This is a genomic window from Roseicyclus sediminis, assembly GCF_025515305.1.
Taxonomy (GTDB): domain Bacteria; phylum Pseudomonadota; class Alphaproteobacteria; order Rhodobacterales; family Rhodobacteraceae; genus Roseibacterium; species Roseibacterium sediminis.
In genome coordinates, this window is the sequence record NZ_JAOPHT010000013.1 from 55,729 (window position 1) to 107,019 (window position 51,291).

Below are 51,291 nucleotides of genomic sequence, written 5' to 3' on the forward strand. Positions count from 1 at the left end.
GGCGTAGTTGGCCAGCGTGAAGGTCCGGTCGATCGTCAGGAAGTTCTGCGTCCAGAAGGAGAAGAGGACGATCGTGGCCAGCGGCGCGGCGAGCAGCAGAAGCGCATAGACCAGCGGCGGCGAGACCATGATCAGGCCCTTGCCGCCTTCGCTTCTGAGCGCGCGCGTCAGTCCGTTCATGCGCTTCCCCCGGCCCTAGCGGGACACCGACCCCGGGCCGAACAGGCGCCCGCGAGGGCGAAGATTGCAACCATTGCCGCGCCGCCGCAAGAGGCTCCGTTGGGGGAGGCCTTCTTCGCCTGACATCGGTCGCGCGGCTTTTTTCCGAGCGGCGGGCCGCGCCGTCGAGCGTCGCAACACCCTCCTGGCCCCTTGGGGTCAGGCGGTCAGGCCTGGATCAGCAAGCGGGCGCCCGTTTCGCGGACGGCGCGGGTCAGCGGTTGCAGGATGCCCTTGGTCGCCCGCGAGACCTGCCAGGTCAGGTCCGAATAGTAGTGGTTGATCTCCGACATGAGCACCAGCCGCCCATCATCGACGAGCGGCCGGGCCATAAGATGCGGCAGCATCACCCACCCCAGACCAGCCTCGGCCGCATCGGCCAGCGCGCGCGCATCGGCCACGAGGTGCGACGGCGGAATGATGTCCGAGCCCGAGGTTTCGGTCGCGAAACGGACCTGCAGACGGTCGTGAAGGTTGTAGGCGAGGCTCGGAGCCCGCGAGAACACCTCGGGCGTCAATCCGTCCGAGAACCATTCCGCGTGAAAGGCGGGGCTGCAGACCGGCATGTACTGAAGCGCGCCGAGCGGGATGCCGTCGCAGCCCTGCACCACCTTCTGGCCCCAGGTGACCGCCGCGAGGACATCGCCACTGGCCAGAAGACGGCTGCCCTGCTCGGCATTGTCCACCTCGAGAACGAACAGGTAGTTCGGCAGACCGCGCAGCGCCTCCATGAACCATGTCGCCATCGTGTCGGGCGAAACCGCGATCGCCACCGTCAACCGATTGGGCCCGACATCGAGCGCAAGGCCTGTCAGCAGATCATGCTCCCGCCAGGCGACGTCCTGCGCGTATTGCCAGATCCGCCGCCCCTGGCGCGTCGGCCTGCAAGGCGCGGCGCGAACGACCAGAACGGCGCCGACACGCTCTTCCAGCAGGCGCACACGTTGCGACAGCGCCGACGCGGTAAGATTCAGGTGCTGCGCCGCGGCCTCGAAGCTGCCGGTTCGCAAAACGGCGGCCAGCGCCTCGACTTGCTTGAGATCCAGATGCAAGCGACCGTTCCTTAAGTAGGTTAAGCAACGCTAAGTCGCCACAGGCATTGGAATGACCCTAGGGTGCCGTCATCAGGGTGGCAACGATATATCGCGCCACCTGAAATCCGCGTTACGGCCCACAATTACAAGGAGATAATGATGGACCGTATCCTTTCGGCGAATTGGCTTATTCGGCAACAAAACCTGACCTTCGCCGAGTTCCGGCGCCACTTTACCCTGTCGACTGCCACCGACCACGAAATGGGCCGTCTCGACACGATGTGGCGCGAACGGCTCGAGGACATGGGGATCGCGCCTTGCACCGAGGCCAATTTCCGCACCAGTGGCGAGAGCGGTCCCATTCCTTGTGCAACCTCATGACGATAGGTGCCGCGATCCCGATCTGATCGGGCACACGAACCGGAGGTCTGCACCGCGACGCCGACCCTGCGCCTAATCCAGGACAACCGCGAGAATGTCCGGCCCCCTCTGTTTCGGGCCGTTCACCAAGCAAGCTGCCGGACAATACGAAGGTCCGCGAGGCTTGCGCCCCAATTCCTCGCGCCGACCGGCGCTTTTATCGGCCATGACGATCGAAATTCCCGTTCAAGCCTTACCTCTTCACGGGATAACTGGCGGTTCCTTCGGGAACCGCCTTTTTTCCTCGGTCACGCCGAATGAAATGTCAGATCGAATTCCTCGCTTCCGTCGGCTTCACCGGTGTCTTCGGTGAAAGCGCGCCTGCCGAAACCGGTGTCGGAAGCGGATCCTTCTTGGCCGGCGCCAGGGCAATGTCGGCCGGTTTCTCCGACGAGGTGGTCCACTCGATCGGCAGATTGCCGGCCGAAGCCGCGAAAGGCAGCGCTGCGGCAACGAAACAGGACAGGATCAAACGGGTCATGATCGGGTCTCCCTCTATCATCGCAACGATTTAGTCGGGAGGCCGGGACAGAGGCCCGCACCTCCGCGCGGCGCGATATGGGAAACGTCCGGCGCGCAATGAAGCGGCGCTCACGCGGATGTGAGCATGGTCGGCAAACCTTTGCGCACAAAGGAAAAGGGCCGCCCGAAGGCGGCCCTTTCCGGGATACTGATCGCGATCAGCGCTTCGAGAACTGGAAGCTACGACGCGCCTTGCGGCGGCCGAACTTCTTGCGTTCCACCACGCGGCTGTCGCGCGTCAGGAAGCCTGCCGCCTTGAGCGCGCCGCGGAGCGACGGCTCGTAGAGTTGCAGCGCCTTGGAGATGCCGTGCTTGACCGCACCGGCCTGGCCCGAGAGGCCGCCGCCCTTGACGGTCGCCATCACGTCGAACTGGTCCTCGACGCCGGCCACGGAGAACGGCTGACGCAGGATCATCTGCAGCACGGGACGGGCGAAATAGGCAGCCATTTCCTTGCCGTTCACGGTGACCTTGCCGGAGCCCGGTTTGATCCAGACGCGGGCGACCGCGTCCTTCCGCTTGCCGGTGGCGTAGGAGCGGCCCAGCGCGTCGCGCACCGGGGTGCGCGGGGTGTCGTCGAAAACGGCGGTCGCGGGCGCATCGGTCCCGTCCACGGCGCCCTTGAGCTCGTCGAGCGAAGTGAGAGTCTCGGCCATGGGTTACCCTTCCCGCGTGTTCTTGGGGTTCATCGAACGGACGTCGAGCACGGTCGGCTTCTGCGCCTCGTGCGGATGCTCGGCACCTGCGTAGACACGCAGGTTGGTCATCTGCTGACGCGACAGGCGGTTGCCCGGAAGCATCCGCTTGACGGCCTGCATCACGACGCGCTCGGGGTGCGCGCCTTCCAGGATCTGGCCGGTGGTGCGCGACTTGATCCCGCCCGGATACCCGGTGTGCCAGTAGTTCGGCTTGTTGCGCTTGTTGCCCGTCACCTGCACCTTGTCGGCGTTGATGACGATGACGTTGTCGCCCATGTCCATGGAGGGGGTGAACGTCGGCTTGTGCTTGCCGCGCAGCCGCATGGCGATGATCGAGGCGAGACGGCCCAGAACGACGCCTTCCGCGTCGATCAGGATCCATTCCTTCTCGATGTCCGCCGGAGTGGCAGAGAAGGTTTTCATCTGGTCTTCCTTTCGGGGGCCGGGGGAACCGGCCGGAATGACGAAGGGGCGCGCGGACGGGCCGGACGCGCCCCTTGGGTGGATGGCGGTGTTCTAAGCATTCCGCGCGCCGCGTCAAGCGGCACGATTTCCAGAAACCTGTTTCATTTCAAATGTTTGAAGATAGGGTATTATTTTACCCCATGGTTTTTCCACCATCCGGAGGTGAAACGGCGCCGCGCGGTGCTCGCACGGCGCCACGGATGGCCGCAATCACGGCGGATCAGCCCTCGATCTTGCGCCGGAACAGCAGCCGTTCGGCCGTGTAGACGAGGATCGCGCCACCAACGGCCCCCACCGCCGCAATGCCCAGAAGCACGATCACATCCACCGGCCCGCCGATATCGGCCAGGTGCGAATCCGTCATCGCCATGACGAACCAGACAGCCAGCACCGCGCCCACCGGCATGAAGAGTTGCGCGATCAGGAATTGCCGCATCCCCATCGTCCGGTCGCGGACGAGGACATAGAGGTAGGCGGCCGTGACGAGGAAAGCCGCCGCCACCATGGCCCAGAAGAGGCCGCGTCCGAAGATCTCCTCGAAGACCGCGATCATTGTCTGAAAGGTAAGGTCCTTCATCTCCGTCTCCTCCTCACGCGTCGCCGCGCAGCATGGCGTTGTAGGTGGCCTTGAGCGCGATCTCCTTCATCAGCCAGCTGATCCAGAGTTCCTCGAGCGGCGCGATGATGCCGGGGAAGGAGGGCGTCAGGTTGTTCTGGTAGTCGAACTCGATCAGCATCGCGCGTCCGATCCGGGTGATGAGCGGACAGGACGTGTAGCCGTTGTAGGTTTCGGTCCCCTCCCCGCCCTGGATGGTGGCGACGAGGTGATCCTCGACCACCGGCACCTGCCACTTGACGCTCGCCGCCGTCTTGCCCTTCGGCACGCCGGCCACGTCACCGACGGCCCAGATCTCGGGATAGCGCGCATGGCGCAGCGTCGCGGGATCGACCTCGGCCCAGCCCTGGTCGGTCCAGCGGTCGGCCCAGGCCAGCCCGCTGTCGAACATGAACTGCGGCGCGCGCTGTGGCGGAATGACGTGGAGATAGTCGTACTCCTCCTCCCGCGCGAAGCCGTCGGCATCGGTGAAGGTCGCGATCTTCCGTCCCGGATCAATGGCTTGCAGCGTGTGGTTCATCCGCGTCTCGATCCCCCGGTCGCCGAACAGCATCCGCACCTTCTCGGCCACGATCGGCACACCGAAAAGCGCGCCCTGCGGTGCGGCATAGACGATCTCGGCCGCGCCTCGGTTGCCGGCGCGACGCAGGCGGTCATCGATCAGGAAGGTGTGCTTGAGCGGCGCGCCCGCGCATTTCATCTCGGTCGCGGGCCGGGTGAACAGGCCCCTGCCCCCCTCCTCGACGAAGCGGCTCGCCGCCTCCCACGTCCGCGCGGCGTAGTCCGGCCCGGCATAGAGCGCGCCGATCCCGTCGCGGCCCACCATGTCGAGCGAGAAGCCCTCTATCGCGTCGTGGTCGAGAACGAGGCCCGGCGCCAGCACGAGGTAGTCGTAGGACAGGCTCTCGCCGCCTTCGGTGTCGACGGTCCTGATCTCGGGATCGACCGCCGCGACCCGGTCGGGGATCAGCGTCACGCCGCGCGGCAGCCAGTCGGTGGTCTGGCTGACGACGTAGCCCGGCGGTTTCAGCCCGGCGGCGACGAGCGACAGGCCGGGCTGGTAGAGATGCTCGGCCCGCGGGTCGATCAGGGTGATCTGGGCCCCCTCGAGTCGCCGCACCAGCCGGTTGGCAAGCGCGGTGCCTGCGGCACCCGCCCCGATGATGACGATGCGCGCCGAGGTGGACACGGCCTGGGCGCGCGCGGTCTGGCCGGGCAGCGCCACGGCCGCCCCACCCGCCGCGGCCAGCGCCAGGAACGCGCGGCGATCGGTACGGAAATCCTCTTTCATGTCGGCTGCATCCCTTTCACTCGATTGCGGTCACGCGCGATATAGTGAACATCGTCAATATATGCCCTTGACCTGGATCAATCGGCCCCGCGTCACGGTCGCAGCGAAAAATAAATTTGCGAAATCCCGGATTTTTCCTTGATCCGACTCGGGTGCACCCTTAGGTCGCCGCCCACGAAACCGGGACCGATCCCAACCTCGGAGCTTCCGGGGGGGCGCTAAGGACCCACCACATCAATCTGCTGGTAAGAAGGGGGAGCGCCATGACCCGCGCCGACCTCTTCCAACTGGGGACTGGTCTGGAGACAGGCGCCCATGCGGAAGACACCCGCAGCCCTTCGGCTGCACGTGACCTATTCGACGAGACCCGGGACGATCATTTCATCCGACGCGATGGAACCGTCTTCGCGGGCACGCACCTGATCATCGAGGTGGAGAACGGCACCGGCCTCGACGACGAGGACCGCATCGCACAGGCCTTCCGGGATTGCGTGACCGAATGCGGTGCCACGCTTCTGCACATCCACACGCACAAGTTCAGCCCGCAGGGCGTCTCGGGCGTGGCGGTGCTGGCCGAAAGCCACATCTCGGTCCACACCTGGCCCGAGATCGGCTATGGCGCGTTCGACGTCTTCATGTGCGGGGATGCCGACCCCTGGCGCGCGGTCGATGTCCTGAAACGGGCCTTCGTCACCGAGACGGTCCACGTGAAGGAACTGCGCCGAGGCGAGGGGCTGGTCGCCGAAAGCGTCGCGGCCTGAGCCGCAAGGCTGGTCACGCGCCTCAGCGGAACGTGACCAGCCAGACGCCGCAGATCACCATCGCCGCCCCGGCCAGCTTGCCGAGGCTGAGGTCCGTCGCCGGCACGCCCAACAGGCCGAAATGGCCGAAGATCATCCCGGCAAGCACCTGCCCCGACACGAGCAGCACGAAGAAGGCGCCGACGCCGATGCGCGGGATCAGGAACGACGAACCGATGATGAGCCCCGCGCTCATGACGCCGGCGGTGAGCAGCAGCGGCGGCAGCCCCGCGATCCGCTGGAACTCCGCGGTCCGGGCGCCCGTGGCAAGCGCGATGGCGAGCGAGGAGACGAGCGCGACGGCGAAGAACGGAACGTTGGCCATGGGTCCCGAACCCAGGATGCGCGCAGTCTGGGTGACCATCGGCAGGTAGATGGAGATGATCGCGCCCATGGCGAGCGCAAGAAGTACGAGGGGGATCGTCATGGGGTCCCTTTCAGCCGGAGCGGGCGAGAATGCCCCGCGCAAGACCCAAGCACAATCGGCCAGGCCCTCATAGACGCGGCCTGAACCAGACCACGGAAAAGGAGCGGACGCGATGGATGGATGGAGTGTCGAACGCCTGCACGCGGATCACGCGCAGGCCCTTCGCATGGCGGTGGAGCACTACGACAGCGCGACGGATCACCAGCGCATCCGCGTGTTCGAGAACCCGACCTTCGGCAGGGTCATGACGCTCGACGGCGTGGTGCAGGTGACCGAGGCCGACAACTTCATCTACCACGAGATGCTGACCCATGTGCCAATCCTGGCGCACGGCGCCGTGCGTCGCGTCCTGATCGTTGGCGGCGGCGATGGTGGCATGGCCCGCGAGGCCCTGAAACACGAAGCCGTCGAACAGGTCACGATGGTCGAGATCGACGGCGCCGTGGTCGACTTCTGCCGCCAATACCTGCCGGGCATATCGGCGGGCGCCTTCGACGACCCGCGCCTCGACCTCGTCATCGCGGACGGGGCCGATTTCATGCGCCAGAACCGGGACGAGTACGACGTCATCATCGTGGATTCGACCGACCCGGTGGGTCCGGGCGAGGTCCTGTTCACCGACAGCTTCTACGGACACGCGAAGGCGCGGCTGGCCGAAGGCGGCATCCTCGTCACGCAGAACGGCGTGCCCTTCCTGCAGGGCGAGGAACTGGCCGGCACGATGCGGGCCTTCCGCGCGCTCTTCGCCGATCCGACCTGCTATCTCGCGACGGTGCCGACCTATTCGGGCGGGCCGATGGCCTTCGGCTGGGGCACCGATGGCGATGCGCGGAAGGTGGATATCGGGACGCTGCGCGACCGTTTCGAGGCGTCCGGGATCGTGACGGACTACTACACCCCCGAGGTGCATCTCGGCGCCTTCGCGCTGCCGCCCTACATCGCGCGGCATCTGGGCTAGAGGCCGGCTTCCCAGCGGAAAACGGGCCGGAGACGCAGGCGGTTCCGGCGCCTCAATCGGGCCGGCAGATCTCGCCCCGCACCGCGCCGAGGAGGGTCCGGAACGCGAGGCCCACCACCACGACGACAAGCGCGAGCAGCACGGCAAGCCCGATGCCCTCGTGCAGCGCGCTGCCGATCGCGCGTCCGTAGGTGAAGGACGCGATCGACAGCGCCGCCAGAGGAAAGCTCAGCGCCCACCACGACAGCGCGAAGGGCAGCGTCCTGAGTTTCGGCACCTGAACCAGCACCAGCGCCGCGAAGACATAGGCCATGTTGACCAGCATCTTCGCCGCCGGGTCGACCCCGCCCGTCAGCCGGACATAGGCCACGAAGGCGACCGCGGGTGGCGCGATCAGGATGACCATGGTCGGGAACAGCCGGCCGGGGATCGGGTCGTGGAAGATCAGCCGGTTGAACACCAGCGTGAGCAGCACGACCCAGAAGATCATGCCGGCCGAGAAGAACAGCCACGAGGTCTCGACCCACCCCAGGCCCACGCCCGCCACGGGCACGATGACGTTGCCCACCGCCGGGATGAACCACGCGGGCGTCAGGTGCCCCACCTGGAAAGAGCGGTGGCTGATCCAGCCGGTGATGACGGCGATGGTCAGCACCCCCTGCCCCGCCATTCCCGCGATCCAGATCGGCTCGGCGATGGCGGGATAGGGCCCGGCAAGCGCCGTGGCCATCAGCAACAGCGAGATCGAGATCGTCGGGAAGAAGGCGAGCTTCACCGGGTGGTGCCATTCGGCCGCCACGGCGCCGGGGTGGCGTATCGCCTTGAGGATGTAGAGCGCCGCGATCAGCACGAAGGCCGCGAGCCCGATCCAGAGCATGCCCAGCGAGAGCGGCCCGGCAGAGGGATAGCTGCCCGCCGCGGAATGCAGCGCGAGCGTGAGCCCGAAAAGCCCCATCAGGATCGCGAAGAAGGTGACGGGCAGATGCTCGAGCCGGTTGCCCGTATCCGTCCCGGCTGACGTGGTCTCGGCCATCGGTTCCATCCCGCCCAAGTTGCGCTCGTCAATCATCTACGCCGCCCGGCGCCCGATTGCAGCGCTGCGTCCTGTCGCAGGCCCTAGCGCTCGGGCGGGATCGAATAAGTGAGCGAGGCACGCGCCACGGGCGCATCCGTTCCTTCCGAGAACAGCAGACACTCGCCCACGGCGAGCACCCGCCCGAGCTTCAGCAGGCGGCACTCGCACAGCAGGTCGCGGCCCGCCTCGGGCTTGCGCATGAAGTCGATGGAGCAGTTCGTGGTGACCGCCAGCGCCTTCGGGCCGATCATGGCGAGGATGGCGAGGTAGACCGAGACATCGGCGAGCGCGAACATAGATGGCCCCGAGACGGTGCCGCCGGGCCTCAGGTGTCGCTCGGCCACCGGCATGCGGACCGAAATCGACAACTCGCCCACGCGCTCGATCACGAAATCGTCCGCCGTCTGCGGAAAGTCGGTTTGCAGGAACCGCGTCAACGCGGCCTCGTCCATCAAGATGCCCATTGCCTTGCCCTGTTCCCCCTTGCCTGTTTTGCCGCTAACGTGCCGCCCGGAGGCAAGACTGACAAGGGAGAGACAGGGGTGGCCGACGATATTCTCTTGCGCGAGGACCGCGGCGCGGTCAGCTGGCTGACGATGAACTCGCCGGGCAACCTGAACGCCTTGTCCGACGCGATGCTGGCCGAACTGACACGCGCCTTCCGCGAGCTGCAGGGGGCCGACAGCCAGCGGGTGATCGTGCTCAGGGGCGAAGGTAAGGCGTTCTGCGCCGGCCACGACCTCAAGGAAATGACCGCCAAGCGGCAGGCGAACGACGGCGGCGCATCGGCCTTGCGCGATCTCTTCGACCGCTGCGCGGCGATGATGCAGCTGATCCAGCGCCTGCCCCAGCCGGTCATCGCCGAGGTGCATGGCGTGGCGGCCGCCGCCGGGTGCCAGCTCGTCGCCTCCTGCGATCTCGCGGTGGCGGCCGAGGACACGCGCTTTGGCGTGAACGGGGTGAACATCGGCCTGTTCTGCTCGACGCCCATGGTCGCGCTGTCGCGGAACGCACCGCGCAAGCAGGTCTTCGAGATGCTGACGACAGGTGAATTCGTCGATGCCCCCCGCGCCCGCGAGCTCGGCCTCGTCAACCGCGTCGTCCCGCGCGAGGCGCTGGCCGACGAGACCGCAGCGCTGGCCGAAAAGATCGCGGGCAAGCTTGGCTCGGCGGTGCGGATCGGCAAGCGTGCGTTCTACGAACAGCTCCAGCTGCCGCTCGACAGGGCCTACGAGATGACCGGGGCCGTGATGGTCGAGAACATGCTCAACCGCGACACCGCGGAGGGGATCGCGGCCTTCCTCGACAAACGCAAGCCGGAGTGGTCGCAGGAGGGGTGAGGCTGTCGTCGGCAGACTGAGACGCAGAGTCCGGTTTGCGGGACGGAGCGGACGTTCGCTCAAGAATTCAGGCTTTCGAGAACCTCCCGGCAGAACAGATCCCGCGATTCAACATCCTCCGAATTCGCGATCCAGGTACGGTCCAACTCCAGTGTCCCGACCGGGACGATCTCTTCCGCGATCTCGCTCGGAGTGGTCTCGTCGATGCGACCTTGCGCCCAATCATGAAAGGCCGATGAGTATCGGACGACCGCGCCGCCGGTCGACAGGTCGATCGTTCCCCCTTCCGCAAAGAATGTCAGACCGTCCCCCATCTCTTCCCCGATGAGTTCAAGCCGCTCTCCAAGACGGTGCTTCAGGATGGCGACGAAGACGATCGCGGCAGAGAAGGTGAATTTATCGACAAGCACGCCAACCCGGCGATCTTCCGCACCTTCCAGGATCGCGTCAATCAATGGCAGGGTCCGGAGAAAGTTGCCGCCCGTATTGCCTCGAACATCAATAACAAGGGGCGTGCAGGGGCGCGATCTTGCGCGGCCTGCCGCCTCGGCAACCGCATTCGAGAGTTCCGTCTCACCGGGATCGAAGAAGCTCGGGAGGACAAGTAGCAGGCCGCACTGGCCGAAATCCCTTATCTCCAGAAAGGTCTTGGGAGACCAGGATGCGTCGGCTCTTCCATGCTCGTTTCGCGGGTAGAGCGCAGATCCGGGAACCCTGTTTGCCATATCCGGAACAAGCTCGCTGATCCGTCCTGTGTCGTCGCGCATCAGGTATTCGATCGTGCCGCTGCCGGAAAACGCGCCCAAGCGGGCCAATGCGCCCGGCCAACTGAAGAGGATAGGCCCGACGACGCGTTTTCGTTGTCTTGTTCCCGCCAGGAATTTTTCCGCGGCGACTTCGATCTCGCTCACGGGAACGCCATTAATGGATATCAATTCGCTACCGATCGCCCCGGCGAAACCGGCCGGGGCACCGAGCAGTCGTACAGCGGTACCGATTGTCACGAACCTGAGAGGCAGGACCAGGATGGCATTGTTCGGGATCAGGCGCGTATGTCCGTTCCCCGGTAGTGCCAGAAGTCGCATCAGCGAAAGAAGGAACTCGTCCTTGTCGTTCGCGAGTGCGTTCTGCCGGGCTTCGTTGATGTGACGATCCGTTTCCTCGCGTTCGATTGCGCGGAAGCTGGGGTCGATGGGCAGGACCGTTCTCTCTATTTTCTCAAGGTCCTGGATCATCGACATGGGTCAATGTGTACGCAGGCGTGATTCAATGTCTAGGGATGGCCCAAAACGCACTTCCCCTGCACCGACGCATGCGCGCCTTGACGTCACTTGCATCGCGAAGCGTTTGCGCCCTGCGCGCGCCTCAAACCCCGTAGATCGCCCCGAACTTCGCGTCGAGATAGTCGAGAAGCGGCGCCTCGGTGACCTTCCGCCCCGCGGCGTGCTCGATCGTCGCGCGCGGTGTCCGGAGCCCGCCGTGCCGCTGAAGACGTTCGCGGAGCCAAGCGGTCGCGGGTGAGGGATCGCCCTTGGCGAGCGCCGCGTCGAGGTCCGGCAGGTCGCCCCTGAGTGCCTCGTGCAGGACGCCCGCGTAGACGTTGCCGAGGCTGTAGGTCGGGAAATAGCCGAACAGACCGCAGGACCAGTGGACGTCCTGCAGCATCCCGTTGCGCGGCCGGTCGACGGCCACGCCGAAATCCGACAGGAAGCGCTCGTTCCAGGCGCCTTCGAGGTCGGCCACGGCCAGGTCGCCCCCGATCAGCGCGCGTTCCAGATCGAAGCGCAGCATGATGTGGAGGTTGTAATGCACCTCGTCGGCCTCGGTGCGGATGTAGCCCGAGGCGACGCGGTTGACGGCGGCGTGAAAGGCCTCCGGGCTCGCGACACCGATATCGCCGAAGAGGTCGCGCATCCGCCCGTAGAGCCATGAGGTGAAGGCCGCCGAGCGCGCGAGCTGGTTCTCGTAGATGCGGCTCTGGCTTTCGTGGACGCCCATCGACACGCCCTGCCCCAGCACGCTGAGGCGGTAGTCCTCCGCGATGTTCTGCTCGTAGGCGGCGTGGCCCACTTCGTGGATCGTGGAATAGAGGCAGCCGAGGGGTTCCTCCTCGTCCACCCGCGTCGTGATCCGCACGTCCGCGCCCGAGCCCGAGGAGAACGGGTGCACGGCAAGGTCGATGCGCCCGTGCTCCATGTCGTAACCGAAGGCCATGGCGATCTCGCGGGAGAGCGCGAGCTGCACCTGCTTCGGGAAATGCCCCGCGACATGCTCGGGTGTCGGCCCCGCCTCCATGATCCGCGCGCGCAAGGCAACCAGCCGCGGCCGCATCCGCCCGAAGAGCGCCGCAAGCTCGGCGGCCTTCATCCCCGGTTCATAATCGTCGATCAGCGCGTCGTAGAGGTCGCCGCCATCGGCCAGCGCCTCGGCCTCGATCCGCTTGAGCCGCACCACGGTTTCCAGCGTCGGCAGGAAGGCGGCCAGGTCGTCGGCCGCCCGCGCCCGCGCCCAGATCCCCTGCGCGACCGAGGTCACGCGGGCCAGCTCGGCGGCGAGGTCGGCGGGCACCTTCGTGGCCCGCGCATGGGCATGGGCGATGAGGCGGAGCTGCGATTTCTCGGCCTCCGTCCCGGCTTCGGCCAGCGCCAGAAGCTCGCCGACCCGGGGGTCCGACCGCCGCGCGTGAAGAACGGACTCCAGCGCCGCCATCTCCTCGCCCCGCTGTTCGGCGGCACCCGGCGGCATCATCGTCTCCTGGTCCCAGCCGAGACGGCCCATGACCTGGGAAAGCGCCTCGGTCTGGCGCTGGAAGGCGAGAAGGTCGGACAGCGCGCTCATGGTCAGGCCCTTACGGATTGGCGCACGGGGTACATCGACAGGAACCGCGCGCGAAGGATGAGGACGATCAGGACGACCGCCCCGAACTGGTGCGCGATGGCGAAGTACCAGGGCGCGGAATAAAGGACGGTGACGATGCCGAGGGCGACTTGCAGGACCATCATCATCATCATGGCGTGGAACGCCCCCCGCGTCGCCGTGCGCGCGGACTTCCGTCCGGCAAGCCAGGCGGCGAAGGCGACCGCGAACAGGATGTATCCCACGATCCGGTGGATGAACTGCACCGTCCCGTCATTCTCGAAGAGGTTCCGCCACCAAGGGTCCAGCGCCCACATCGCGGGCGGGGTGAAGCCGCCCGCCATCAGCGGCCAGTCGGGATAGTTGCGGCCCGCGTCGATCCCCGCCACCAGCGCGCCGATCAGGATCTGCAGGAAGGCGAGGTGCAGCACGCCCGAGGCCATGCCCTTGAGCCTGCGGTCGCCCTCGCGGCGGGCCGACATCAGCTCCGCCTCCTCGCGGCCGAGGCGCAGGACGTACCACGCGATGAGCGAGAGGATCAGGAAGGCGATGCCGAGATGGGTGGCAAGGCGGTAGGAGGCGACGTCGAGCATCCCCTCGTCGAGGCCGGAGGAGACCATCCACCAGCCGATCGCCCCTTGCGTGCCACCGAGCGCGCCGAGAAGCAGCGTGCGCTGCGTCCAGCCGGGCGGCATGGCGCGGAACGCCAGAAGGCCGAGGAACCCGGCCGCCCAGACCAGCCCGATGAACCGCCCGAGCTGCCGATGGCCCCATTCCCACCAGTAGATGACCTTGAATTCCTCGAGGCTCATGCCCCGGTTCTGCAACTGGTATTCGGGGATTTCACGGTAGGCCGCGAATTCAGCCTCCCAATCCTCGACCGAAAGCGGCGGGATCGCACCGGAAAGCGGCGCCCATTCGGTGATCGACAGGCCCGAGTCGGTCAGCCTCGTGAGGCCTCCGACCGCGATCATGACGACCACGAGCACGAAGAGCGACTTGAGCCAGAACCGAAGAAAGCCCCGCCCGCGCCCGCGTCCCGCGCTGACGCCGCCAGGCGTGGCGGCGGGTTTCTGACGGTCCGACACCTCTTCGAAGATGCTGCGCTGTCCGGCCATCGTCCTTCCCCTTCGCTGCCGCCCCTGACCTATCGCGGGCATTGTCCCCCTTCAAGCGTCCCGCGACACCGCGTCCGCCACCCTTGTCTCGCGCCGGCCATGCATGGCAGGGCGCGCCCGCAGGAACGTGTTGTCCGCATCCGCGCCGAAATCGCCCATGGCGACCGACACCATTCCCACGGCCGATCCGAAGTCGGCACGGTTAGGCGAGCCCTGAAACGGAGCGGATTCGATGGTGTTGGTGCCTCCGGAAGGACTGAGGGCCTGAACCACCACGGAATCTCCCAGGGTCGTCTTGATCGTCACGCCGCCGAGATCGACACCAGTAATATCCGTTCCCGGCGCGATGGAGCTGAAGTCGATGACCGTGGCGTCCGCCTTGCCGGCAGCGCCCGGCGACAGCGCGACAACCAATACCGCAAGAGTTGTGCCCAGTTTACGCACACTTCCCGCGTCAAAAATCTTGTGAGTGTTGTGTGCCCTGACACGGGCACAATTTTACCGCAAACCAACCACAAAACTTAACGGAAGTGATTTGTTGATCGTTCGGCCGCAATAAAAAGTCTTTCGACGAAGGTCACATGCCTCCGTTGAGCAGGAAAGCGCGGAAACGGATCTGCTGATGCGCGACCCGGAGCTCGATCCGGGCACTCTCGACCTCGACCACGGTATCGGCCGGGCCCTCTCGCCCGACCAGGAGATACCCCTCCGTCCCGTACCGCGGCGGCTGGTCCCGCCAGCCTTCGCCCAGCACCTCGGCATCGCCCAGTCGCACGACCTCGCCAAAGCGCGCAACCAGGGCGGTCCGCGCCCGGCCTTCCGGGATGATCGCGACACGGCGGGTATCGTCCCAGGTGATCATGCAGGCGAGCCGCGCGATACCGGCCTCGGGCCAGCGTTCGGCGTCGTCGGCGGCCGCCTGCGTCGCCCCGAACAGCGCGAAGGCCTCGGGGTCGGACAGGCTCCGCGCTGCCAGAAGATCGCGCGTCGCGAGGCCATAGCGCGAACAGGCCACGATCCCCCCCGGCGTCGGGGACCCCGGCAAGTCCGCGCCGAAGGTGCCGGTCACGGACCACAGGAACGGATCGGCCGCGCGCAGGCTTTCGGGCAGGCGCGGCATCTCGGACACGATGCCGCCGAGCGCCTTGCCGAGCGCCTCGACGAACTCCGCCCGGTCCCGCCACGGCGTCTCGGCCAGAGCGATCACGCGCGCCGGGTCAAGGACGACGGGCGACTGCGCCGCCACGGGAGCGCCGGCAAGGACCGCCAGGACAAGGAGAACCGGGAAACGTGCCGCCATGGCAGGAAGGCTAGCCCGCGACGCCGCGGAAACGAAGCCTCGCGACGAAATCGGTTCACGCAGGTCTCGGCGAAACCACATTCCGGGCGCGGACACGCAACGCGCCTGAAGGATCAGGAAAATCGGGAGAAGTGGCGCGGTTGACGGGGCTCGAACCCGCGACCCCCGGCGTGACAGGCCGGTACTCTAACCAACTGAGCTACAACCGCGCGGTGCCTTGGGTGAATGGGGCTGGGGGTGGTGGCGCGGTTGACGGGGCTCGAACCCGCGACCCCCGGCGTGACAGGCCGGTACTCTAACCAACTGAGCTACAACCGCTCACCCATAGCCCCGGGTCTCCCCGGCGTGCCGCGTGGTGTATTGCGCCCGCCCGGTATCGTCAAGCGCACTTGCACCCCACGCACGCCCTTTTTCGCCCGGGTTCCGTCAGCTCCGCCGCACCGGGCGTGCCGAGGCGAGCGCGCGGTCGCGCACCCGCTCCCGTGCGAAGACATAAAGGCCCGCCCCCGCGATCAGGACCGTTCCGCCCCAGACCGAGGGCCCCGGCACCTCGCCGAAGATCAGCCATCCCCAGAAGATCGCGAGCGGAAGGGCCGCGTATTCATAGGAGGCGACGACCGCGGCGGTGCCCAGCCGGTAGGCCTGGCTGAGGCAATAGCCGATCCCCGCCGACAGCAGGCCAAGAATGCCGAAGACCCAGGCGTCCCCCGGCGCCGGCCAGACCCAGGCCCGCAACAGGAACTCCAGCGGGCCCGGCCCGGCGCCGGCGGCGAAGCGCCCGTCGCCCGCCACGACGAAAAAGCCGAGGCTGACCAAGATGAAGGCGCCCTGGATGTAGATGGCCATCGCCGAGGCCGCCGATCCGACGCCGAGCTTGCGCGTCAGCACCTGCATCCCGGCATAGCAAGCCGCCGCCAGAACCGGCAGCGCCAGCGCCCAGCGCGGCGCCCCGCCCAGTTCGAGCCCCGGCGCTGCCATGACCACGACCCCGAGGAGCCCCACGCCCACGGCGGCAATCCGGTGGCGGCCCACCGGTTCACCGAGAACCGGGATCGCCAGCAGCGTGATGAAGAGCGGCGCCACGAAGAACAGCGCCGTCGCGGCCGCGAGCGGTATCACCGAGAGCGACAGGAAGAACAGCATGTTCGCGACGACGATGCAGCTTGCGCGCAGAACGTGGAGCCCCGGCCTGTCGGTCTTCAGCAGCCGCCAGCCCCCCTCCATCCGCAGCAGGACGAGCCCCGCGCAGATGGCGATGACAGAGCGGAAGAACACGATCTGATGCAGCGGATAGCCCCCGGACAGGAGCTTGATCAGCATGTCGTTGGCCGAAATGAAGACCATGGCGCCAAGGATGAACGCGATCGCCCGCGCGGCATTGGCATCGCGGCTCATGACGGCGCCCTTTCGCGCAGGCGGCCGAGCAAGGCCTCGGACCCGGTCCAGCGCACGATCAGCGAAAGGACGGGCGCGCCCAGGACGCTGGTATCGAAGTGCGGCCCCTCCCGCCCGCCCCAGGCGCGGTAGACCGCGCGCGTGGCATCGTTGGCCACAAGCACCTCCAGCCAGATCGGCCGGCCACGGGCGCGCTCGGCGACCCCGCGCAGGAGCGCCCCGCCGATCCCTTGGCCCTTCAGGTCCGGACGCACGTGCAGATTGTCGACGAAGACCCCGTCCGGGTGCTCGGGGAAGAACGCCGCGAAACCGGCAAGCGTGGCGCCGTCGCGGAGGACCAGCACCTCGCGGCCGGCCACGGGCCCCGACCACTTCTTTGCCATCGCGGCTTCGACCGGCGCGCCGAAGAGCGCCTCGGGCAACATGCCGCGATAGGTCTGCCGCCAGCTCTCGGTATGGAGATCGGCGATCGCGGACGTCTCGTCCGGGCCGGCGGTGTCGAGGCGATACGGCATGGCCGGACGGTGACCGAACCCGTGCCCCCCGGCAAGAGGCGTCGGAGGGCGGGCGCGTCGCCTGACCCGCCCGTTCGGGCGGAAGGGCCGTTACCGTTCAGGGAGGGGAATGAACTCCTCGCTGTCGGTTGGCGGAAGCTGGAACCGCCCATGCTCCCAGTCGCCGGCGCGCCAGGCCTCCTTGGCCTCCTCGATCCGCTCCTTCGAGGAGGCGACGAAGTTCCACCAGATGTAGCGCGGCCCCTCCAGCGTCGCGCCGCCGAGCAGCATGACACGCGCGCCGCCGGGGCCGGCTGTCATCGACACGCGGTCGCCCGGCCGGAACACCATCATCCGGCCCGCGCCGAACTCCTGGCCCGCCACGGTCACGGCCCCCTGCACGACATAGGCGCCGCGGTCCTCGTGATCGTCCGGCAACGGCAGTTTCGCCCCCGGCTCCAGCACCGCGTCGAGATAGAACATCTCCGACGCCGTCGGCACGGGCGCCCTGGCGCCGTAGGCCGACCCGAGGATCAGGCGGAGCCGCTTGCCCTCGCCGTCCAGCATCGGCAGCTCGTCCCGCCCGGCATGGACGAAGGCGGGCGGTCCGTCCTCGGCCCCTTTGGGCAGAGCGATCCAGGTCTGGATGCCCGACAGGCGATAGGGCTGCGAGAGCATCTCGCCGTCGATCCGTTCGGAATGGGTGATCCCGCGTCCGGCGGTCATAAGGTTCACGGCGCCCGGTTCGATCCACTGGTCGGTGCCGAGGCTGTCGCGGTGATGGAACTTGCCCTCGTAGAGGTAGGTGACGGTGGCAAGCCCGATATGGGGGTGCGGCCGGATATCGATACCCTGCCCCGTGATGAACTCGGCGGGTCCCATCTGGTCGAAGAAGATGAACGGTCCCACCATCTGGCGGCGCGGTGCCGGCAAGGCGCGGCGCACCTCGAAATCGCCGAGATCCCGGGCGCGGGGCACGATCACCGTCTCGATCGCGTCCACCGCGTCCCCCGTCGGGCAGTCGGGGTCGAGGGAAGGGTTCCAGCTCATGTGCGAGTCTCCGGTTTCGTATCTTGATCACCGCAACGTAGGCAGCGCCGCTTCCGCCCGCACCCCTCCCCCGCGCAGGGAGATTGCGCGCGGATGCAGAGCCCATCGGAGGGCCGGCCGGTCCCGGCACAGGGTCCGACCCATGCGCGGCGAAGCCGATCTGTCTCCGAACCCGGCGCACTTGACAGGCCGCGCGGCCCCGACTAGGAGCGCCCCAGGCCACAGACGCCCGCCGCCCGCCGACACTTCGTCACGGTGAAGTTCTGTATCAGACACGATCTTCGTCATCCTCGGCACCTGTCGCGCGGATGGTAATGCGGGCCCCGTCCAGTCCTTGCGCGACCTGAGCCGGAAGGAACACGGGGTCATGTCGTCGTCCCACAGCAATTCGTTTCTCGATGGCCCCCTGGGGCCGATCTACGCGCGCACCGCGCTTCCGATCATCTTCGTGATGGGCATGAACGGCCTTCTCGCCGTGGCCGATGCGCTCTTTCTCGGCCACTTCGCCGGCGCGGACGCCTTGGCCGCCGTCACGCTGATGTTCCCGCTCTACATGCTGGTCGTGGCGCTGGCGACGCTGGTGTCCTCGGGCATGTCCAGCATCCTCGCCCGCCAGTTGGGTGCGCGGCGCATGGAGGAGGCGCGCGCCACCTATGCCGGCGCGCATGGGCTGGCCGTCTTCATGGGGCTGCTGTTGATCGCGGTGTTTCTCGGCCTTGGGGAGCGCGTCGCGCTGCTGGCCGCCGGCGGGTCGGAGACGCTGGCCGGGATGGGATTGACCTACCTGCGCATCACCGTCTTCGCCGCGCCCCTGATCTTCGTGCTCTCGGTCAATTCCGATGCCCTGCGCAACGAGGGTCTCGTGATGTTCATGGCCGCGATGAGCCTTCTGGTGTCGCTTGCCAACATCGGCTTCAACTACGTCCTGATCGGCGTTCTCGACATGGGCGTCGCGGGCTCGGCCTACGGCACCGCGATGGCGCAGGCGCTGGCGCTGACCATCATCCTGGGCTTCCGCATCTTCGGCGGCACGGGGTTGAGGTTGTCCGCGCTCTGGCGGCATTCGCCCTTCGAGGGCTGGCGGCCGATACTCGTGCTCGGCGCTCCGCAGAGCCTCAATTTCCTCGGTCTCGCGCTGGGATCGGGGGCGATCATCGCAGCACTTCAATGGGTCGAGGCGCCGGACTACGACGCCACGGTCTCGGCCTATGGCATCATCACGCGACTGATCACCTTCGCCTTCCTGCCGCTTCTGGGGCTTGCACATGCGATGCAGACGATCACGGGCAACAACTACGGTGCCGGAGCCTTCCGGCGCAGCGACGCGAGCTTGCGCACGGCCGTTCTTGCGGCGTTCGGCTACTGCCTCGTCCTGCAGGCCGGCATGACGGTCTTCGCGGCGCCGATCGGAGCGTTCTTCGTGTCCGATCCCATCGTCATCGGAGAGGTCGCGCGCATCCTTCCCGTGATCTCGGCCGGGTTCTTCGCGGCCGGTCCACTGATGATGATCGCCATGCACTTCCAGGCCATCGGCGACGCGGGCCGCGCGGCGGTCCTGGGGTTGTCCAAACCCTATCTCTTCTCGATGCCGCTGACCTTCGCCTTGGCGAGTTCGGTGGGCGAACCGGGCATCTGGCTCGCCGCACCTCTGGCGGAGGTCCTGCTTGTCGGGCTGACGGCGCTCGTCCTGACACGGGTGGCACGGGCGCAATCCCTGCGATGGGGTCTATTCACCACAACGGCGGAGGTACGGGCATGACACGCAACAGACCGACAATCATGGACGCGAAAGAGGAGGCGAAGCTGCTGCGGGCGGACCTTGCCGCCCGGGGCGAGGCCATCAGCCACGCGCAGGCGCTGGAGAGGATCGCGCAGCGGCACGGCTTCCGCGACTGGAACGCGCTTCACGCCGCGCGGCGCGATGCGCATCCGCAGGGTTGGGCTTCCGGCGGGCGGGTGAGCGGGCGCTACCTCGGGCAGCCGTTCACGGCGACGGTGCTGACAGCCGATCAGCTGCGGCCCGGATGGGTCCGGATGGTGCTCGACCTCGACGAGGCGGTCGACGTGGTCCGCTTCGACAGTTTCTCGAACCTGCGCAAGCGGATCCGGGTCGAGGTGGGGCCGGACGGCCATTCCAGGGAGCGGACCTCGGATGGCGTGCCGCATGTCGAACTGGACCCCTAGCGCGGGGCCTCGTCTGCACGATCGGGGGGCGGCATCGGAAAGGCCCCGCCCCCCGGCCAGGTGAGCCATGGCCCGGCACCCCGCGTCGATCAGCCGAAGAGCTGGACCGCTAGCGGATGGAGAAGACCGCAGCCTGCGATCGACACCCCCATGGGAAAGGTGCCCTTTCCCCGCAGGGCGACCCACGAGGAATGGCCGAGCAACGGCACCTGCCGAAGCGCGAACACCGTCGCCATTCCCGCCAGCATCGCCACCGAGAAGCCGAGCGCGAAGATCGTGTAGTTCGAGGACGGCACGAACAGCATCAGCGCGGCCATCATCTTGACGTCGCCACCGCCGAACAATCGCAGCGCGAAGAGTGCCGCTCCGGCGGCGAAGACCAGTCCGGACGCCGTGAGGCGCGCGGCGATTTCGGGCCAGTCGAGCACCGGCATGCTGAGGGCGAAAAGGGCCACCGCCGCCAGCACCAGCCAGTTCGGAATGCGCATGTAGCGCAGGTCGAAATAGGCCGTCGCAACAAGGATCGGCGCCAGAAGAAGAAGGGGCAGGAAGTCCAAGGCGTGCTCCTCAGGCGACCCTGCGAGCCTGCGGCGACGGGGTCGGCGCGGGTGACAGGAGGCGGAACAGAAGCTCGGAATGATTGCTGCAGTCGCACTTGGCGTAGATGCTGCGCAGATGGGTCCGAAGGGTGGACTCGGATATCCCGAGCTCGGCGCAGACCCGCTTGTTCGACAGGCCGCGGCTCAGAAGCAGGCATACCCGGAATTCCGCCCGGCTGAGGCGCGCGGGGTTCTCCAGGCTCATGAGATCAGTCTCGCCCGAGGGGCTCGTGGAACGCCGGGCGAGAAGGAGTTCCGTCATCAGGCCGGGGCGCCTGCGGGACCACGTATCGGCGAGGGTCGCAGCCACCATGTTGATCAGCGCGTGCTGCCCGGACCCACGATGACTAGAGAAGTGGATCTCCAGAAAAATCGACGATTTCTCGGCGACCGACAGCGGGATGACGGCCAGCTCGTTCAACCTCCGGCGCTGGTGGAAGGTTTCGAGCCGGGGATCGCTCTCGATATCGGTCAGCGATTTGAACCAGACCGAACCGGGCCTCGGCTGACGGAAATATGGGCCGAGGACGACATCCGCGAAGGATCGCTCGAGCGCGGGCGCCTTGTTGCCCGCATCATGGACCACGACGGACCTGTTGCCGGCGCCTTCACGCGAGATACGACCAAGCGCGATCACTTCGGCATCGAGAGCGGTTGCCAGCTGCGCAAGGGCATCCTTGACCGGAGCCCTACCCTGCACACATTCACACCATTGCGCGATTGCGGAAACCAACCCGATTTCGCCGCTTCGAACGGAAGACGCGGCCTGCGGCACAGAAACACAATAGTTCATGCCAAAATTCCTGGACCAATGGATCGCACGAGGTGCGAACAATTCAAATCAGGGCGAACTGGTTAATCCGGGAAATCGTTAACTTTGATAATGTTTTGACGTTAACCATTTTGAAATGTGTTATCAAGTGGGCAGGAATATGTCGCAATACTGGAGATAATTCAGATGACCCAAACCAATTGTCCACCATTCTGGCTGTAACTGCCGGCACCCGGCTGTCACCGCCACGTTCTCGCCGCATTTCGGACACTTTCTCGCCCCGCTTTCCCAAAGCCGCTTCGCACGATTCGCATCGGTTCAGCCCGAGAAGTAGCGGATATAGCGAATCACCACCGGCCCCACGGTAAGCATCACGAGAGCGGGGAGCATCAGGCTGGCGAGGACGGCCGACATCTTGACCGGCAACTTGTTCGCCATTTCCTGCGCACGGGTCTCGCGCATCTCGCGCATTTCCTTGGAATAGGTCTCGAGCGCGTCCGCCATGCTGGTTCCGAACTGCATGGATTGCTGGACGACATTGGCGAAGGACCGGACGGTCTCGATGCCGGTTCGGTCGGCCATGTCGTGAAGCGCCGCGTCCCGCGCCCTGCCCGCCTGCACCTGGCGCTGCACGCTGAGGAATTCGAACGCGATATCGGGGGACACGCCGGCCAGTTCGTTGCCGACACGCGTCATCGCGGCGTCGAACCCGAGGCCCGCCTCGACCGAGATCTGCAGAAGGTCGAGGGCGTTGGGAAAGCCCATCTCGATGCGTTCCGTACGCTCGTTCACCCGATCCTTCAGCCAGAGCATCGGGAAGTAGTAACCCTGCGCCGTGAGTGCCGCGAGGATGATCATGATCTGGCCCGCGCCAAGCTGGGCCAGCCGGGCGTCGATGGCAAACGGCAGATCGATGTCCGATTGCTCGGCCAGGGCGACGAGGCCGAGGAATACCGCCGGCAGCAGCAGACCGAGCGCGATCCTGAGCAGCGTGAAGTTGCGCAGCGCGCTCGACTTCGAGAAGCCGGCCTGGGCGAGCTTGCGGCGCAGGTGGGAGCGCTTGGTCCGGTCCGCGGGCACGAAGCCCTTCAGAAGTCCCCTGGGATCGGCGTCCGCGGCCTGCAGGAACCCGCGGTCGCGTCGCGCGTCGGCCCGGCTCCCCCCGATGCGGGCCATACGGGCCGCCGCGGGATTGCGGTCCCTGAACATCGCGGACACGGCGATGAACAGGATGAAGATGCCGATCCCGATGCCGAGGGGAATGAACTCGTCGGGCGAGTTGTAGAAGTTGAACACCGAGTTTGTCAGGCGGTCCATGATTGGCACCTCCGGGGGTTAGACGCGGAAGCTCACAAGCTTCCAGAGAACCAGCGCGTTGAGCACGGTGAGGCCGATGATCGAGGCCATGAGCGGAGCGAAGAGCGGGTCGCCGGAGACGTCGGCGTAATAGCTTGGCGAGGTCGTCGAGGTCATGAAGTAGATGACCGCCGGCAGCAGCGACAGGAACCACGCCGTCAGCCGCCCCTCGGCGGAGATCGCCTTGATCTTGCGTCGAAGCGCGATCCGGTCGCGGATCACGCGCGACAGCACGCTGATGACACGGGCGAGATCGCCGCCTGTGCCGTGCTGGATGCCGATGCTCGATGACAGGTAGTGGACGTCCTCCAGATCGATCCGTTCGGCGAATTCCTGGAATGCGTCCGGCAGGTCGTCGCCGTAGCTGATCTGGTCGAAGATCAGCCCGAATTCCGAGGCGACGGGATCTGCCATCTCGCGGGCCACGGCGCCGATCGAAGTGTTGAGCGGATGCCCGACGCGCAGGCCCCGCGCCATGAGGTCGAGGGCGTCCGGCAACTGGCGCACCATCTTGTCCATCCGCTGCTTGCGCGCCGCGAGAACGACACCGAGCGGCAAGACGATGCCGCCCAGAAGGCCGATCATGGGCGCCTGGTACGCGGGCAGAAAGACGGTGGCCCCGACACCCGAGCCAAACCCCGCAACAAGGCAGAGCGCGAGGTACCGCTTCATGTCGAGGCCAAGGCCCGACTGGTCCAGCCATTTCGAAAGGGTGGCGAGCGCCGGCAGGCGCCCCGAAGCGCCCCGCGCGCCCGGCTTGAGGATCGCGCGGATCTCGGAGGCGGTTGCGCCTTTCTCCAGAAGCCGCATGCGCCGGTTGCGGGCGTCGGCCCCGCTTTCCCGCCGCGTCAGCAGCTGCACGATGCCCGTGAAGGCGAGGAAGATGCCCAGCGCCATCAGGGTGAAGAGCAGGTAGCTCGGATCGATGTCGAGGAAGGCGGTCTGCATGGCGCTATCCCTTCACGGCAAAATGGCTGTCGGCGAAGTTGATCCCGGCGGCGGCGAGCGCCTCGGCGCTGCGGGGCCGGATGCCGGTCGCGGTGAACTCGCCCAGGATCTCGCCATCGGCAGAGACGCCCTTGCGGCGGAAGACGAAAATGTCCTGCATCGCGATGACATCACCTTCCATGGCGGTGATCTCGGAGATCGCGGTGACGCGCCGCCGCCCGTCCGCCATCCGCGAGAGCTGGACGACGAAATGGAGCGCCGAGGCGATCTGGCTGCGGATCGCCGAGAGCGGCAGGTCGAGCCCGTTCATCGAGACCATCTGCTCGATCCGGCCCAGCGCGTCGCGGGCCGAGTTGGCGTGGACCGTGGTCATCGAGCCGTCATGGCCCGTGTTCATCGCCTGCAGCATGTCGAAGGATTCAGCACCCCGCACCTCGCCCACGATGATCCGGTCGGGCCGCATCCTCAGCGCGTTGCGCACCAGGTCGCGCTGGGCGACGGCGCCCGAGCCGTTGGGGCTCGGCGGGCGTGTCTCAAGGCGGACGACATGGCTTTGCTGCAGCTGAAGCTCGGCCGCATCCTCGATCGTGACGATGCGTTCACGGTCCGAGATGCTGGCCGACATGGCATTGAGCATGGTCGTCTTGCCCGAGCCCGTGCCGCCCGAAATCAGGATGTTGAAACGCGCCCGCACGAGCCCTCTCAGAAGGCCCGCCGCCTCCTCCGAAAGCGCGCCCTGCGCGACCAGCCCCTCCATCGTGAAGGGCATCTTCGAGAACTTCCGGATCGAGATCGACGGTCCGTCGATCGCGCAGGGGCGGATGATCGCGTTGACCCGGCTGCCGTCCTCGAGGCGCGCGTCCACCCACGGAACCGACTCGTCCACCCGGCGGCCGATGCGCGAGACGATCTTGTCGATGATCCGCAACAGGTGTTTTTCGTCGCGGAACCGCACGGGTGTCCGCTCGAGGATACCGGCGCGCTCGACGTAGACGCTCGAATGCCCGTTGACGAGGATGTCGTTCACCGTCGGATCGGCCAGCAGCGGCTCGAGCGGCCCGAGCCCGAGCACCTCGTGCAAGAGCTCATCGACGAGGCGCTGGAAATCGGGGCCGCGCATCGGCCTGTTCTCTGCCGCGAGGACCTCCTCGGCGAGGCCTGCAACCTCGCGGCGCAACTCATCGGGCATAATCTTGTCGATCACCGCGAAATTCAGGCGATCCAGAAGCGCCTCGTGCAGCCGTCCCTTGAGCTCCAGAAACGCGATCAGCTCACGCTCTTCGGACGTCGACTGGCGCGGATCGTCGGAGCGGCGGTCGGCCATCGCCTGGCCACCCGCGTTCGCATGGAGCGGAACCACGGAGGCCTCGGCCTGATCCGGACGGCGGGGAAATTGCTTGAACATCTGCTGCTCCTCAGTGTGCGACGGTTTCGGCGGCCGCCTCACGCTGCGCGAGCGCTTCGGCAAGTGTCCGCGCCATGCGGGCGATGGTTTTCGAAAGGCGCGACCGCGATGCGATCCCCGACAGGGGCACGCCACGGTCGAGCGCGGCGCGCGCCGCACCCGGATCATCGGGCAGCCAATGGCGGAACTCGCGTTCGAGGACCTTCTCCGCGGCCGCATGGTGGCGGCGCAGGAGCATGGGCTTGGCCTCGTGGTTGATCACGACCTCGATCTTCAGGCCAAGGTGCGCATCCGAGAAGAAATCGATGAGGCGGCGCGCCTGGCGGATCGACGGCACGGCGCAATCGGTGACCATCAAGAGGCGGTCGGCGCGCTCGAGAACCGCATCGATCCACTCGACCAGGCCGCCGGGCAGGTCGACGACCACGTAGTCATGCGTCTTGCGGAGGTTGTCGATGAGCCGCGCGATCTGAGCCGACTTTAGCGCGTCCAGCGGGGCGAAACGCGCCGGCGCGGTCAGCACCGACAGGCCCGAGGGAAGCTGCGTCACGGATTGCGCGACGAAGGTGGCATCGGGTTCGATCCCGTTCACCGCCAGCTCGTAAAGCGCTTCGTTGGGCTCGAGATCGAGGAAAGACGCGACATCGCCAAGCTGGATGTCGAGATCCACAAGCGCCACACGGTTGCCCGCGCGCTTCCTGAACCCGCCGCCCCGGGCGAGAAGCGCGTCGGCGAGATTTACCGCAACCGTGGTCGAGCCGACGCCGCCGCGCGCTTGCGCTACCGCGATGACACGGCCCATGCGACCGGTCTCCGGCTCGTTCCGGGTGGGCTCGACGGTCCATTTCCGCAGAAGTTCGCGGAACTCCTCGGCGTTGATCGAGTCCGGCAGGACCTCGCTCACACCCGCCTGCATCAGGCGCCGCACCTCGGAGAGGGACGCGTCGGCACCGGTGATGGCGATCAGCGGCTCCTTCATTCCGATCTCCCGGCGCAGCGCGGCGACGGCGGCAAGGTCGCGATCGTCGCCCGTGTCGGTGCGGAAGATCAGGATGCCGTCCTTACGGATGGGCTCGAGGGCACTGCCGCCGATCTCGTGGAGGGCGACGTCGCGTTCGCAAAGAACCGCGTCCTTGTCCCCCTCGAGCGCGCGGCCCACGATCGCCGAGATCTTGGGGTCCTTCGCAAGCAGGACGATGTTTCTGGCGTGTTCGGTCATGGTCGGATCCTCTCGCCGCGGTGTCATGCCCCGCCCCCATGCGCGAGGTCCTCTCCGGGGAGGGAGACGCTCATGCTGGGAAAGGGAATGGATGTGAGTGCCCCCGGCGAAGTGCCCGCGCCGCTCATCGACAGCAGGCCGGCCAGGGGGTGAATGAAGGCGAAACGCAGCTGTTCGTCGCCCGGTGCGGTCCCCGCGAGTTCCACGGTCACGTCCGGCGTGTAGGGGCCGCCGAGAAAGCCGAGGTCGGGGTTGAACGTGTAGCTGAAGCGCAGGTGATCGATCCGCGCGTCCGACGGAAGCGCGCCGCCGATCACCGACCAGATCTCGGCCGCGGTGGCGTTGGCGGCGTTCCCTTCGCAGGTCACGACCGCGTCGGCGGGCTCGAAGCAGATGCCGCGCGCTTCGCCGCAGGAGGTGCCGAACCGGTAAGGCGGCGTACCGATGAGCGACCCGCGCCCGTTGATCTCGGGCACGCCGGCGCAGGCCGGGGGGCGAACCGCCGCGATGCGCGCGGCGACCTGCATCGCCTTGTCGGCGACGACGAAGTTGTAGGCCATCCGGCCGAAGTCGATCAGCCCGAAAAGGAAGACGAGGAACAGGACGAAGACGATCGCGAATTCCACGAGCGTCGAGCCGCGCTCGTCCCGTGTGAAGCGCGCGAGGCGCGGAAGGTGGGGCAAACGCGGGGTCATGAGCCGAACACCCTTTGCGCGTCGCTGATCTCGGCGGTCAGCGACGGGCGCGCAGCCCCCGACATGGAGATGAGCCGGCCGAACGGGAGATCGATGCGGACGGTCGCCGTCACCCGCACGACGCCGACGGGCGAGTTGCGGAAGGTGCCAGTGATGCAATCGAGGGCCGAGGTCACTTCCTCGACGGTGACGCCGCCGGGATAGAGGCCGGTCCCGGAGTTCGCCTCCGCGACGATGGTTTCGAGGTCGGTGTCGAGGCCCGCCACGTGGTCCGCCAGCGAGCTGCCGGGCGCGCAAATGTCATAGGGGGCCGAACGCGCGAGGAACCGGGCGGCATCGCGGACGCCCGCATTCGCTGCCTGGTAGGACCACATCATCCGCCCGCCCTCGACCGTGACGGCGAAGAACAGCAGCAGGATCGGCAGCAGGAGCGCGAATTCCACCAGCGCCGCACCACGCTCGTCGCGGGAAAAGAGGTGGGCCGTTCTGGAAATGGGGGTGAGAAGCGGCATGGCGATCACCTGTAAAGCCGGACGACATCGCGGACCGTGCCGCTGCCGCCGCTGCCGGCACCCGCGCTGCCGAGGATCTCGACGAAGATGTCCTTGGTCACGTTGTCCGCCGGCTGGAGCAGGAAGACGCGCACCCAGCTTTCGACCGGAACGCCCGTCGAGGCACCGCTGACGGCATTTGCTTCGCAGTCGATGCCCGCGACGATCATGACCCGGCGCTCGGGGTCGGCCGATGCGTTCTCGGCGTTGCACACCGGGGCGCCCGTCTCCTGCCGGCCCGTCAGCACGTCGCCGTCGATCGCGTTGGCGATTTCGGCGAGGTAGATGCCGTAGCGGGTGGTCGGATAGTCGGGGAACCATTCGGGCGCGGTGCCGTAGTTGGTCGCGACGTAGTTGGCGTAGCCCGACGCGAAGTCGCCGTCGCCGAAACGGCCGCCGGTGCAGCTTTCGCTGATCAAGCAATCGTCGGCCGGAAGCGGGACGGTGTAGAGCGGATCATCCGCCTCGACCTGGTCGATGTTGCACTGGCCGTTGCCGCGGCGCGTGATGCTCACCCCGCTGATGACGTTCGGCGCGGGTCCGAAGCGGGGATCGCCGCGATGGGAATTGAGAACGCCCTCGTAGATGTCGAACCGGGTGTTGACCGCGGCGGCAAGGCGGCCGACGGACTGGCCCGGACGCGTGTCGACGCCGTCCATCTCGAAACAGGTGGTCACAGGGCGCTGCGCGGCCAGGACGCACCATTCCTCGTTGCCCGAGCTCAGGCCGGCACAGGCCCCGGCGGGGTCCGTGGCGGTGGCGCCGCCCGTGGGCTGAAGGAAACCGTAGTTGCCCGCGCCCCATTGCCCGCCGCTGCCGCCGCCCGCGCGCAGGCGCACCGCGGTGCCGACCTCCCGCGAGGCATCGAAGCCGTCGGGCAGGCACATCATCATGCTGGAGATATCGCAGGCGATCTGCGTGAAGCCCGCGACGGCATCGGCCCGGACGGTCGAGCGTGCCGCGGCCTCCTCGCCACGCAGGCCACGAAAGGCCGCGCCGAAGGTCCAGCCGACGCTGCGGGCCGCCACGTCGACGCGCACGTAACGCGCCTGCTCGGGATCTGTGGTGACCGCCGACGTGGGCATGGTGTCGAGGGGCGGAAGCACGGACAGGAAGGTGAGCGTGTAGTCGAGCGGCCCGGAGAGAACGCGGTTGCCGTCCGCGAAGGTCTGCTCGTCGCTGATCATCGCCGCGGCGGCCGCGGTGGCCCGGTCGATCGCGGTGGCGCCGCCGTCGAGTTCGCCCGCGGCGGCCAGCGCGACGCTGTCGGCGTAGGATTGCAGTTCCGTCTGCGTGATCCCGATACGGCCAAGATCGAACGAGAGCGCGAGGAAGCCCAGCAGGACCGCGAGCGAGACGCCCCAGATGGTGAGGAAGCTGCCTTCCTCGTTGCGCTTGAGGGAGATGAGGAAACGAAGGGGTTTCATCGGTCCATACTCGTCCTGGTCATCTTCCACTCAGGTGCCGCCTTCCATGGCGACGGTCTCGACCTCGACGCCGCGGCGCACGGTGACGGTACGGGGGGGCGCGGGCGGAGGGGCGGGCTCTTCCACCACGACGATCTCCTCCTCCTCGCCCAGAAGCATGTCGGAGAGGCGGATGGCACGCGGCAGGCTCTCATCGGCGCTGCCGTAGTTGCGGAGCATCAGGCTCAGCCGCCCGGCGCGCTGCGCGAGCGCGAGCGACTGGCCCTGGTCGGCGGTAACCTCGACGGTGACCGTACGGGAGACCTGCGGCGCGTCGGACTGCTGGTCGGCGTCCTGATCGACGGCGATGACGCGGATGTTCTGAAGGATCGTCGCGGCGCTCATGTCTTCGCCCGTGCCCTGGGTCAGGACGACGTCCACATAGTCGCCGGGACGCACGAAACCGCCGGCGGCGGTCTCGGCGTTGACGTTGATCGCCATGGCCCGGCCGTTCTCGCTGAGGGTCTGGACGATGGTGACGCGCTCGCCAAAGGCCGAGACATGATCGGCCAGGATCGGCTGGCCGCGCGCGATCGAGGTCCGGGAGCGGCGCGGCTCGCCGCCATCGGCGGGAAGAATGTCGGAGAGGCGGGTGAAGGCGCCGCTGGGCAGCGCGCCGACGGGCCAGGCCTGCGCAACCACCATGCCGTCCTCGATGGCGTCGCCGAAGCCGATGTCACGGGCGGCGATCATCACCTCCACGAGGTCTGGCTCCGTCTCGACGACGGGCGGGGCCACGGTGCTCGCCTGCATGTAGCCGTGCGCGAGGTAGGCGGAGCCGCCGGCGACCGACAGCCCCAGTGCGGCCAGGAGGATCGAGGTCAGCTGCATCTTGCTTGCTCCAGTTCGGGCGGCGCGCATTTCATGGGAGGGGGCCGGTCAGCGGCGCAGGGAGAGACGCGCCGCTGACCTGGATGGTTCGGGATCAGCCTTCGACGACGGGGTCGTTGGCAGTCATCAGGCCTTCGGCCTGGCCCATCTCGCCGTCGACGGCGTTGCCGAGCGTGGTCAGAGCGGCGGTGCCGACGATCACGGCCAGCGTGAGGGCGATACCGTACTCGACGAGCGTGACACCGCGCTCGTCATCGCGAAGACGAAGGAAAAAATTGCGAAGCATGTTAAGGACTCCAAGGTTTTTTGCATGGCGCACCGCGAGCGGCGCAGATCGGAGCCAGGTCTCACCGGAGACCCGACATCCTTGAAAGTATGGGACCGAAAAGAGGCCCACACCGTCCGTTCATGCGGGAAATTCAACCTGGAATTGTATTTTTGCGCGGAAACGGACCTTTCCATGGAAAGATCGCGTCGGGCATATGCCGTCGGCGCCGCGAGTCGCGCCGAGACAACGGGCCCGGATCGGCCTGTCCCCGGGCGGCCGGACGCCGCCGATCATGGAGTGCTGGAAGGTGCCCGGACCTGTGCGGCCCGATCAGCAGCCGGAGGTCTCAGCCTCGCGCCGCCCAGGACATCCCGCGGCGCAGGATCTTCGTGACTTCGGGATGCTTCAGGTCATCGAGTTCGTGACCGATCGAGCAATAGAAGACGCGGCCCTTGTCCCAACGACGTTTCCAGACGACCGGGATCACCGTGCCCTCGATCCACCAAAGATGATCGCCCGAGAAGGTCGTGGTCGCGAGCACCTCGTTCGAGGGATCGACCAGCATGTAGTATTGTTCGGAGGTCAGGCGGAAGCTGCGCACGCCCTCCATGATCGGGTCGGCGGGCCGCGTGACCGTCACTTCGTAGTCGATGTAGTCCTCGCGCGGCTGAAGGTTGTCGGGCCAACCCGGAGGATGCGCCACGAACTGACCGCCGATGAGGAAATGATAGGTCGGACGGTCGCGGAAGGCGTCGCCCATGTGGCCGTGCCAGCCCGCGATGCCCCTGCCCTCGCCGATCAGCTTCAGCAGGCCATCCTCCTGCGGCTTGGTCATGTTGCCGAATTCCTCGCGATGCCCCGAACGCGCAGAGGACCAGATCGGTACGATCAGGTTCACGTCCGAAAGGCTCTCGGGATCGGCCAGAGGTTCAAGCGTGTCGTAGACATCGACCTCGAAGCCGTCGCCTGTCAGCAGGTCGCGGCACCAATCGGCGAAATTGCTGGGGTCGTGGCCTTCCCAGCCCCCTGCGAAAAGCGCGGCTTTCATCGCGTCTTGTCCTCCATGAATGGCACGATCGCGGCCATGTCGCGATCGGCGTAGCCGGCCGCGATGGCCTCCTGAAGCTGGGCGAGCGTCACGCCCGACTGCGGCAGGGCGACCCCGAGGCGTTCGGCAAGCGCTGCCGTCACGCTCATGTCCTTGCGTGCCAGCGCCACCGTGAAGGTCACGTCCTGCGCGGCCTCGTCGAGATAGAGCGGCTTGCGATAGGACAGCATCGGCGCGGCCGCGGCACTGGCCTCGATCACGTCGAAGGCCGCCGCACGGGGGATCCCGGCCGCTTTCGTCAGCGCGAGCGCCTCGGCCAGGGTCTGGTTCAACCCGTGGATCAGCATGTTGACGCCCAGCTTCATGACCGCCCCCGCCCCGGCCCGCCCGAGAAACACCGTCCGGCGGCCCATCGCATCGAAGAGCGGGCGAAGGGGCCCGCCGGTCGCCTCGTCACACCCGGCCATGATGAGCAGTTGCCCGTGCCGCGCCGCCTGCGTCGCGCCCGAGACAGGCGCGTCGATCACGGTGGCACCTTCCGGCGCGCGGGCGGCGAGGTCGAAGATGTGATCGGGGCTCATCGTGCCCATCTCGACGAAATGGCGGGCGGTCGAGCCGGCGAAAAGGCCGTTTTCCCCGAAATGGACAGTCTCGGAGGCGGCATCGTCGGCCAGCATCGTCACGACGATCTCGCAGCGCTCAGACAATTCGCGCGGGGTTTCGACCGCCTCTGCGCCGATCTCACGGGCCAGCGTCGCGGCCTTTTCGGGGCTGCGGTTCCACAAGACAAGCTCGACCCCGGCCCGCGCGAGATTTGCCGCCATCTCGCGGCCCATCCGGCCAAGCCCGGCGAAGCCGACCTTCATCAGGCGGCATCCCCCGCGATCCCCGAGATCGCGTGGATCAGACTGTCCTCGGTCACTTCGGCGGCGGTGAACTCCCGCATGATCCGGCCGTGATACATCGCGATGATGCGGTCGGAGACATGCAGAACCTCGGGCATTTCCGAGGAGATCACGATCACGGCGTATCCCTGTTTGGCCAGTTCCCTCAGGAGGTTGTGGATCTCGGATTTCGAGCCGACGTCGATCCCCCGCGTCGGTTCATCCACGATCAGCACCTCGGGGCGCATCGACAGCCACTTGCCTATGACGATCTTCTGCTGGTTCCCGCCCGACAGATTGCCGACCGTGGTCCGCCAGCTCGGGCTCTTGATCTGGAGCCGGTCGCGATACTGGTCGTAGATCGAGATCTCGGCGCCGTCCGACACGAAGGGACCGGCGGTCAGGTCGCCCACCTGCGGAAGGGTCATGTTGTCCCGGCAGTTCATGCCGAGGACGAGGCCTTGTTCTTTGCGGCTTTCGGGGACAAGGGAAATCCCCTTGCGGATGGCCTCGATCGGTGAGGAGATCGTGACCTCCTCGCCCTTCAGGATGATCCGGCCGGCGGTGGGCTTCCGCAGGCCGAAGAGCGTCTCGGCGATCTCCGTTCGCCCGGCCCCCACGAGACCGTAAAAGCCCAGGACCTCGCCCTCGCGCACCTCGAAGGTGGCGTCCTGAAACAGGTGGCCGCACGAAAGGCCTTCGACCCGCAGGGCGACCGGGCCCAACTCCACATGCTCGTGATTGCGGCTGAGATCGAGCGAGCGGCCGATCATCATCTGCGTGATCTCGTCCTCGTTCGTGGCGGCCGTTTCAAGCGTGCCGCGATATTCCCCGTCGCGCAGCACCGAGATGCGGTCGGTGATGCGGAAGATCTCCTCCATTCTGTGGGAGATGTAGATGATCCCCACGCCTTGCCGCTTCAGGTCTTCGATGACGTCGAACAGGACGACCTTCTCGGCATCCGTCAGCGAGGCCGTCGGCTCGTCGAAGATCACGGCCTTGGCGTCGACGGTCAGCGCGCGGGCGATCTCGACCATCTGCTGATTGGCGATCGACAGCTCGCCCACGACCGTGCGCGCGTTGAACCCCACCTTCAGCTTCGCGAGGATCGCGTCGGTGCGGGAATAGAGCGTGTCCCAGTCGACGCGACCGAACGACTTTCTCGGCAATTCTCCGAGGTAGATGTTCTCTGCCACCGACAATTCCTGCGCGAGGCTCAGTTCCTGGTGGATGAACATCACGCCGTTGGCCTTGGCCTCGAGAGGCCCCTTCATCTCGGTCTCGCGCTCGTCGATGAAGATCTTGCCCGCGTCGGGCTGGTAGATGCCGCCGAGCACCTTCATCAGCGTCGATTTTCCCGCCCCGTTCTCGCCCATGAGCGCATGGACCTCTCCGGGCAGTACCGAGAAGCTGACCCCGTCGAGCGCGCGAACGCCCGGGAATGTCTTGACGATGCCTTCGAGACGGAGGGCCGGTGTATCCGCGGTCATACCTTCAACTCCTCTGCGCCCTTGCGGTTCAGTTGCCGGTCGAGGAACAGCACCGCGATCAGGATGGTCCCGATGACGAGGTTCACCGTCTCGGTGTCCGCGCCGATATGGCCGAGGCCCTTCCTCAACAGCTGGATCGCGATGACGCCCCCGAGCGTGCCGATGATCGAGCCGCGCCCGCCGGTCAGCTTGGTGCCGCCCAGCACGACGGCGGTGATCGCCCAGAGCTCGAACAGCATCCCGTCATTGGGGTTCACCGAGCCGCTGCCCGAGTAGAAGGCGACGGCCGACAGCGCGGCGAGAAAGCCGATCAGCACGAAATTCAGGACGAAATGCGGACCGACGCGGATGCCGGCGTTGACCGCAGCCTCGCGGTTGTCGCCGATGGCATAGGCGTTTCGACCGTGAACCGTCCGCGTCATCACCAGCCACACGATCAGCACGACGGCGAGGAACACGATGGCGGGCGTCTGCAGGCCGAGGATATCGGCCTCGGCGATATCGACCATCGTCCAGTTGAGGTGATAGGTCGGGTTCTCGCCGTTGTACATGAAGACCAGGCCGCGATAGCCCAGCATCGCGCCCAGCGTCACGATGAAGGCGTCGACGCCGGTCTTCCAGACCACGACCCCGTTGATCAATCCCAGCACGCATCCCGTCACAAGCGCGAAAAGCCAGGCAAGCGGGATCGCGGCATCGCCCATCGCCTCCATGAAGGGCCAGTTCATCGAGTCGAGCATCACGATCCCCGCCAGCGCGTAGGTCGCGCCGACCGAAAGGTCGATGTTGCCGTTGATCATGACCACCGTCATGCCGATCGCGATGATCCCGATGGGCGCCGACTGCTTCAGCAGCAGAAGCATGTTGTCGGCGTCCATGAAGGCGCTGTCGCTGAGCGACCACCATTGCCCGGCCACCTCGAAGAACACCAACTGGAAGACGATGAAGGCCCAGATCGCCCCGTTCTTGACCAGTTTCTTGACCGTGTCGTTCTGCATGGGTCCTCCTCCTCAGGCGATCGGCGACCAGAGCTTTCCGCGCTTGGTGGCGATATCGAGCCAGACGGCGAGGATGATGATGATCCAGGTCACGACGAACTGGACGTAGAATTCGAGGCCGGCGAGCAGCAGGCCGTTCTGGATGAAGCCGAGGATCAGGACCCCGATCACCGTCTTGAAGATCGTGCCCGATCCGCCCAGCAGCGAGGCGCCCCCGAGGATGACGGCGGCCAGAACCTCAAGCTCCATCCCCTGCCCCACGGTGTTCTGGGCCCCCATCGTGCGACTGGCCTGGATCAGGCCGGCGGTGGCCACGCAGAAGGCCGAGATCATGTAGGTCATGAACACCACCCGCGCGCGCGGGATGCCCGAGAAGGTCGCGGCCGTGTCGTTGCCGCCCACGGCATAGACCCTCCGGCCGAACGGCGTCTTGGCGAGCAGGATGCCCAGGATGGCCGCGAGCAGCGCGAAGATCAGGACCGGGATCGGGATGCCCAGCGCCGAGCCGCGCCCGAAGACGTCGAACCAGGTGTCGTTCTGGTTGGCGATGTCCATGTTCTGCCCGCCCGAATAGGTGAGCGTCAGGCCGTGGATGGCCGAGAGCATCCCCAGCGTCACGATCAGCGAATTGAGCCTGAGATACCCGATCAGGAACCCGTTGATCGCCCCCAGGCACAGCGTCATCGCGAACATCGCGGGGATCGCCAGCGCGGGACCGAAGGCGGGGTTCTCGTGCAGGTCGAGCACCACGATGGCCGAGAAGGACAGCATGGAGCCCACCGAAAGGTCGAGGTTTCCGCCGATGACCACGAAGGTCACGCCCAGCGCCATGACACCCAGGATGGCCGAGGAGCGGACCACGCCGAACACGTTGTCGATGTCGATGAAGCGCGGGTTCCAGAGCGTGAAGCCCACCATGAACAGGATGAACGCGACAAGGATGCCCTGCCGCGCCAATACGCCACCCAGCGATTTCATAGCCGTGTCGGCCATTCGGAACTCCTCCCCTTGCGGACGCGGCCAGCGGCGCGCGTTCCCATCCTCTTGGCGGCGCCTCTTCCGGGCGCCCGCCCGTCAGACCAGTGTCATGCCGCCATCGATCATCACGATCTGTCCCGTCATGTAGTCGCTGGCACGCGAGGCCAGGAACGTGGTGGTCCCGGTGATGTCCTGCGGGCGCGCGACGCGGCCCTTCAGGATTTCGGCGGAGAACTCTTCCATCGCCTGCCCCGGGCGTTCGGCCGCGCCGATCTCCATGAGGTCGCGGTCGACCTGTTCCCACATCTCGGTGGCCACCACTCCGGGCGCGAAGCCCGTGACCGTGATGTCGTGCTTCGCGAGATCGCGCGCGCCCGACTGGGTGAGACTCACCACGGCCCATTTCGAGGCGCAATAGGGCGCCACGTTGTCGAACCCCTGCCGCGAGGCGATGGAGGCGGTGTTCACGATCTTGCCGCCCCCGCCCTGCGCGATCATCTGGCGCGCTGCCTCCTGCATCCCGATCAGGCAGCCCAGGCCGTTCACATCCATGATGAAGGACCAGTTCTCTTCGGTCACATCCATGAAGTTCATCGGCTTGTTCACGCCGGCATTGTTGAACATGACGTCCAGCCGACCGAACGCCGCCACCGTCTTTTCGATCATGTCGCGCATCCCGGCGCGGTCGCGGACGTCGACACCCGCCGACATCACCGCGTCTGCCCCGATGCCGAGCCTTTGGCGGTTGGCCTCGGCCACCTCGGCCACCTGGGCGGCGTTGAGATCGGCGAAACAGACCTTCGCGCCCTCGTCCAGCAACGCCTCGCCGATGGCGCGCCCGATCCCGCGCGCGGCACCCGTGACGATGCAGACGCGCCCCTCTACTCCACGAGGTTCGGCCACGGCATGTCCCCCCTGTCCGTCATCTTGTCTGGTTGGAAAAGAGAGGGGGCCGGCACAGCGACACCGGCCCCCACCCGGGGAGGGAGATCAGAACACGGGGCGATCGAACTCGCTCATGTTGTCCTGGGTGATCTTCGGCGTGTCGAAGTAGTTGAAGAACGGCACGTCCTCACCCGCCAGCACGTCGAGCGCGGTCTGCAGCGCGGCCTCGGCGTCATCGACCGGCGACTGGTAGATCGAGCCCCAGTACTCGCCACGTTCCATCGCGTCGTAACCGACGGCGAAGTTGGTGGCGCCGACGAAGACGATCTCGTCCGCGCGGCCGGCGGCGAGTGCCGCGTTCAGGGCGCCGACACCCATGTTGTCGTCGCCCGAGTAGACGCCGTCGATGTCGTCATACTGGACCAGGAAGGCCTCCATGACGCGCTGGCTGTCCTCGCGGTTCCAGTTGCCCGGCTGGCTCTCGACGAGCGTCACGTTCGGGCAGACTTCGGGGAGGCGCTGCTCGAAGCCCTCGGCGCGTTCGATCGCGGTGGTGTAGCCCGGCTGACCGGTGATCTGCACGATGCGCGCCTCGTCCTGGATTCCCATTTCGGTAAACCGTTCGCACATGATCTCGGCCGAGCGCGCGCCCTGCGTGATGTTGTCGGGACCCGAGAAGGAACGCACGAACTCGAAGCCGTCCTCGGCGATGTTCGAGTTGGTGATGATGACCGGGATACCGGCCTGGTAGGCCTCGCGCACGGCGGGGATGACGGCCTGGCCGTTGGTCGGCCAGATGATCATCGCGTCCACTTCCTGCTGGATGAGGTCCTGGATCTGGGCGATCTGGCGCGCCACGTCGCCGCCTGCGTCGAGCACCACGACCTCGACGTCGGGATTTTGTTCGGCTGCGGCGATGAACGCCTGCTCGTAGGTCGTCTGGTAGCTGTCGACGCCCACGTTGTTCTGCGTGATGCCGATGGTCACGGATTGCGCCGCCGCCGCACCGCCCAGCGCGATCAGCGCGGTCGTGCAGGCAAGCGAAAGCTTGGTCGAATAGGTCATTCTTGATCCTCCCTGTGTATGTCGAGCGATTGCCGCTGTCCTCCCAGCCCGGGAATCACCCGGTGCAATCTGCAGTCATCCAGCGCCTTTTTCGCTGGCGGTTGACGGCCCGATTTTATCCGCTTTGGACATTATTATATCCATTATGGATGTTTTGGGGCATGTGGGACAGGCTCCAATTTGAACATTTTCAGGGGATCGCCCATGGCACGACGCCCGAGTCGCAACGCTGGGTTCAGCGCGAACGAAATCATGAACACGCAGGCTGCTAAAAATCGCCATTTTGAACATGAGGCCACGCCCCTGCGGCAGCGTCAGCCCACAGCCGTGTCCGAGGCCGAACTCGGACGTGCCGTGGAATTTCTCGGCGAACTCTGCGTCGAGATCGACAGCTCTCTGGAACCGACCACCCCGAACCCGCACCTCAACATGATGCTGCACCTCTTGCGCGGGCACATCGAGGGGCGGATGGTCTCGGCTTCCTCGATGGCGGCGGCCTCGGGCGCGCCCTACGCGACCGCCATGCGCAAGCTCGCCGAGATCCAGAAGGCCGGGCTGGTCGAACAGAGGCCGCGCACGAAGTCGGGACGCAGTTTCTCGCTGCATCCCAGCGCCGACCTGCTCGACCGCTTCAGCCATCTCGCCAGCCGCATCGGACGGATCGCGAGAACCACCTTCGACGGGGAGCAGCTGCACGACGACTACTTCTACGGCGGCTCCTACGTGTCGAGCCAGGCGTCGATCGCGCCGCCGCGCGCTCTGCTGGAGCCGCTGAAGCTCTCCGGGGGGCTGCGCATCCTCGTTCATGGCGACCCCACCTTCATGGTGATGGAAACGCTCAAGCGCCAGTTCGAGCAGATCGTCGGGACCGACATCCATCAACGCGCCTTTTCGATCGACCGTCTGCACCAGGAGGCCCTGCGCAACGCCGAACGCAAGCGGAGCGCCTATGATCTCATCGCCGTCGACCTGCCATGGGTCGGGGAATTCGTCACGAAGGGCGTGATCCGGCCGCTGAGCGAGGTCATGGACACCGAGCGGCTCGACCCCGGCGATTTCCACACCGCCGGCTGGCGCGCGACGCACTGGAACGGCGTGCCCTATGGCGTGCCGAGCCAGACGACACCGGAACTCATGTTCTACCGCAAGGACTGGTTTGCGCGCGAGGGCCTGGCGCCCCCGGCCACGAACCGGGACGTCATCGAGGCCGCGCGGCACTTCCACGACCCACGGAACGGCCGCTACGGGGTGGCCTGGAACGCCGCGCGGGGAACCGCGCTCGGGCATACCTACATGATTACCAGCGCGGCCTTCGGCCAGCCGATCATCGACCTGCCCCGCGTGGCCGGAGGATACGACGCCGACAAACTCGGCAGCGGCACCTACACGCCCCGCCTCGACACGCCGCGCGCACTGGCGGCGGCGAACTATCTCATGGAATTGCTGGAGTATTCGCCCCCCGACATCCTGTCGATGTCCTGGTACGAGCGGGTTCGCCCCTTTGCCGCGGGCAAGGTCGCGATGGCCTACGGCTACACGCTTCTGGCACCCTATTTCGAGCTGGACGAGACCTGTCCGGCGCATGGCAACACCGGCTACCTGCCGCATCCGCACGGCCCCGAAGGCGCCCCGATCGCACCGGTGGGCGGCTACGCGCTGTGCATTCCGGCAAACCTCGACGAGGATCGCGTGGCGGACGCGGCGGAGGCGCTGATCGCCTTCACCTCTCCCGCGGCGCAGAAACTCTACGTGCAGAACGGCAGCCGCACCGCGCCGCGCTATTCCGTCGGCGCGGACCCCGAGGTGCGCCGCCTGTCGCCGATCTTCGAGACCGTCGACCAGATGTCCTGGCGCGACGAACTGCAATTCTGGCCGCGTCCGCCGATCCCGCAGATCTCGGACATCATCCACCTGTGCGGCCACGAGTTGCACGACATGCTCCGCGGTCTCGTGACACCGGAGGCGGCGCTGGCCCGCGTGCAGGAACGCGCCGAAGAAATCCTACGAAAACCAGTCCATTAGGGAGGAAGACATGGACCCCAATCGCCTGAAGGGAAAGAACATCCTGATCACCGGGGCCGGGCGCGGCATGGGTGCCGCCAATGCCGAGGCCTTCGCCGCGCAGGGGGCCAATGTCTGCCTCGGCGACCTCGACGAGGCCGCCGCGAGGGAAGTCGCCGACCGCATCAGCGCCGCCGGCAACGGCAAGGCGATCGCGGTCCGGATGGACGTGACGAAACGCGAGGACAACGCCAATGCCGTCGCCGCGACGGTGGATGCCTTCGGGAACATCAACGTGGGCCTCTTCAATGCCGGCCTGAACAAGCCCCGGTTCTTCATGGATATCGATGAAGACAACTGGGACATGATCATGACGGTCAACACCAAGGCCATGTGGCTCGGCATGCAGGAGACCGCCCGCCAGATGATCGCGCAAGGGCCGCAGGACGCGCCCTACAAGCTGATCAACGTGGGCTCCATCGCCTCGCGCAAGCCGCTGGTGGACGTGACCGTCTACTGCACGTCGAAATACGGCTGCCTCGCGCTCACGCATTGCGGCGCCGTCGCGCTGGCCGAGCACAACATCACCGTCAACGGCTACGCGCCGGGTGTCGTGGTGACCCCGCTGTGGGAGCAGCTGGACAAGGACCTCGTCGACATCGGCTTCAAGGAGCGCGAGGGGCAGGCCTACGACGACATCGTGCGCGATGCGCTGCAGATCAAGCGCGTGTCCTATCCCGACGACATCACCGGCACCGCATCGTTCCTCGCTTCGGGCGACAGCGACTACATGACCGGCCAGATGATCCACATCGATGGCGGCTGGTGCATCCAGTGAGCCGGCGGGGTGGGCAATATGCCCACCCGTTCCCAATGCAATCCAGATGAACGGCGGGCAGAGCGCCCGCCCTACGGAGTTATCCCATGTCACGCGCCCTGATGCCGAACCTTCTGACCCCCCAGGACCTCGAACCGAACTGGGAATGGCGCGAGCGCCTGCCCGCCTGGGGGCATACCTCGGTCGATTTCGAACGCCGGATCGACCATGACCGGCTGCGCCGCTACCGCCTCGCCCGCACGCGGCAGGCGCTGCAGGCCTCGAACGCGGGTACGCTCCTGCTCTTCGACGTGAACAACATCCGGTACGTCAGTGCGACCAAGATCGGCGAATGGGAGCGGGACAAGATGTGCCGCTTCTGCCTGCTGACCGGCGACGACAGCCCCTATGTGTGGGACTTCGGATCGGCCGCGATGCATCACAAGCGTCACTCCGACTGGCTCGAGCCCGACCATTGCCTGGCCGGCGTCGTCGGCATGCGCGGCACCATCCCGCCGGAATTCGGCCTGATGCAGAAATACGCCAAGCAGATCGCGCAACTCATCCGGGATGCCGGCATGGCCGACATGCCGGTGGGCGTGGACTATGCCGAGACCGCCATGTTCCACGCGCTGCAGGAAGAGGGCCTGCATGTCGTCGACGGCCAGCAGATCATGCTGGCGGCGCGCGAGATCAAGAACTGGGACGAGATCCAGCTTCTGACGCAGGCGGCCTCCATGGTCGATGGCGTCTACCACATGATCTACGAGGAGCTGAAACCGGGCATCCGCGAGAACGACATCGTCGCGCTGTCGAACAAGCTTCTCTACGAGATGGGATCGGACGACGTCGAGGCGATCAACGCGATCAGCGGAGAACGCTGCAATCCGCATCCGCACAACTTCACCGACCGGCTGTTCCGGCCCGGCGACCAGGCGTTTTTCGATATTCTCCAGTCCTACCAGGGGTATCGCACCTGCTACTACAGGACCTTCAACATCGGGCGCGCGACGCCCGCCCAGAATGACGCCTACGTGAAGGCCCGCGAATGGATCGACGCCTCGATCGCGCTGATCAAGCCGGGCGTGACCACCGATACCGTCGCCAAGGTCTGGCCGACCGCCGAAAGCCTCGGCTTCCCGAACGAGGACGCGGCCTTCGGGCTTCAGTTCGGCCACGGCCTCGGGCTGGCGCTGCACGAGCGGCCCATCATCAGCCGTGCCGTGTCGCTCGAACATCCGATGGAGATCCAGACCGGCATGGTCTTCGCGCTCGAGACCTACTGCCCGGCCGCCGACGGCTATTCCGCCGCGCGGATCGAGGAGGAGGTCGTGGTGACCGAGACAGGGTGCGAGGTGATCAGCCTCTTCCCGGCCGAGGAACTGCCAATCGCCAACCGCTACTGAGCGATGCGGGGGCAACCCCGCATCCACGCAAGGCGGGACTGTCCCGCCGCTCCTCACGAGGACCGACATGGCAAAGCCCAAGACCAACACCGAGGACTACCTGCGGATGTACCGCCAGATGGTCCGCATCCGCACCTTCGAGGACAACGCCAACCAGCTCTATCTCTCGGCCAAGATGCCGGGGCTGACGCACATGTATTCCGGCGAGGAAGCCGTGGCCGTGGGCATCTGCGAGGCGCTGACCGACGACGACCGCATCACCTCGACCCATCGCGGCCACGGCCATTGCGTGGCCAAGGGAGCCGAGTTCAAGGCGATGTTCTGCGAACTACTGGGCAAGGCCGAGGGCTATTGCCGGGGCAAGGGCGGGTCCATGCACATCGCCGACCAGAGCCACGGGAACCTCGGCGCGAACGCCATCGTCGGCGGCTCGATGGGGATCGCCACGGGCTCGGCGCTGCGCGCGAAGCTCCAGGGCAAGGATGACGTGACCGTCTGCTTCTTCGGCGACGGCGCGACGGCCCAGGGCCTCTGGTACGAGGTCATGAACATGGCGGCGCTGTGGAACCTGCCGGTCATCTATGCCTGCGAAAACAACGGCTATTCGGAATACACCAAGACCGAGGAGATCGCCGCGGGTTCCATCATGGCCCGTGCCGAGGCCTTCGGGATCGAAAGCCACCAGGTCGATGGCCAGGATGTTCTGGCCGTCAACGAACTGACGCAGAAGCTGGTGGCGCGCGCCCGCAAGGGCGAAGGGCCGTTCTTCATGGAGCTCATGACCTATCGCTACCACGGCCACCACGTCGGCGACATCAACCGCGAATACTACCGCTCGAAGGACGAGGAGAAGGACTGGAAGGAGAACCGCGACCCGATCATCCGTTTCCGCGCCTTTCTCGTCTCCGAGGGCATCGCGTCCGAGGAAGAGATCGAGGCGATGAACGCGGAGATCGAGAAGGACGCGGCCGAGGCCGTCGCCTACGCCGAGAAGGCCCCCTACCCGCCGGCCGAAGAGGTCGACATGCACGTCTACGCGGACTGAGGAGAGACACGATGCGAGAGATCACACTGTCCCAGGCCGTGAACGAGGCACTGGCCGAGGAGATGCGCCGCGACCCGACGGTCTTCATCCTCGGCGAGGACGTGGCCGAGGCGGGCACGCCGTTCAAGGTCCTGTCCGGTCTTGTAGAAGAATTCGGCACCACCCGCGTCATCGACACGCCGATCTCCGAGCCCGGTTTCGTCGGCATGGCCGTCGGTGCCGCGATGACCGGTGCGCGGCCGGTCGTCGACCTGATGTTCGGCGATTTCATCTACCTGGTGATGGATCAGCTCTGCAACCAGGCGGCCAAGCAGCACTACATGTCCGGCGGCAAGCTGACGGTCCCCATGGTGCTGCGCACGAACCTCGGCGCCACCCGCCGTTCCGCCGCGCAGCATTCGCAGTCGCTGCAGGCGCTCGTCGCGCATATCCCGGGGCTGAAGGTCGCCCTGCCCTCCTCGGCCTACGAGGCCAAGGGCCTGATGAAGACCGCGATCCGCGACAACAATCCGGTCGTCATCTTCGAAGACAAGCTGATGTACCAGGACAAGGCGCCGGTGCCCGAAGAGGAATACCTGATCCCCTTCGGCGTCGCGAACGTGAAGCGCGAGGGGCGCGACATCACGCTGATCGCCACCTCGTCGATGGTGCAGGTGGCGGAAAAGGCCGCCGTCATTCTTGCACAGGAAGGGATCGAAGCCGAGGTGATCGACCCGCGCACCATCGTGCCGCTGGACGAGAAGACCCTCCTCGACAGCGTCAGGAAGACCAGCCGCGCCATCGTCATCGACGAGGGGCACCAGAGCTACGGCGTGACGGCCGAGATCGCGAGCCGCCTGAACGAAAAGGCGTTCTACCATCTCGACGCGCCGGTCTTGCGGATGGGCGCGATGGACGTGCCGGTGCCGTTCAGCCCCGCGCTCGAGGACCTGACGGTGCCCACGCCCGAGGCGGTGGCCGAGAATGCCCGCAAGCTCTGCTCAGGGGAGCTGATCCATGCCGCATGACGTGACCATGCCCCAGCTCGGCATGGCGCAGGACGCGGGCAAGATCGTGTCCTGGCTCAAGTCTCCGGGCGACGAGGTGGCGAAGGGCGACGCGCTTTTCGAGGTCGAGACGGACAAGGCCGTGATGGAGGTCGAAAGCCCCGCGAACGGCTTCCTGACGGGCGTGGCCTATGCCGCCGGCGACGATGTGCCCGTGGGCCAGGTCATCGCCCGCATCTCCGATAGCGCGGACGACGACGCGGAGCCCGAGGCGCAGGCGCCGGAGGCCGCGGCCGGACAGGCCGACGACCTGCCCGAGGGCCACGCGGTGACCATGCCGCAGCTCGGCATGGCGCAGGATAGCGGTCTTCTCGTCAATTGGCTGAAGTCGCCCGGCGAAGAAGTGGCCGCCGATGACATCCTCTTCGAGGTAGAGACCGACAAGAGCACGATGGAGGTCGAGGCAGGCCGCAAGGGTTGGCTCGCCGCGACATTGGCCGAGGCGGGCGAAGAGGTGCCGGTGGGCGATCCCGTGGCCATCATCGCGGAGGCGAAGCCAGAGGCGCCCGTCGCGCGCTCGGTGAAGGACGGGGGGGCGCGCCCTGCCCCTGCAGCCCCCGTGCCGGCGGAGAAGAACACGGCAGCCGCGCCCGCGAAACCGGCAGCGGCCGCTCCCGCGCCGAAGCCCCCGAGTGCCGGCGGCGGGCGCATCCTCGCCTCGCCCAAGGCGCGGCGGCTGGCGCTGGAACAGGGGCTCGACCTGAACCGCCTTGCCAAGGCGGGCCATCCGCAGCCCTTCCACGTCGCGGACCTCGAGGCCCTGCGCAAGATGCCTGCGGCTGCTGCGGCGACGGCCCCCTCGGAGGCGCCGCGCCGCCTCACGGCGACCTGCGCCGAAGACGGCCTGTCTGAGTTCGTGCCCTGGGCCGCCGAGACGCGGGGCCTCACGCCTGACACGATCCTCGCGGGCCTGGCCGGTGCCAGCCTCGCGGCGGACGGCACTGTGACCGTCTCCGTCGAATCCCTCGGAACCGAGCGCCGTTTCGCCGTTCCCCCGGGCCGCAGTCTTTCGGCGGTTGCCGAAACCGAGGACGCCCCCGCGCTGATCGTCCGTGACCTGCGCGGAACCCCGATCTCCACCGTCGCGTTGGGAGCGGAGGAGGCGCCGGTCCTGACCATCGCGAGGGACGGCGCGGGTCTTTCGATCACGCTGGAATGCGCGGCCCGTGCCCTGGATCCGGGCGAGGCGATCCGGCTTCTCACCGATTTCGCGGGGCGGATGGAACACCCCCTCCGCCACCTGCTCTGACAACGGGAGTTCCCCTGATGGACTACACCGATCTCTACATCGACGGCGAATGGCGCAAGGGAACCGAGCGCTTCGACGTCATCAACCCCGCAACCGAGGAGGTTCTGGCCTCCGTCGCCTCGGCCGACATCGCCGACGCGGACGCGGCCCTCGATGCCGCCGAACGGGCGATGGCCGAGTGGGCCGCGCGCAAGCCCCGCGAGCGCTCGGAGGTGCTGCGCCGCGCCTGGGAGCTGATGACGGACAGGCTCGACCACTTCGCGCATCTCATCACGCTCGAGAACGGCAAGGCGCGGGCCGACGCGATCGGCGAGGCGACCTATGCCGCCGAATTCTTCCGCTGGTTCGCGGAAGAGGCGGTGCGCGCCGATGGCCTGATCACCCACGCCCCCGCAAGCGGCGCGCGCATCGTCGTGCAGCACAAGCCCGCGGGCCTCGCCGTGCTGATCACGCCATGGAACTACCCCGCCGCCATGGGCACGCGGAAGATCGCACCGGCACTGGCGGCTGGCTGCGGCGTGGTGATCAAGCCCGCCTCGGAGACGCCGCTGACGATGCTGGCGCTGATGCCGCTTCTGGAAGAGGCGGGCGTGCCGAAGGGTCTCGTCAACGTGCTGCCGTCCAAGAAGACGGGCGCGCTCGTGGATCACATGCTCCACGATCCGCGTGTGCGGGTCGTCAGCTTCACCGGCTCGACCGGCGTTGGCCGCAAACTCCTCAAGTCCGCCGCCGACCAGGTGCTGAAGCCGGCGATGGAACTGGGCGGCAACGCGCCCGTGCTGGTGCTGAAGGACGCCGACATGGATACGGCGATCGAGGGCACGATGCTGGCCAAGATGCGCAACCTGGGCGAGGCCTGCACCGCCGCCAACCGCATCTATGTCCACGAGAGTCTCGCCGATGACTTCACCCGAAGGCTATCGGCCCGCATGTCCGCGCTCAAGGTCGGGGACGGGACGGATCCGTCCGTGGACGTCGGGCCCCTCGTGAACGCCGAAACCCGCGACAAGGTGGCGGAATTCGTCTCGGATGCGCTGGCCAAGGGGGCGAAACTCGAATGCGGCGGCACGGTGCCGAACGGACCGGGCTTCTTCTACCCGCCCACCGTCATTTCCAACGTGCCCGAGACCGCCGATTGCGTCCATGACGAGATCTTCGGCCCCGTCGCCGCGATCCAGACCTTCGCCGACGAGGACGATGCGATCCGGAGGGCCAACGCGACCGAGTACGGGCTGGTCGCCTATGTCTTCAGCGCCGACTTCAAGCGCGCCATGCAGGTGTGCGAGCGGCTGGATTACGGCATGGTCGGTCTCAACCGGGGCCTTGTCTCCGACCCCGCCGCCCCCTTCGGCGGCACCAAGCAGTCCGGCCTCGGCCGCGAAGGCGGGCACGAGGGAATGCTGGAGTTCATGGAAACCCAGTACATCTCGGCGGAATGGTGAGGTCCCCCCGATGAGCCATATCTCCGCAAGCCCCTCGACCCGCAAACTGGCCCTTCAGAAGGGGGTCGATCTCGAGGCACAGGCAAAACGGCTTGGACGCACAACGATCGGGCCCGAGGACCTCGAAGGCGCACCCACTCAGGCGGCGTCGGGCGACACCTCGTACTGGGCGGTGGACCACGCGCAATTCGGGCCCGTCACCGAGGAACCGATGAGCCGCTTCGCACAGGTCGCGGCCCGCAACCTCGCCGCCGCACAGGCCCTGATCCCGGCCGTCACGCACCACGACCGCGCCGATGTGACGGCCATCGAGGGCCTTCGCGCCGCCTGGAAGGCGGACGCGCAGGCGCGCGGCGTCAAGCTGACCGCGCTCGCGTTCCATGTCGCGGCGCTGGCGCGGGCGCTGCGCGCCTTTCCCCGGTTCAACGCCTCGCTGTCTCAGGACGGCGAAACGCTGATCCTCAAGGGATATGTCCATGTCGGCATCGCCGTCGATACGCCCCATGGCCTGATGGTGCCCGTCATCCGCGATGCCGACCAAAAGGGCCTGTGGTCCATCGCACGCGAGATCGGCGACCTCGCCGCACGCGCGCAGGCGCGCAAGATCGGACCCGACGAGATGGGCGGCGCGTCCATGACGATCACCAACCTGGGGGGTATCGGCGGCACGGCCTTCACGCCGATCGTGAACCCGCCCGAGGTCGCCATCCTCGGCATCACCAGAACCGAGACCGTTACGGTCTGGGACGGCGATACCCCGCGCCCGGTGCCGATGGTGCCGCTCGACCTGTCCTATGACCACCGCGTGATCAACGGCGCGGACGCCGCACGGTTCCTCGCCTTCTACGCGGGGCTGATCGCCGATCCACGCAACATGCTGCTTTGACGGCGACGGGCACCCATCCACATCCGCCAAACGGCCCGGCGCGGCGTCAAGCCGGTCGCGTCATGCAAGCGCTGACTGCCAGGCGACGGCGTGGTCGGGAAGCGTCGCGACCCTCCGCCCATCGCCGCCTCTTGGAAATGGCAACCGAGGGGACACAGATCATCTGTCCCCGGGCCGCGGTGCCGTCGTCCCAAGGCTGTCGTGACCTCCTGACGCGATCACCATGGCTGCTTGATCTGCATTGCCGCCAAGGCCGGTCGGATCTTCCGATTTTTCTGTGGGGTTTTCTTCGAAACACTCGTGCAACCAGTCAGCGAATACCCCCGCGATGCTTCCCGCCCCGCGCGCCCGGTCCTGTACCTTGATCCAGTAGCAGCAGTCGGATTGCACCTGACTACCCGGCACGATGGCGAGAAGGCCGCGTTCCAGATGGTCGGCCGCGTTGTAGAGGCTGATCAGGCCCAGGCCGTCTTTTCGCTGCAACAGATCCACCGCAAGATGCTCTGCCGCCATATGAGTGCCCAGTGCCGGAAGCGCGGCAGGCAGGCCCATGATCTCGCGCCATCGCGCCCAGGTGAATGCGCCGCGGACACTGCCATGCTGGGTCCCCACGTGGACAAGCGTCCCCGACAAGACGTCATTCAGATCGGTAGGCGGCGACTTGATCAAAGGGTGATCCGGACGCGCCATCACGGCACAGACATCCCGAAACAGCAATTTCCAGGTGTCGCCGGGCTTGCGGTCGGAATGGACGATCTTGATGTCGGCATCGCCTTCCATCGCGGGATCATGCGACGGAAGGATGCGCAGATCTGCCTCGGGGTGCCGCCCCTCGAAGTCAGAAAGGTGTCCGGCCAGCCAAAGCGTGGCAAACGAATAGGGCGCGACGATATGAACGATCGTCTCGTTCGTGCGGGACTGACGGGCATCGGCGAGCCGAATGCGTTCGAACGCATCCCCCAGGATCCCCGCAACCTCCTGACCAAGCGCGGTGGGCCCAAAACGCCCTTTGCGGCGGATGACGAGGGGCTGGCCGCAGGTTTCTTCGAGATCGCGCAGCCGATGGCTTATCGCTGCGGGCGTCACGCATAACTCGCGCGCGGCGGCCGACAGCGTGCCGTGACGCAACACGGCCTCGAAGGCGCGCAGACTGGTCAGGGACGGGGCATTGCGCATCGGGTCACCTTTTACCCGAGGTAAAAAAAACAGCGCGAAAAAATGAATAACGATGTCGGCACCTTGGCACCTATCATGAGGAAAGTTGCCGTTTGTGCAGAATGTGACAGCAGCGAGAGACGGCAGCAGATGCCAAAAGATGCAATCGAGCGTCCGGACCTGCACGAGCTGTACTTGGCGCGCCTTGCCCATGTTCGGGCCGCGATGCGGAAGGCCGATATTCCGGCGGTTCTGGAACTGGATTCCAACCACATCATCTATGCGACCGGTGCGAGCAACATGCAGTTGTTCACCCTGCGCACGCCGGCACGCTACCTGCTGATCCTCGCCGACGGACCCACCATCCTCTACGAATATGTGGGCTGCGAACATCTGGCAAAGGACTTGCCGACCATCGACGAAATCCGCCCCTCGGAAGGGTTGGATACGATCAGTTCGGGCGGAGACGTCGCAGGGGCCTCCAGACGGTTCGCGGCCGAGATCGCAGGCGCGATCCGGGATCACGATTCCGAAATCGACACGCTGGCAATCGGTCGCTTCCCATGGCGCGCAGTCGACGCGCTGCGCGCCGAGGGGCTGACGGTCACGGACGCCGATGCGGCCCTGCTGCCCGCCCGCGCGATCAAGCTCGACATCGAATTGCCCTTCATCCGCGAAGCCATGCGCAGGGTCGAGGCGGGCGTGCGCCGGCTTGAGGAAACGGCGGCCCCCGACCGCACCGAAGCGGAAACCTGGGCCGAGTTTCACTATTCCCTCATGGCCAGGGAGGGGCGGTATATCTCGACGCGGCTCTTCCAGAGCGGCCCCAACACGTTCCCCTATTTTCAAGAGGCAGGATCGCGGGTCCTGCAGCCGGGGGACCTGCTGTGCCTGGATACCGATGCCATCGGGTTCGAGAACTACGCCGTGGATTTTTCCCGGACCTTGCGAATTGCCCGAGAGACTGAGGTGAGCACTGGCCTACAGGCGTGGATGGCAGCGTTGGGCTCGAAGGACTCGTTCGCTACGCTTGTCGTGAACGGCCGCTGCGTCAGAGACCGGACGTTCGCCACGGGAAGGCCGGGCGACGGCACAGCGGACCAAGCTGCCTGATGCTGGTGCAGCGACAGGCGTATCAACTCAGGGCTGGTGTTCAACCACCTGGACAGATGTCCCAGGTCTTGCCGAGAGGCGACCGAACCCTCTGCGTCGCCTCATGCCGGGTCGCTCTGACAAGGTCACGCGGGACCGTGCGAGTAGGATTTCGTCAGGCTCGACGTCGCCGCAGAACCCCGAGCAGGCCGAGGCTCGTCGCCATCAGCAGCAGACCTGCTGGGAGTGGAACCGCGGCGATCTGGGTCAGGGTAAACCTGTCCGCCGTCACGGCGATCGTGCCACCCGGCAGGCCTGGACCCGCGCTTTGGAAGTTCAGGAAGAAGCCTGCAGAGGTGAAATCGGACAGCGGCGTCGCCGCCCAGACAGCCGGATCGACCAACGGCGCCGAGAACACACCGTCGAATGTGTCACTGAAGTTGATCTGGACGTTATTGAGGATGCGGCCGTTCACATTGGGGGCAGACATATCGTGACGGGTCGCGTTGATGAAACTGCGCGTCGCCGATGAGGCGCGAAAAAGCTGACCCTGACTGCCTGCGCCTCCGGTGGCGACGTAGCTGCCGAGTGTGACCTGGGCCTGTGGAACGGCGTTCTGATAAAGTGTGTTGGTCGCCGAGAAGACCGTGGGACTGGAGAGATCGATCTCGAACCGTCCATAGGCCGCGTCGCCGGCCGTGATGCCGTCACCGGCCAAGGATACGAAAGCGATGGGATCTACCTCGCCCCACATCTCCAGCAGGTATGTCGCGGCTTTTGCCGCCGGGGCGGCTCCGAGCCAGAGGGCGAGCCCGAGACCGGCGCAGATCATTCTTGAAATATGAAGCATGGCTAATTCTCCCGTTTAGGTGCCGATCGCGGTCGAGACACCCTCGGTCCCGGCGGCGAAGGGAAGCGCGGCGCGCATGAGCCCGCCGCAGGTAAGCGCTGTCCGTGATGTCATCGCGCGGGTGCCCTCGATCATCTGTTTCAATGCCGTTGCCAGTCGCGCCGAACCGCTGCTTCCACCGAATGGCGCAGCCACTTCGCTGCATGAGGGGCGGCGTCATTTCTCCCCTCCGGCGGCCGATCTCGAACACTGCGGGCATCGCGACCTACTCAAATCTCTTCGTTCTCCGCCCAGATGACGCCGCGCCCGTCCGGCTGCGGCGCGGGCTTCTCGACCGGTGTGATCCTGTCTGGCGCAGTCCGTTGCTGAGCCGCCACCGGCCCGCCGAGCCCGAGCGCCAGGGCGGTGGCGATGATCCATGCGAAACGTTTTGTCATGTCGTGATCCTTCCTCGCGAAAATCCGCCGCGCACTCATATGGATTCTTGCTCCGCCCAGATGATGCCGCGCCCGTCCGGCTGCGGGGCGGGCTTCTCGACCGGTGTGATCCTGTCCGGCGCGGTTCGTTGCTGAGCCGCCACCG

General features: G+C 66.5%; 53 protein-coding genes, 2 tRNA genes and 1 pseudogene (1 of these 56 only partly in view). 15 read left to right on the plus strand and 41 right to left on the minus strand.

The annotated features are described in order from the left end of the window. Both N8I71_RS15445 and N8I71_RS15450 read right to left on the minus strand, forming a co-directional pair. Nucleotides 1–180 (minus strand): annotated as a pseudogene (locus N8I71_RS15445) (ABC transporter permease); its annotated part reaches 678 nt to the left of the window's first position; the annotation flags it as partial. A gap of 206 nt (nucleotides 181–386) precedes the next feature. Further along, nucleotides 387–1,271 (minus strand): ArgP/LysG family DNA-binding transcriptional regulator, encoded by an 885-nt coding sequence (locus tag N8I71_RS15450; RefSeq protein WP_262878908.1) that lies wholly within the window; start codon nucleotides 1,269–1,271, stop codon nucleotides 387–389. Between the two features lie 141 nt (nucleotides 1,272–1,412). Between N8I71_RS15450 and N8I71_RS15455 the strand changes: the two genes are divergently transcribed. Next, nucleotides 1,413–1,634, plus strand: a complete 222-nt coding sequence (locus N8I71_RS15455) for a hypothetical protein (protein WP_262878909.1) — start codon at nucleotides 1,413–1,415, stop codon at nucleotides 1,632–1,634. A gap of 304 nt (nucleotides 1,635–1,938) precedes the next feature. Here N8I71_RS15455 and N8I71_RS15460 read toward each other — a convergent pair whose 3' ends face one another. The 5 genes from N8I71_RS15460 to N8I71_RS15480 form a co-directional block, all read right to left on the minus strand. Then, the gene (locus N8I71_RS15460; RefSeq protein WP_262878910.1) at nucleotides 1,939–2,154 is read right to left on the minus strand and encodes a hypothetical protein; all 216 of its coding nucleotides are present in this window, start codon (nucleotides 2,152–2,154) and stop codon (nucleotides 1,939–1,941) included. 199 nt (nucleotides 2,155–2,353) lie between these two features. Continuing rightward, nucleotides 2,354–2,851 carry a 30S ribosomal protein S9 gene (rpsI, locus tag N8I71_RS15465; protein ID WP_262878911.1) on the minus strand — a complete coding sequence of 166 codons (498 nt, stop codon included), beginning with the start codon at nucleotides 2,849–2,851 and terminating at the stop codon, nucleotides 2,354–2,356. Between the two features lie 3 nt (nucleotides 2,852–2,854). Continuing rightward, nucleotides 2,855–3,316, minus strand: a complete 462-nt coding sequence (gene rplM / locus N8I71_RS15470) for a 50S ribosomal protein L13 (protein ID WP_262878912.1) — start codon at nucleotides 3,314–3,316, stop codon at nucleotides 2,855–2,857. A 262-nt stretch (nucleotides 3,317–3,578) separates the two neighbouring features. Beyond that, nucleotides 3,579–3,935: a DUF5368 domain-containing protein gene (locus tag N8I71_RS15475; protein WP_262878913.1), complete on the minus strand. Its 357-nt coding sequence runs from the start codon at nucleotides 3,933–3,935 to the stop codon at nucleotides 3,579–3,581. 13 nt (nucleotides 3,936–3,948) lie between these two features. After that, nucleotides 3,949–5,265, minus strand: coding sequence for an NAD(P)/FAD-dependent oxidoreductase (locus N8I71_RS15480; protein ID WP_262878914.1), 1,317 nt, complete (start codon nucleotides 5,263–5,265; stop codon nucleotides 3,949–3,951). Nucleotides 5,266–5,528: 263 nt separating this feature from the next. Here N8I71_RS15480 and speD point away from each other — a divergent pair, with 263 nt between their 5' ends. Further along, nucleotides 5,529–6,026: an adenosylmethionine decarboxylase gene (gene speD, locus N8I71_RS15485; protein WP_262878915.1), complete on the plus strand. Its 498-nt coding sequence runs from the start codon at nucleotides 5,529–5,531 to the stop codon at nucleotides 6,024–6,026. A 22-nt stretch (nucleotides 6,027–6,048) separates the two neighbouring features. Here the strand turns inward: speD and N8I71_RS15490 are convergent, their stop codons facing one another. Next, complete coding sequence (locus tag N8I71_RS15490) at nucleotides 6,049–6,492, minus strand: DMT family transporter (protein WP_262878916.1); 444 nt, start codon at nucleotides 6,490–6,492, stop codon at nucleotides 6,049–6,051. 112 nt (nucleotides 6,493–6,604) lie between these two features. On the opposite strand from N8I71_RS15490, the gene speE reads away from it, so the two are divergent. Next, entirely contained in the window at nucleotides 6,605–7,450 is an 846-nt protein-coding gene (gene speE, locus N8I71_RS15495) for a polyamine aminopropyltransferase (RefSeq protein ID WP_262878917.1), read from the plus strand. 52 nt (nucleotides 7,451–7,502) lie between these two features. Here speE and N8I71_RS15500 read toward each other — a convergent pair whose 3' ends face one another. Beyond that, nucleotides 7,503–8,483, minus strand: a complete 981-nt coding sequence (locus N8I71_RS15500) for an SLAC1 anion channel family protein (RefSeq protein ID WP_262878918.1) — start codon at nucleotides 8,481–8,483, stop codon at nucleotides 7,503–7,505. Between the two features lie 83 nt (nucleotides 8,484–8,566). Beyond that, entirely contained in the window at nucleotides 8,567–8,989 is a 423-nt protein-coding gene (locus tag N8I71_RS15505; RefSeq protein ID WP_262878919.1) for a PaaI family thioesterase, read from the minus strand. 78 nt (nucleotides 8,990–9,067) lie between these two features. Here N8I71_RS15505 and N8I71_RS15510 point away from each other — a divergent pair, with 78 nt between their 5' ends. Beyond that, nucleotides 9,068–9,865: an enoyl-CoA hydratase gene (locus N8I71_RS15510; protein ID WP_262878920.1), complete on the plus strand. Its 798-nt coding sequence runs from the start codon at nucleotides 9,068–9,070 to the stop codon at nucleotides 9,863–9,865. Nucleotides 9,866–9,924: 59 nt separating this feature from the next. Here N8I71_RS15510 and N8I71_RS15515 read toward each other — a convergent pair whose 3' ends face one another. The 10 genes from N8I71_RS15515 to N8I71_RS15560 all read right to left on the minus strand — a co-directional run bounded on the left by N8I71_RS15515 (nucleotide 9,925) and on the right by N8I71_RS15560 (nucleotide 18,078). After that, entirely contained in the window at nucleotides 9,925–11,100 is a 1,176-nt protein-coding gene (locus N8I71_RS15515) for a S41 family peptidase (protein WP_262878921.1), read from the minus strand. Between the two features lie 130 nt (nucleotides 11,101–11,230). Continuing rightward, nucleotides 11,231–12,703, minus strand: coding sequence for a carboxypeptidase M32 (locus tag N8I71_RS15520; RefSeq protein WP_262878922.1), 1,473 nt, complete (start codon nucleotides 12,701–12,703; stop codon nucleotides 11,231–11,233). Nucleotides 12,704–12,705: 2 nt separating this feature from the next. Then, nucleotides 12,706–13,839 (minus strand): heme A synthase, encoded by a 1,134-nt coding sequence (gene ctaA / locus N8I71_RS15525; protein WP_262878923.1) that lies wholly within the window; start codon nucleotides 13,837–13,839, stop codon nucleotides 12,706–12,708. A gap of 51 nt (nucleotides 13,840–13,890) precedes the next feature. Further along, a complete protein-coding gene (locus N8I71_RS15530; protein ID WP_262878924.1) occupies nucleotides 13,891–14,283 on the minus strand; it encodes a hypothetical protein in 393 nt (130 codons plus the stop codon). Nucleotides 14,284–14,416: 133 nt separating this feature from the next. Beyond that, nucleotides 14,417–15,139: a hypothetical protein gene (locus N8I71_RS15535; protein ID WP_262878925.1), complete on the minus strand. Its 723-nt coding sequence runs from the start codon at nucleotides 15,137–15,139 to the stop codon at nucleotides 14,417–14,419. Between the two features lie 132 nt (nucleotides 15,140–15,271). Next, nucleotides 15,272–15,348, minus strand: a tRNA-Asp gene (locus N8I71_RS15540). A 32-nt stretch (nucleotides 15,349–15,380) separates the two neighbouring features. After that, nucleotides 15,381–15,457, minus strand: a tRNA-Asp gene (locus tag N8I71_RS15545). Nucleotides 15,458–15,565: 108 nt separating this feature from the next. Further along, the gene (locus N8I71_RS15550) at nucleotides 15,566–16,534 is read right to left on the minus strand and encodes a DMT family transporter (RefSeq protein ID WP_262878926.1); all 969 of its coding nucleotides are present in this window, start codon (nucleotides 16,532–16,534) and stop codon (nucleotides 15,566–15,568) included. After that, nucleotides 16,531–17,049 (minus strand): GNAT family N-acetyltransferase, encoded by a 519-nt coding sequence (locus N8I71_RS15555; RefSeq protein WP_262878927.1) that lies wholly within the window; start codon nucleotides 17,047–17,049, stop codon nucleotides 16,531–16,533. Before N8I71_RS15555 ends, N8I71_RS15550 begins: the two co-directional genes overlap by 4 nt. Before the next feature lie 90 nt (nucleotides 17,050–17,139). Beyond that, nucleotides 17,140–18,078, minus strand: a complete 939-nt coding sequence (locus N8I71_RS15560) for a pirin family protein (protein ID WP_262878928.1) — start codon at nucleotides 18,076–18,078, stop codon at nucleotides 17,140–17,142. Between the two features lie 367 nt (nucleotides 18,079–18,445). Between N8I71_RS15560 and N8I71_RS15565 the strand changes: the two genes are divergently transcribed. Together N8I71_RS15565 and N8I71_RS15570 are read left to right on the plus strand one after the other, a co-directional pair. Next, nucleotides 18,446–19,837, plus strand: a complete 1,392-nt coding sequence (locus N8I71_RS15565; RefSeq protein WP_262878929.1) for an MATE family efflux transporter — start codon at nucleotides 18,446–18,448, stop codon at nucleotides 19,835–19,837. Then, nucleotides 19,834–20,262, plus strand: coding sequence for a glyoxalase superfamily protein (locus N8I71_RS15570; protein ID WP_262878930.1), 429 nt, complete (start codon nucleotides 19,834–19,836; stop codon nucleotides 20,260–20,262). Before N8I71_RS15565 ends, N8I71_RS15570 begins: the two co-directional genes overlap by 4 nt. An 89-nt stretch (nucleotides 20,263–20,351) precedes the next feature. On the opposite strand, the gene N8I71_RS15575 is transcribed toward N8I71_RS15570, so the two are convergent. From N8I71_RS15575 to N8I71_RS15660, 18 genes are all read right to left on the minus strand, one after another. Next, on the minus strand, nucleotides 20,352–20,819 hold the full coding sequence (locus tag N8I71_RS15575; protein ID WP_262878931.1) for a prepilin peptidase: 468 nt from the start codon (nucleotides 20,817–20,819) through the stop codon (nucleotides 20,352–20,354). 10 nt (nucleotides 20,820–20,829) lie between these two features. Next, a complete protein-coding gene (locus N8I71_RS15580; protein WP_262878932.1) occupies nucleotides 20,830–21,561 on the minus strand; it encodes a helix-turn-helix transcriptional regulator in 732 nt (243 codons plus the stop codon). Nucleotides 21,562–21,951: 390 nt separating this feature from the next. Next, nucleotides 21,952–22,950, minus strand: a complete 999-nt coding sequence (locus N8I71_RS15585) for a type II secretion system F family protein (protein ID WP_262878933.1) — start codon at nucleotides 22,948–22,950, stop codon at nucleotides 21,952–21,954. 18 nt (nucleotides 22,951–22,968) lie between these two features. Continuing rightward, on the minus strand, nucleotides 22,969–23,937 hold the full coding sequence (locus N8I71_RS15590; RefSeq protein WP_262878934.1) for a type II secretion system F family protein: 969 nt from the start codon (nucleotides 23,935–23,937) through the stop codon (nucleotides 22,969–22,971). Nucleotides 23,938–23,941: 4 nt separating this feature from the next. After that, nucleotides 23,942–25,342, minus strand: coding sequence for a CpaF family protein (locus N8I71_RS15595; protein ID WP_262878935.1), 1,401 nt, complete (start codon nucleotides 25,340–25,342; stop codon nucleotides 23,942–23,944). Nucleotides 25,343–25,352: 10 nt separating this feature from the next. Continuing rightward, complete coding sequence (locus N8I71_RS15600) at nucleotides 25,353–26,561, minus strand: AAA family ATPase (protein ID WP_262878936.1); 1,209 nt, start codon at nucleotides 26,559–26,561, stop codon at nucleotides 25,353–25,355. A gap of 23 nt (nucleotides 26,562–26,584) precedes the next feature. Then, nucleotides 26,585–27,256: a TadE/TadG family type IV pilus assembly protein gene (locus N8I71_RS15605; RefSeq protein ID WP_262878937.1), complete on the minus strand. Its 672-nt coding sequence runs from the start codon at nucleotides 27,254–27,256 to the stop codon at nucleotides 26,585–26,587. Then, nucleotides 27,253–27,768 (minus strand): TadE/TadG family type IV pilus assembly protein, encoded by a 516-nt coding sequence (locus N8I71_RS15610; RefSeq protein WP_262878938.1) that lies wholly within the window; start codon nucleotides 27,766–27,768, stop codon nucleotides 27,253–27,255. Before N8I71_RS15610 ends, N8I71_RS15605 begins: the two co-directional genes overlap by 4 nt. Before the next feature lie 5 nt (nucleotides 27,769–27,773). After that, nucleotides 27,774–29,234: a Tad domain-containing protein gene (locus tag N8I71_RS15615; RefSeq protein WP_262878939.1), complete on the minus strand. Its 1,461-nt coding sequence runs from the start codon at nucleotides 29,232–29,234 to the stop codon at nucleotides 27,774–27,776. Nucleotides 29,235–29,264: 30 nt separating this feature from the next. Further along, nucleotides 29,265–30,104, minus strand: coding sequence for a Flp pilus assembly protein CpaB (gene cpaB / locus N8I71_RS15620; RefSeq protein WP_262878940.1), 840 nt, complete (start codon nucleotides 30,102–30,104; stop codon nucleotides 29,265–29,267). 94 nt (nucleotides 30,105–30,198) lie between these two features. Beyond that, nucleotides 30,199–30,390 (minus strand): Flp family type IVb pilin, encoded by a 192-nt coding sequence (locus N8I71_RS15625; RefSeq protein WP_262878941.1) that lies wholly within the window; start codon nucleotides 30,388–30,390, stop codon nucleotides 30,199–30,201. Between the two features lie 328 nt (nucleotides 30,391–30,718). Next, complete coding sequence (locus N8I71_RS15630) at nucleotides 30,719–31,420, minus strand: ThuA domain-containing protein (RefSeq protein WP_262878942.1); 702 nt, start codon at nucleotides 31,418–31,420, stop codon at nucleotides 30,719–30,721. After that, nucleotides 31,417–32,286 carry an NAD(P)-dependent oxidoreductase gene (locus tag N8I71_RS15635; RefSeq protein ID WP_262878943.1) on the minus strand — a complete coding sequence of 290 codons (870 nt, stop codon included), beginning with the start codon at nucleotides 32,284–32,286 and terminating at the stop codon, nucleotides 31,417–31,419. The genes N8I71_RS15630 and N8I71_RS15635 overlap by 4 nt, the downstream gene beginning before the upstream one ends. Further along, on the minus strand, nucleotides 32,286–33,794 hold the full coding sequence (locus N8I71_RS15640; RefSeq protein WP_262878944.1) for a sugar ABC transporter ATP-binding protein: 1,509 nt from the start codon (nucleotides 33,792–33,794) through the stop codon (nucleotides 32,286–32,288). Before N8I71_RS15640 ends, N8I71_RS15635 begins: the two co-directional genes overlap by 1 nt. Next, a complete protein-coding gene (locus tag N8I71_RS15645; RefSeq protein WP_262878945.1) occupies nucleotides 33,791–34,792 on the minus strand; it encodes an ABC transporter permease in 1,002 nt (333 codons plus the stop codon). The genes N8I71_RS15640 and N8I71_RS15645 overlap by 4 nt, the downstream gene beginning before the upstream one ends. Nucleotides 34,793–34,804: 12 nt before the next feature. Next, entirely contained in the window at nucleotides 34,805–35,785 is a 981-nt protein-coding gene (locus N8I71_RS15650) for an ABC transporter permease (protein WP_262878946.1), read from the minus strand. An 81-nt stretch (nucleotides 35,786–35,866) separates the two neighbouring features. Further along, entirely contained in the window at nucleotides 35,867–36,673 is an 807-nt protein-coding gene (locus N8I71_RS15655; RefSeq protein ID WP_262878947.1) for an SDR family oxidoreductase, read from the minus strand. A gap of 87 nt (nucleotides 36,674–36,760) precedes the next feature. After that, nucleotides 36,761–37,720 (minus strand): sugar ABC transporter substrate-binding protein, encoded by a 960-nt coding sequence (locus tag N8I71_RS15660; RefSeq protein ID WP_262878948.1) that lies wholly within the window; start codon nucleotides 37,718–37,720, stop codon nucleotides 36,761–36,763. A gap of 327 nt (nucleotides 37,721–38,047) precedes the next feature. On the opposite strand from N8I71_RS15660, the gene N8I71_RS15665 reads away from it, so the two are divergent. From N8I71_RS15665 to N8I71_RS15700, 8 genes are all read left to right on the plus strand, one after another. After that, nucleotides 38,048–39,742 carry an ABC transporter substrate-binding protein gene (locus N8I71_RS15665; protein ID WP_262878949.1) on the plus strand — a complete coding sequence of 565 codons (1,695 nt, stop codon included), beginning with the start codon at nucleotides 38,048–38,050 and terminating at the stop codon, nucleotides 39,740–39,742. A gap of 10 nt (nucleotides 39,743–39,752) precedes the next feature. Beyond that, nucleotides 39,753–40,559 (plus strand): SDR family NAD(P)-dependent oxidoreductase, encoded by an 807-nt coding sequence (locus tag N8I71_RS15670; protein ID WP_262878950.1) that lies wholly within the window; start codon nucleotides 39,753–39,755, stop codon nucleotides 40,557–40,559. A gap of 86 nt (nucleotides 40,560–40,645) precedes the next feature. Continuing rightward, nucleotides 40,646–41,944 (plus strand): M24 family metallopeptidase, encoded by a 1,299-nt coding sequence (locus N8I71_RS15675; protein WP_262878951.1) that lies wholly within the window; start codon nucleotides 40,646–40,648, stop codon nucleotides 41,942–41,944. 67 nt (nucleotides 41,945–42,011) lie between these two features. After that, the gene (locus N8I71_RS15680) at nucleotides 42,012–42,989 is read left to right on the plus strand and encodes a thiamine pyrophosphate-dependent dehydrogenase E1 component subunit alpha (protein ID WP_262878952.1); all 978 of its coding nucleotides are present in this window, start codon (nucleotides 42,012–42,014) and stop codon (nucleotides 42,987–42,989) included. Nucleotides 42,990–43,000: 11 nt separating this feature from the next. Continuing rightward, nucleotides 43,001–43,996: an alpha-ketoacid dehydrogenase subunit beta gene (locus N8I71_RS15685; protein WP_262878953.1), complete on the plus strand. Its 996-nt coding sequence runs from the start codon at nucleotides 43,001–43,003 to the stop codon at nucleotides 43,994–43,996. Continuing rightward, nucleotides 43,986–45,284 carry a biotin/lipoyl-containing protein gene (locus N8I71_RS15690; RefSeq protein ID WP_262878954.1) on the plus strand — a complete coding sequence of 433 codons (1,299 nt, stop codon included), beginning with the start codon at nucleotides 43,986–43,988 and terminating at the stop codon, nucleotides 45,282–45,284. Before N8I71_RS15685 ends, N8I71_RS15690 begins: the two co-directional genes overlap by 11 nt. Before the next feature lie 17 nt (nucleotides 45,285–45,301). Beyond that, the gene (locus N8I71_RS15695) at nucleotides 45,302–46,726 is read left to right on the plus strand and encodes an NAD-dependent succinate-semialdehyde dehydrogenase (RefSeq protein ID WP_262878955.1); all 1,425 of its coding nucleotides are present in this window, start codon (nucleotides 45,302–45,304) and stop codon (nucleotides 46,724–46,726) included. Nucleotides 46,727–46,736: 10 nt separating this feature from the next. After that, nucleotides 46,737–47,612, plus strand: coding sequence for a 2-oxo acid dehydrogenase subunit E2 (locus tag N8I71_RS15700; RefSeq protein ID WP_262878956.1), 876 nt, complete (start codon nucleotides 46,737–46,739; stop codon nucleotides 47,610–47,612). A 159-nt stretch (nucleotides 47,613–47,771) separates the two neighbouring features. Here the strand turns inward: N8I71_RS15700 and N8I71_RS15705 are convergent, their stop codons facing one another. After that, nucleotides 47,772–48,980: a LysR family transcriptional regulator gene (locus N8I71_RS15705; protein WP_262878957.1), complete on the minus strand. Its 1,209-nt coding sequence runs from the start codon at nucleotides 48,978–48,980 to the stop codon at nucleotides 47,772–47,774. Between the two features lie 12 nt (nucleotides 48,981–48,992). On the opposite strand from N8I71_RS15705, the gene N8I71_RS15710 reads away from it, so the two are divergent. Next, on the plus strand, nucleotides 48,993–49,880 hold the full coding sequence (locus N8I71_RS15710; RefSeq protein WP_262878958.1) for a M24 family metallopeptidase: 888 nt from the start codon (nucleotides 48,993–48,995) through the stop codon (nucleotides 49,878–49,880). A gap of 154 nt (nucleotides 49,881–50,034) precedes the next feature. Here the strand turns inward: N8I71_RS15710 and N8I71_RS15715 are convergent, their stop codons facing one another. Together N8I71_RS15715 and N8I71_RS15720 are read right to left on the minus strand one after the other, a co-directional pair. Then, nucleotides 50,035–50,709, minus strand: a complete 675-nt coding sequence (locus N8I71_RS15715; RefSeq protein WP_262878959.1) for a hypothetical protein — start codon at nucleotides 50,707–50,709, stop codon at nucleotides 50,035–50,037. A gap of 269 nt (nucleotides 50,710–50,978) precedes the next feature. Then, entirely contained in the window at nucleotides 50,979–51,146 is a 168-nt protein-coding gene (locus N8I71_RS15720; RefSeq protein WP_262878960.1) for a hypothetical protein, read from the minus strand. Between the last annotated feature and the right edge of the window lie 145 nt (nucleotides 51,147–51,291).

Bases quoted from the DNA above. Each gene is read 5' to 3' on its own strand.
- N8I71_RS15550 (WP_262878926.1), bottom strand. From the start codon at position 16,534: ATGAGCCGCGATGCCAATGCCGCGCGGGCGATCGCGTTCATCCTTGGC.
- N8I71_RS15560 (WP_262878928.1), bottom strand. From the start codon at position 18,078: ATGAGCTGGAACCCTTCCCTCGACCCCGACTGCCCGACGGGGGACGCG.
- N8I71_RS15570 (WP_262878930.1), top strand. From the start codon at position 19,834: ATGACACGCAACAGACCGACAATCATGGACGCGAAAGAGGAGGCGAAG.
- ctaA (WP_262878923.1), bottom strand. From the start codon at position 13,839: ATGGCCGGACAGCGCAGCATCTTCGAAGAGGTGTCGGACCGTCAGAAA.
- N8I71_RS15480 (WP_262878914.1), bottom strand. From the start codon at position 5,265: ATGAAAGAGGATTTCCGTACCGATCGCCGCGCGTTCCTGGCGCTGGCC.
- N8I71_RS15645 (WP_262878945.1), bottom strand. From the start codon at position 34,792: ATGCAGAACGACACGGTCAAGAAACTGGTCAAGAACGGGGCGATCTGG.
- N8I71_RS15455 (WP_262878909.1), top strand. From the start codon at position 1,413: ATGGACCGTATCCTTTCGGCGAATTGGCTTATTCGGCAACAAAACCTG.
- N8I71_RS15615 (WP_262878939.1), bottom strand. From the start codon at position 29,234: ATGAAACCCCTTCGTTTCCTCATCTCCCTCAAGCGCAACGAGGAAGGC.
- N8I71_RS15715 (WP_262878959.1), bottom strand. From the start codon at position 50,709: ATGCTTCATATTTCAAGAATGATCTGCGCCGGTCTCGGGCTCGCCCTC.
- N8I71_RS15690 (WP_262878954.1), top strand. From the start codon at position 43,986: ATGCCGCATGACGTGACCATGCCCCAGCTCGGCATGGCGCAGGACGCG.
- rpsI (WP_262878911.1), bottom strand. From the start codon at position 2,851: ATGGCCGAGACTCTCACTTCGCTCGACGAGCTCAAGGGCGCCGTGGAC.
- N8I71_RS15670 (WP_262878950.1), top strand. From the start codon at position 39,753: ATGGACCCCAATCGCCTGAAGGGAAAGAACATCCTGATCACCGGGGCC.
- N8I71_RS15585 (WP_262878933.1), bottom strand. From the start codon at position 22,950: ATGGACCGCCTGACAAACTCGGTGTTCAACTTCTACAACTCGCCCGAC.
- N8I71_RS15660 (WP_262878948.1), bottom strand. From the start codon at position 37,720: ATGACCTATTCGACCAAGCTTTCGCTTGCCTGCACGACCGCGCTGATC.
- N8I71_RS15490 (WP_262878916.1), bottom strand. From the start codon at position 6,492: ATGACGATCCCCCTCGTACTTCTTGCGCTCGCCATGGGCGCGATCATC.
- speD (WP_262878915.1), top strand. From the start codon at position 5,529: ATGACCCGCGCCGACCTCTTCCAACTGGGGACTGGTCTGGAGACAGGC.
- N8I71_RS15460 (WP_262878910.1), bottom strand. From the start codon at position 2,154: ATGACCCGTTTGATCCTGTCCTGTTTCGTTGCCGCAGCGCTGCCTTTC.
- N8I71_RS15475 (WP_262878913.1), bottom strand. From the start codon at position 3,935: ATGAAGGACCTTACCTTTCAGACAATGATCGCGGTCTTCGAGGAGATC.
- N8I71_RS15610 (WP_262878938.1), bottom strand. From the start codon at position 27,768: ATGCCGCTTCTCACCCCCATTTCCAGAACGGCCCACCTCTTTTCCCGC.
- N8I71_RS15590 (WP_262878934.1), bottom strand. From the start codon at position 23,937: ATGCAGACCGCCTTCCTCGACATCGATCCGAGCTACCTGCTCTTCACC.
- N8I71_RS15625 (WP_262878941.1), bottom strand. From the start codon at position 30,390: ATGCTTCGCAATTTTTTCCTTCGTCTTCGCGATGACGAGCGCGGTGTC.
- N8I71_RS15535 (WP_262878925.1), bottom strand. From the start codon at position 15,139: ATGGCGGCACGTTTCCCGGTTCTCCTTGTCCTGGCGGTCCTTGCCGGC.
- N8I71_RS15720 (WP_262878960.1), bottom strand. From the start codon at position 51,146: ATGACAAAACGTTTCGCATGGATCATCGCCACCGCCCTGGCGCTCGGG.
- N8I71_RS15640 (WP_262878944.1), bottom strand. From the start codon at position 33,794: ATGACCGCGGATACACCGGCCCTCCGTCTCGAAGGCATCGTCAAGACA.
- N8I71_RS15600 (WP_262878936.1), bottom strand. From the start codon at position 26,561: ATGACCGAACACGCCAGAAACATCGTCCTGCTTGCGAAGGACCCCAAG.
- N8I71_RS15710 (WP_262878958.1), top strand. From the start codon at position 48,993: ATGCGGAAGGCCGATATTCCGGCGGTTCTGGAACTGGATTCCAACCAC.
- N8I71_RS15685 (WP_262878953.1), top strand. From the start codon at position 43,001: ATGCGAGAGATCACACTGTCCCAGGCCGTGAACGAGGCACTGGCCGAG.
- N8I71_RS15595 (WP_262878935.1), bottom strand. From the start codon at position 25,342: ATGTTCAAGCAATTTCCCCGCCGTCCGGATCAGGCCGAGGCCTCCGTG.
- N8I71_RS15605 (WP_262878937.1), bottom strand. From the start codon at position 27,256: ATGACCCCGCGTTTGCCCCACCTTCCGCGCCTCGCGCGCTTCACACGG.
- N8I71_RS15520 (WP_262878922.1), bottom strand. From the start codon at position 12,703: ATGAGCGCGCTGTCCGACCTTCTCGCCTTCCAGCGCCAGACCGAGGCG.
- N8I71_RS15515 (WP_262878921.1), bottom strand. From the start codon at position 11,100: ATGATCCAGGACCTTGAGAAAATAGAGAGAACGGTCCTGCCCATCGAC.
- N8I71_RS15680 (WP_262878952.1), top strand. From the start codon at position 42,012: ATGGCAAAGCCCAAGACCAACACCGAGGACTACCTGCGGATGTACCGC.
- N8I71_RS15630 (WP_262878942.1), bottom strand. From the start codon at position 31,420: ATGAAAGCCGCGCTTTTCGCAGGGGGCTGGGAAGGCCACGACCCCAGC.
- N8I71_RS15695 (WP_262878955.1), top strand. From the start codon at position 45,302: ATGGACTACACCGATCTCTACATCGACGGCGAATGGCGCAAGGGAACC.
- N8I71_RS15505 (WP_262878919.1), bottom strand. From the start codon at position 8,989: ATGGGCATCTTGATGGACGAGGCCGCGTTGACGCGGTTCCTGCAAACC.
- speE (WP_262878917.1), top strand. From the start codon at position 6,605: ATGGATGGATGGAGTGTCGAACGCCTGCACGCGGATCACGCGCAGGCC.
- cpaB (WP_262878940.1), bottom strand. From the start codon at position 30,104: ATGCAGCTGACCTCGATCCTCCTGGCCGCACTGGGGCTGTCGGTCGCC.
- N8I71_RS15500 (WP_262878918.1), bottom strand. From the start codon at position 8,483: ATGGCCGAGACCACGTCAGCCGGGACGGATACGGGCAACCGGCTCGAG.
- N8I71_RS15635 (WP_262878943.1), bottom strand. From the start codon at position 32,286: ATGAAGGTCGGCTTCGCCGGGCTTGGCCGGATGGGCCGCGAGATGGCG.
- N8I71_RS15650 (WP_262878946.1), bottom strand. From the start codon at position 35,785: ATGGCCGACACGGCTATGAAATCGCTGGGTGGCGTATTGGCGCGGCAG.
- N8I71_RS15675 (WP_262878951.1), top strand. From the start codon at position 40,646: ATGTCACGCGCCCTGATGCCGAACCTTCTGACCCCCCAGGACCTCGAA.
- N8I71_RS15555 (WP_262878927.1), bottom strand. From the start codon at position 17,049: ATGCCGTATCGCCTCGACACCGCCGGCCCGGACGAGACGTCCGCGATC.
- rplM (WP_262878912.1), bottom strand. From the start codon at position 3,316: ATGAAAACCTTCTCTGCCACTCCGGCGGACATCGAGAAGGAATGGATC.
- N8I71_RS15565 (WP_262878929.1), top strand. From the start codon at position 18,446: ATGTCGTCGTCCCACAGCAATTCGTTTCTCGATGGCCCCCTGGGGCCG.
- N8I71_RS15700 (WP_262878956.1), top strand. From the start codon at position 46,737: ATGAGCCATATCTCCGCAAGCCCCTCGACCCGCAAACTGGCCCTTCAG.
- N8I71_RS15705 (WP_262878957.1), bottom strand. From the start codon at position 48,980: ATGGGCAAGGCGCGCCAAGTACAGCTCGTGCAGGTCCGGACGCTCGAT.